This window comes from Ruegeria sp. N7, from assembly GCF_056531345.1.
Genome location: NZ_JBQFLR010000003.1, coordinates 111,109 through 166,780, shown reverse-complemented (window position 1 = coordinate 166,780; position 55,672 = coordinate 111,109). Strand labels below are relative to the sequence as shown.

Here is a 55,672-nt window from a genome sequence, read left to right as displayed (position 1 = left end):
CACCACAGCAGGTGGCAGAGGGTTCACAGGCGGTGTGTAATGCTCACTGCTCATTGGGCTGGCCTTTCGCGGCTGTTGACGTCCCTTTGCCTCATGGGTAAGCGACGGGGGCTGATTTTTCCAGACAGGAGTTCCCTTTGATGACTGAGTCCCAATTCACGCCACGCGTGTTTTCCGGTGCGCAGCCTTCGGGCAATTTGCATCTCGGCAACTATCTCGGGGCGCTTCGGAACTGGGTGAGAATGCAGAGCGAGGAATTTGAGACTATCTATTGCATGGTCGATCTGCACGCGATCACCGTCTGGCAAGACCCAACCGAGTTGCAGCATGCAACGCGGGAGCTTTGTGCCGGTTACATCGCTTCCGGTCTAAACCCGGAAAAATCAATCTTGTTCAACCAAAGTCAGGTGCCGGAACACGCGCAACTGGCCTGGATATTCAACTGTGTCGCGCGCATGGGTTGGATGCAGCGCATGACCCAGTGGAAGGACAAGGCGGGCAAAAACCAGCAGAACGCTTCGCTTGGCCTGTTTGCCTACCCTGCTCTGATGGCAGCCGATATTCTGATCTATCACGCAACCCATGTGCCAGTTGGAGAAGACCAGAAACAGCATCTGGAGTTGACCCGCGACATCGCCATAAAATTCAACAACGATTTTGGCGTCGATTTCTTTCCCATCACCGAGCCGGTGATCGAAGGGTCAGCCACAAGGGTCATGAGCTTGCGGGATGGGTCCAAGAAGATGTCAAAGTCCGACCCCTCGGACATGAGCCGGATCAACCTGACCGATGATGCCGATGCGATCGCCAAGAAAATCCGCAAGGCCAAGACCGACCCTGACGCTTTGCCGTCGGATGTCGAAGGTCTGGAGGGCCGCCCGGAAGCGCGCAATCTGGTCAATATTTACGCAGCACTCAGCGACCAGAGCATCGACCAGGTTCTGGCCGAAATTGGGGGCAAGCAGTTCGGTGATTTCAAACCGATGTTGGCTGATCTGGCAGTCGCCAAGCTGGCCCCAATCTCGACTGAGATGTCGCGTCTTATGGGGGAACAGGCCGAGATTGACCGGATTCTGGCTCACGGAGCCGAGCGCGCGCGTCAGATCGCCGCTCCGATCCTGCAAAAGACCTATGAAATCGTCGGTATGGTCGGATCAGCATCACGCTGAATGCACTGGACCTTCGCCTGACGCCCTCCTAGGGTCTGCCTGAACCACAGGAGGGCGTCATGGCAACCGGCAAAAACATCCGGACCTATTTCCAAGGCCAATGGCATGACGGGGATACTCCCATCATGCGCGCAGCGGATCACGGGTCGTGGCTAGGGTCTTCGGTCTTTGACGGCGCCCGTTATTTCGACGGGTTGGCCCCTGATCTGCACGCGCATTGCGCCCGGGTGAACCGGTCCGCCGAAGCCCTGATGCTGACACCGACCATGACAACCGAGCAGATGGTCGAATTGGTACATGAAGGGTTGCAAGCCTACAGCCCTGACACGGCTGTCTATATCCGCCCGATGTATTGGGGCATTGACGGCGATAGCACGGCAATCGTTCCGCAGGAAAACAGCACAGGGTTTGCCATCTGTCTGGAAGAAATCCCAATGGCACCAGAAACGGCTTCGGCCACGCTGTCGACCACGCGATTCCGTCGCCCGGTACTGGAATCGGCTGTGGTCAATGCCAAGGCCGGGTGCCTTTACCCCAACAATGCGCGCATGTTGCAAGAGGCACGCTCCAAAGGATTCTCGAACGCTCTGGTCGCTGACGCGATGGGCAATGTGGCCGAAACGGCAACGGCCAACATCTTCATGGTCAAGGATGGCGAGGTCTTTACCCCGATCCCCAACGGCACATTTTTGGCAGGGATCACGCGGGCGCGACATATCAAGAATCTGCGCGAGGATGGTGTTACAGTTCATGAAACGGTCTTGGGTTTCGAGGATTTTCACCAGGCGGATGAGGTTTTCATGTCCGGCAATATGAGCAAGATCACATCGGTAACTGCGCTGGAAGACACACAGTTTCAGGTTGGTCCCATTGCCCGCCGTGCCCGCACACTTTACTGGGACTGGGCTGCAAGCGAACGCTAGTACATCGACATGAACGTGTCCGAGTTGCCAGCACGCAAACGCTCGGGCATGATCCCTTAAAATTGAAGAGGACACCCATGCGTAAGTTCTTAGTTGTTCTGGATGACAGCCGTGAATGCCTGAACGCAATGCGGTTCGCCGCGATGCGTGCCGCGCATACAGGTGGCGGAGTGACGATCTTGTCGGTTATTCCGCCGGACGAGTTCAATCACTGGATCGGTGTTGCCGAAACCATGCGCGAAGAAGCCCGGGAACGTATCCATGCCCATTTCGAAGTCTTCGCCAAATGGATGCGCGACAAACAGAACGTAGAACCTGAACTGGCCATTCGCGAAGGTGATCCGGTGCCGCAGATCATCGAACACGTTCAGTCTGACCCTGAGATCGGCGTTCTTGTTCTTGGGGCGGGGACTGACAAGAAAGGCCCCGGTCCGCTGGTAACCCAGCTCACAAAAAACTCTGGCAGCCTACCGATCCCGATCACGATTGTTCCAGGTGACCTGAGCAAGGAAAAGTTGGAAGAAATCACCTGAGGATCGAACATGGCGAAGACGTTGCAGTTCTGGTTCGACTTCGCCTCGACCTATTCCTATCTCAGCGCGATGCGGATCGAACAGGCTGCGCAGGACAAAGGCGTCCCGGTCGACTGGCAGCCTTTTCTGTTGGGTCCGATTTTCGCGGATCAGGGATGGCGCACGTCACCGTTCAACCTGTATCCGGCCAAAGGGCGCTATATGTGGCGCGACATGGAACGTCTTTGCGGCGCACGAGGGCTGCCGTTGGTTCGGCCTGACCCGTTCCCGCAAAACTCCCTCACCGCAGCGCGCCTGGCTCTGGCCCTTGCGCATCGCGAAGAACGGGCTTCCTTCGCAAAGGCTGTCTTCAGCGCTGAATTCGGGGGCGGGAGGGACATCTCTGACGAAGACGTGCTTGAGGATTGCCTGAAGATGGCGGGTCTGCCTGCGGCAGTGATAAATCGCGCAAAAGATCCGAGCATCAAGGCTGCGCTGTTCGAGCAATCCGCGCGCGCAAAAGCACTTGACCTGTTCGGCGCACCGACTTTCGTGGCAGGAACAGAGCTGTTTTGGGGGGATGACCGGCTGGATGACGCGATTCGTTACGCGGTCACAATTTAGAATCGTTCCAAATATTGACTTCTCCGACCCCTGAGCGCATATCAGAAACACCTCAGACGGAGCTGCCTCATGTTCATCCAGACCGAATCCACCCCAAACCCGGCCACGTTGAAATTTCTGCCCGGCCAAACGGTTCTTGAGGCTGGAACCGCGGATTTCCCGACAGCCGAGGCTGGTGACAAGTCCCCATTGGCCAAACGAATCTTTGCCGTAAACGGCGTGACCGGTGTGTTCTTTGGAAACGACTTTGTCACGGTGACCAAATCCGACGATGTTCAATGGGATCACATCAAACCTGCAATTCTTGGCGCAGTGATGGAGCATTATCAATCCGGCCAGCCCGTCATGGGTGCCGACGCGGCAGCGGCCTCGGGTCATGCCGAACATACCGGAGAAGATGCAGAAATCGTCAACCAGATCAAAGACCTGCTGGACAGCCGCGTGCGCCCGGCCGTGGCACAGGATGGTGGCGACATCACCTTTCATGGTTTTGATCGCGGCATCGTCTACCTGCACATGCAAGGTGCCTGCGCGGGGTGCCCGTCATCAACCCTGACACTGAAGATGGGTATCGAAAACCTGCTGCGCCATTACATCCCCGAAGTGACTGAGGTTCGCCCAGTTGCCGTCTGACCCGACGATCCTGGCATTTGATACATCGGCCGCGCATTGCGCGGCCGCTTTGTTGCGTGGCGGTGTGATCGCAGTATCCCGTGTCGAAGGCATGTCGCGGGGTCAAGCCGAACGATTGATGCCCTTGCTGCAAGAAGTGCTGACCGAGGCCGGTTGCGTATGGGCCGATCTGGACGCTATCGGTGTTGGGATTGGGCCCGGCAATTTCACGGGTATACGCATCTCGGTCTCTGCCGCCCGGGGCCTTGCCTTGGGCCTTGGCGTCCCGGCGGTGGGCGTTTCTGGATTCGATGCTCTGATTGAACTGGCAGAAGAGGGACAGCTACCAGCCATCCCTGCGCCGCGCGAACAGGTGTATGTACAACTTCCCGGAACCGGCCCTTGCCTTTTGCCCAGGGACGAGGCCGAACAGCATGGGCCTTTGTATGTCTGCTCCGATCCCGCATTGCAGGTACAAGCCGTTGCCAGACATGCCGCAAGACGATGGCGCAAGGTCAGTGCACCTCCGGCCCCGCTATATGTCAGACCTGCGGACGCAGCCCCGTCCCGAGATGTGCCGCCTGTGTTACTGGACCAATGACGCCTTACGAGATGGCAGCGACACATGCAGCGGCATTCACCCAGTCACGCCCCTGGACTGCCGATGAATTCGCCAGCCTTTTGGAGAACCGGTTCACTGACTGCGTTGGGGATGCCCGTTGCTTTGCCCTGTTTCAGGTGATCGCGGGTGAGGCAGAGTTGCTGACGATTGCGACTCACCCCGCGTTTCAAAGACAAGGTCTCGGGTTTCAGACCATGCGCAACTGGCACGACCGGGCAGTCACTTTGCAGGCAAACCGCGCTTTTCTGGACGTGGCTGCCGACAATGTTGCAGCAATCGCGCTGTATGGGCAATGCGGGTATCGCCAGTGCGGTCGGCGCAAGGGGTATTATTCCAGAAAAACAGGCCCAAATATCGATGCTCTTGTGATGGAACGCCCACTGCCCTAACGGCAACCAAAGATTTTTTAGACCATTTGGTCAGAAATCAATTGACCATGACGGTTGCAAACGTCCTTAATTCCCGCCATCACAACACTTATGCTCGCTAAAAGTGGGTAAACGGGGCTAATCTGACTTCGTGCCAACAAAAAAAAATGGGAGACTTAAATGACCCTGATGAAATCCTTGATGGGTGCTGCCGCTGCTGTCGCTCTGACCGCAGGTGCAGCTTTCGCTGAACCGGCGCTGATCTTTGACCTGGGCGGCAAGTTCGACAAATCTTTCAACGAAGCCGCATATAATGGCGCGCAGCGTTGGGCCGATGAGACCGGCGGCGAATACCGCGAGATCGAGATCCAGTCGGAAGCACAGCGCGAACAGGCTCTGCGCCGTTTCGCAGAATCAGGTGCCAACCCGATCATCACCATGGGCTTTGGTATGGCTGATCCATTGTCGGCCGTTGCAGGTGACTATCCTGAAACCAAATTCGTGGCCGTCGACGTGAACTGGCTGGACATCCCCAACATCCGCCAGATCGGCTTTGCCGAGCATGAAGGATCGTACCTGGTTGGCATGATGGCAGCGATGGCATCGAAATCGGGCACCGTTGGCTTCATCGGCGGTATGGACATTCCGCTGATCCGCCACTTTGGCTGCGGATACGCACAAGGCGCCAAAGCCGTGAACCCGGACATCAATGTTGTCGCCAACATGACCGGCACTACCCCTGCGGCGTGGAACGATCCTGTAAAAGGTTCGGAACTTACAAAAGCACAGATCAGCCAGGGTGCTGACGTGATCTATGCCGCGGCTGGTGGTACAGGTGTAGGCGTTCTGCAAACGGCAGCTGACGAAGGCATCCTGTCGATCGGCGTGGACAGCAACCAGAACCACCTGCATCCGGGCAAGGTCCTGACGTCGATGCTGAAGCGTGTGGACGTCGCGGTGTATGACGCGATGAAAGCAGGTGACGCCGTAGAAACCGGCGTGTTCACAATGGGTCTGGCCGAGGAAGGTGTTGGCGTCGCCATGGACGATAACAACAAAGAACTTGTTTCGGCCCAAATGAACGATGCGGTGGAAGAAGCCCGCAAAGCCATCATCAACGGCGATATCACCGTTGTCAGCTATTACGAGAACGACAGCTGCCCCGCACTGCAGTTCTGATACCGCGCGGGGCGGAAGGAACCCTTCCGCCCTGCCATCCACTCTGCCATCCGTGCCACCTGCCGGATGGGCTTTTCGGCAGTTGAGGGTAAGACATGACCGTCCCCGCCATTGAGCTCAAAGGGATTTCCAAATCCTTTGGGCCGGTTCAGGCCAACAAAGACATCTCAATCAGCGTCGCCCCCGGTACGATCCATGGGATCATCGGTGAAAACGGTGCGGGAAAATCCACGCTGATGAGCATCCTCTACGGCTTTTACAAAGCCGACAAAGGTGAAATTTGGATCAACGGAACAAAGACCGAAATCCCTGACAGCCAGGCGGCTATCGCCTCGGGCATCGGGATGGTGTTTCAGCATTTCAAGCTGGTGGAGAATTTCACGGTTCTGGAAAACATCGTTCTGGGTGCTGAAGATGGCGGCCTTCTGGCTCCGTCTCTGGCCAAGGCCCGCAAAGAGCTGAAAGAACTGGAAGAAGAATACGAACTGTTCGTTGACCCCGACAAACGCATTGATGAGATCGGTGTGGGGATGCAGCAGCGTGTCGAAATTTTGAAGGCATTGTATCGCAAGGCCGAGATTCTGATTCTGGATGAACCGACTGGTGTTCTGACCCCGGCTGAGGCTGACCAACTGTTCCGTATCCTGGATCGTCTGCGGGCCGAAGGGAAAACGATCATCGTGATCACCCACAAGCTGCGCGAAATCATGGAAAACACCGATACCGTTTCGGTCATGCGCCGTGGGCAGATGACAGCTACGGTAAAAACTTCGAACACCAGCCCTGAAGAATTGGCCGAGCTGATGGTAGGCCGCAAGGTTTTGCTGCAAGTCGACAAGGTGCCTGCGACGCCGGGCAAACCCATTCTTGAGATCGAAAAGCTGAGCGTTTTCGATTCCGCCGGTGTTGAACGGGTCAAAGGTATCGACCTGACCGTTCGTGCAGGTGAGATCGTCGGTATTGCCGGTGTGGCGGGCAATGGGCAGTCGGAACTGCTGGAGGTTCTGGGCGGGATGCGTCCGGGACAAGGCTCGATCAAGCTGAACGGCGAACCGCTGGCCCTAAGCGGAGCCGGATCTGACGGTCAGGCGCGTCGTGCACAGCATATAGCGCATGTGCCGGAAGATCGGCAGCGTGAAGGTTTGATTATGGATTTCCACGCGTGGGAAAACGTGGCCTTTGGCTATCACCGGGACCCCGCTTATCAGCGGGGCCTGTTCATGGACAATGCCGCGTTGCGTGCTGATACCGAAGCCAAGATCGAGAAATTCGATGTCCGGCCACCGGATCCTTGGCTTGCAGCCAAGAGCTTTTCGGGTGGAAACCAGCAGAAAATCGTCGTTGCCCGCGAAATCGAGCGAAACCCTGACCTGCTGCTGGTCGGCCAGCCGACGCGCGGCGTTGACATCGGCGCGATCGAATTCATTCACAAGCAGATCGTAGCCCTGCGCGATCAAGGCAAGGCGATCCTGCTGGTTTCGGTTGAGTTGGAAGAGATATTCTCGCTGTCCGACCGGATCGCAGTGATGTTCGACGGGCATATCATGGGTGAACGGCTGCCCAATGAAACAGATGAAAAAGAACTTGGCCTGCTGATGGCCGGTGTTTCAGGAGAGGCCGCGTAGGATGGAAAAAATGCCTAAATGGGCCGATGTCGTTCTGATCCCGCTGATCAGTCTGATGCTGGCCGCTATCCTGTCGGCGCTGGTCATCCTCGCCATCGGAGAAAACCCCGTCGAAGCTGTTAAGCTGATGGTTTCGGGCGCGTTGGGGTCAACCTATGGCTGGGGCTATACGCTCTATTACGCGACGAATTTCATGTTTACCGGTCTTGCGGTCGCCGTCGCATTCCACGCCCGCTTGTTCAACATCGGTGGCGAAGGTCAGGCGATGCTGGGCGGTCTTGGGGTGGCCATGGTTTGCCTTTACGTCGACTGGCCGCATTGGAGCATTGCATTGCTTGCGGCCTGCGCCGCATCAATGCTGTTCGGCGCGTTTTGGGCCGCTATCCCGGCCTATCTTCAGGCCAAGCGCGGCAGCCATATCGTGATCACCACGATCATGTTCAATTTTATTGCCGCTGCCTTTCTGAACTACATGCTGGTCAATGTCATGCGCCCGCAAGGGTCGCAGGACCCGGCAACCGCACGGTTCCCCGAATCCGTCCATCTGCCAACATTCCAGTCAATGTTCTCAACCGCAGAGAACGTGGTGTTCCGGGGGGCTCCGGTAAACATTACGTTCTTCATCGCTTTGCTGGCCTGTGTCGTCGTCTGGGCGCTGATCTGGCGGACCCGGCTGGGCTATGAAATCCGTGCTTACGGCCACTCAGAAACCGGCGCGGTCTATGCCGGCATCTCGCCGGTTCGCATTACCATTGTTGCGATGCTGATCTCGGGTGCGCTGGCAGGTCTGATGGCCATCAACAACGTTATGGGCGAGGCGGAGCGCCTTGTCCTGAACTCGACCGAGGGTGCTGGGTTCATCGGGATTGCAGTGGCCCTTATGGGGCGATCACATCCTTTCGGCGTATTGCTGGCCGCGCTTTTGTTCGGGTTCCTGTATCAGGGCGGGGCCGAGCTGGCACTGTGGGCATCGATCCCCCGCGAACTGATCGTGGTCATTCAGGCGCTGGTGATCCTGTTCACTGGGGCACTGGACAACATGGTACGGATGCCGCTTGAGAAACTGTTCCTTGGTATGCGGAAGAGGGCAGAGTAATGGACTTCTTTGTAACCCTCATCCAGGTTCTGGATTCGACCATCCGCCTTTCCACGCCGCTTTTGCTGGCCTGTTTGGCCGGTCTGTATTCGGAACGGGCTGGCATTTTCGACATCGGGCTGGAAGGTAAGATGCTGGTAGCCGCGTTCTTTTCTGCGGCTGTCGCGGCGGTTACAGGGTCAGTCTGGCTGGGCCTGCTGGCTGGTATCGGATCGTCACTGGTGCTGTCAGGACTGCACGGGTTGGCATCGATAACCTTCCGGGGCAACCAGCTGATCTCGGGTGTCGCCATCAACTTTCTTGCCTCGGGCCTGACGGTGCTTGTCGCCCAAAGCTGGTTCCAGCAGGGCGGTCGCACGCCCTCGCTCTTTGGTGGCGGCCGGTTCGAGCCTATCAATTTTCCATTTTCCGACGCGCTCGGAGGGGTTCCGATTGTCGGCCCGATCTATTCCGAACTGCTCTCAGGCCATTCCATCCTTGTCTATGTCGCATTCCTGATGGTCCCAGCGACATGGTGGGTGCTCTTCCGCACACGGTTCGGCCTGCGCCTGCGAGCTGTGGGTGAAAACCCGGCAGCGGTCGACACAGCAGGCGTGTCCGTGGTTGGCCTGCGCTTCGCAGCCGTCGCGATCTGTGGTGTACTTTGTGGTATTGCAGGTGCTTACCTGGCAACGGCTTTGCAGGCTGGGTTCGTCAAGGAAATGACCGCTGGTCGTGGCTTTATTGCGCTGGCCGCCTTGATCTTTGCCAAATGGCGCCCGTGGCACGCCATGTGGGCCTGTTTGCTGTTTGGCCTGCTTCAGGCGGTAGCACTTCGGTTCCAAAACATCGATCTTGGCGGCGTAGTGATTCCGGTCCAGGTGATGGACGCCCTGCCCTATATCCTGACAGTTGTTATTCTGGCCGGTTTTGTCGGCAAGGCCGTGCCACCACGGGCAGGCGGAGAGCCCTACATCAAAGAGCGCTGATAAGGCCAGTTCCGAATGGAGTTTCAGTCCTGTTCGCTGCAAGGCGGCATGCAGAGTTGATTTTGCATGCCGCAACCGTTCTAAGAGGGTATGCACGTATACCTTCCCATAGCCGAAGTTTCTGTCAGCCCATTCCTGCTGTTGGGGATCGGTGGGGTCGTCGGTGTTTTATCTGGCATGTTCGGTGTCGGCGGAGGATTTTTGATCACTCCGCTGCTGTTTTTTATCGGCATTCCCCCGGCGGTTGCCGTTGCGACATCAGCCAATCAGGTTGTCGCTTCTTCCATTTCGGGATTGCTGGCGCATCTCAGGCGCAAGACCGTGGACCTGAAAATGGGAAGCGTTCTGCTGACCGGAGGGTTGTTTGGCGCGGCCCTGGGTATGGTGGTTTTCAATTTTCTCAAGCATCTCGGACAGGTCGATCTGGCTGTACAGATTTGCTATGTCGTGTTTCTGGGGGCCATCGGAACCCTGATGTTCATTGAAAGCCTTGCCGCCATCCGAAAAGCCAGAAAGTCCGGGAATCAACCTGCCCCCAAGCGACGCCAGCGCACATGGGTTCACGCACTGCCCTTCAAGATGCGGTTTCGGGCATCAAGCCTGTACATCTCGGTCATACCACCTGCACTGGTCGGGTTTGGTGTTGGCATCCTGTCGGCGATCATGGGTGTCGGCGGCGGGTTCATCATGGTACCCGCGATGATCTATGTTCTTGGCATTCCGACAAAAGTGGTTATCGGGACATCCCTGTTCCAGATCATTTTCGTCGCCGGTTTCACAACCATGATACATGCGTCGACAAATTTCAGCGTCGACATAGTGCTTGCCCTGTTCTTGTTGCTTGGCGGCGTTCTGGGCGCGCAATTGGGGACGCAGATCGGTGCACGTCTGAAAGCCGAACAGCTGCGCATTTTGTTGGCGTTGCTGGTCATAGGCGTTGCCGGAAAGATCGGATTTGACCTTCTATTGCCGCCGTTGGAGATCTTTTCTCTGGCAGAGCCTGGAGGGGTATGATGTTGTTTTCCCCGTACCACGCGACAATAACCGCTCTTGAATTCGAGTTTGATAGAAGGCAAGCCAAGACCCAGCGCAAAGTGACGGTATCATGCATATTTACCTGCCCATAGCCGAAGTCTCGGTAAATGCATTTCTACTCCTTGGTCTGGGTGGAATGGTTGGAATTCTGTCGGGGATGTTCGGGGTCGGCGGCGGGTTTCTCATGACGCCGCTGCTGTTTTTCATTGGCATACCACCGGCTGTTGCGGTTGCGACAGAGGCCAATCAGATTGTTGCATCGTCCTTTTCCGGGGTGCTGGCCCATTTTCGACGAAAGACCGTTGACCTCAAGATGGGTACGGTTTTGTTGACAGGCGGTCTAGTCGGGGCTGCATTGGGCGTTGTTGTCTTTAACTATCTAAAAAGCCTAGGCCAGGTCGACCTTCTGGTAACCCTTTGTTACGTGGTCTTCCTTGGTATCATTGGCAGCCTGATGTTCATCGAAAGCTTGAGGGCGCTGCGCAAAGCCAAGAAAGGCGGGGCAGCGCCAGCCAAGCGCCGCCAACGTGGCTGGGTTCATTCGATGCCCTTCAAGATGCGCTTTCGCACATCAGGTCTTTATATCTCGGTCATTCCACCGGTTGTAGTTGGTCTAAGCGTCGGGGTCTTGTCCGCGATTATGGGGGTCGGTGGCGGCTTCATCATGGTCCCGGCGATGATTTACCTGCTGGGAATGCCCACGAAAGTCGTTGTCGGCACATCGTTGTTTCAGATCATCTTCGTAACCGCATTTACCACGATGCTGCACGCGACCACCAACTATACAGTGGACATTGTCCTGGCGGTATTGCTGCTGGTCGGGGGCGTCATTGGCGCCCAGATCGGAACCGTAATCGGTTCGCGCATGCCGGCAGAACAACTACGCGTTCTGTTGGCGGCGCTGGTTCTGGTCGTCTGCGGCAAGCTGGCCCTTGATTTGCTTCTTGAACCATCCGAGCTTTATTCGCTTGGCAACAGCGGGGGGCATTAAGAATGCTGCGCTATGTCTTTGCCGCTTTGTGCCTGTTCTGCCTGCCCGCCGCAGCCGATGAAGAGCAGGTCGTCCTGGGCCTCAGCCAGGATCGTGTTGCGATCACTGCCGACTTTGACGGGTCTGAGATCCTCATTTTCGGGGCCATCAAACGGGAATCACCCATTCCGCCAGGCCCACCAGTCGCGGTTATTGTAGCGGTTGCAGGCCCGTCCGAGCCCGTAACGGTTCGCCGCAAAGAGCGAAAGCTTGGGATTTGGGTAAACACCGATAGCGTTCTGGTCGACCTGGCACCAAGTTTCTACGCAGTTGCCACCAGCGAACCGTTGGATCAAATTCTGACCGATACCGAAGACCTGCGTCACCGCATTTCGATCGAACGCGCGATCCGGTCGGTCGGAGCGGCGATGCACATCCGTGGTGCTCAGGATTTTGCAGATGCCGTGATCCGTATCCGTGAATCTGAACAGCTGTATTCCATCCGCGAGAACACTGTGGCCGTGGACGAACAAACCTTGTTCCGGACGTCAATTGACATGCCTGCGGACCTGACCGAAGGGGATTACTCAGCTCGGATCTTCCTGACCCGCGGAGGAGAGGTTGTATCGCAATACGAAACCAAAATCGACGTCCGCAAAGTCGGGTTGGAGCGGTTTCTGTACAATATGTCCCGTCAGCAACCCGTTTGGTACGGGCTGATGTCATTGGTTATCGCAATTGCCGCGGGTTGGGGCGCGTCGACAGCGTTCCGTCTGTTGCGGGAAAACTGACACTCACCCCCTGCCGATATAGGGCATGGTCGTGGCCATGACCGTCATGAACTGCACATTCGCTTCGGGCGGCAGGGTGGCCATATGCAGAACGGACCGCGCGGCATCTTCAACCGCCATGGTTGGGTCCGGCGTCTGGCCTGCCGCCTGCGCCGCATCCACCAGATCCTGAACCATCTGCGTGCGTGCGTTGCCGATATCGATCTGACCACATGCAATTCCAAAGGATCGTCCATCCAGTGAAAGGCTGCGCGTCAGCCCCGTAATGGCATGTTTGGTCGCCGAATAATGTACAGAATTCGGACGCGGAACATGCGCTGCAATCGATCCGTTATTGATGATCCGCCCGCCCTGCGGGCTTTGATGACGCATGATCCCAAAGGCCTCACGCGCGCATAGAAACATACCGTTCAGGTTGACGTTGACGGTTTGATACCAATCGTCCAACGCGATTTCGTCGATTGTGCCCCCGCGGGCAAAAATACCAGCGTTGTTAAACAGAACATCAAGTCGCCCTGTCCGATCCATGAATACGTGGAACGCCTGTTTGACTGCGTCCGGGTCGGTCACATCGGCGGGCATTGCTATGGCCGCCGGGTATTCTTGCGCGAGGGCATTCAGCTTGTCCGCGCTGCGCGCCAGCAGCCCGACCGTCCAGCCCTGCGCCAGAAAAAGCTCGGCGGTGGCCCGACCTATGCCAGAGCTTGCACCAGTTACGATTATGGAACCCATGTCTCTTCTGTCTCCAGTGTGAGTGAAACTGCGGGGACCGCGCGCAAATCATCAATCTGCAACGGGTGGGTGGGTTTCGACAGCCGGTTACGGACCACCCAGATCAAACGCTCTTGAGCGCGTGTGATCGCAACATAAGCCAAACGCTTCCACAAAGGTTGCCCAGCCTCGGAACGGCCCATACGGGCCGCGGCGTAAATGTCAGGGGCAAACACCTGAACCGTGTCCCACTGTGATCCTTGTGCCTTATGTATCGTCACCGCAGCCCCGTGCAAAAACGTCGCCCCCATACGGGCAGCAAAAGGAATGAAGGGCTCTTCCTCATCCGGTTTTTCGATCTGGACAATCGACGCAGCGCTGACCTGTGGGTCTTCGGCCCCCATCACATGCAAGCGCGAAAACCCCGGTTTGCGACCGGGACCAAGATAAACAACCTGGGCTCCTTTGATCAGGCCGCGCGCCTCAAGATCCAACCGCTTCTTGCGGTGCTTCAACGGCAACTCGATCCCGTCGCAGATCAGCGGCTCGCCTTCCAAAAGCTCCGTATCCGGTGCACCATGAACCTGCCTGAACGCCTGTATCAAACGAATGCGCGTGGCGTTGCGCCAGACCAGAACCGGGCTGCGCGCCATCAGATCAACTTCGACCCGCTGCCCCCAAACGACCCTGTCATCCCGCCGGGCAGTGTCTTCGACCAGACGTTCAAATTCTTCAAATCCCATCGACGGATCGGCAAGAGCGTGCGCCAGATCCAGGATCGGGTTATCTGCATCCTGCCGATGCACACGCTGAAGCGTCAGCTTTCGCGGTTCGGGCAAGGCTTCAAACACCATGCTGCCGGACTGATTGACCGGAGCCAGCTGTGCGGGATCACCGAACAGTAGAAGGGTCGGGAATATCTCTTTCAGGTCCTCGAACTGACGATCATCCAGCATCGACGCCTCATCGACAAACCCGATATCCAGCGGTTCCTCACGGCGTTTCCAACCGGTAATGAAATCTGAACCGCGCAATCCGGCTGCGGCCAGCGCTCCGGGTATCGATTTGTTGTTATGATAAAACGCAGCAGCACGGTCCAAAGCTTCGTCTGTCAGACCTTCGATCTCGGGACGCTCATCATTTCCGGCCAGCCACTCGGCGATACGCTCGTATTCCGGGTCATAAACCGGCGTATAAAGGATGCGGTGAATAGTAGTTGCCGGAACACCGCGAAGGCGCAGAACACTTGCGGCCTTGTTCGTGGGGGCCAGAATGGCAAGGCTGCGCTTGTCTCTGGATTTCCGGCTTTCGTAATCGCCGGACACGACCTGAACGCCGGTCTCCGCCAGCGCTTTGTAAAGTTCGGCCAGTAGCAACGTTTTGCCGGACCCGGCCTTGCCGATGACAGCCATCACGCCAGACTTCCCTGCCCCCGGCAGTTTCAGAAGGGCATCGTCCTCCAGGTCGACACCGGCTGAGCGCAGCATCTCAGCGATGCTGTCATACGCGGCGGCCTGATCATCTGAGAAGGTCACGTTGGGCAAAGACATGGCGCGACCCTACAGGGCCGCGCCAACCATCACCAGATGCGGAATTGCGTTTTCCGGTCCTTAGGCAGACAAGGCAAATCGGTGCAGTTTGGATCGCCCGAAAGCCGCCTTGAACCACATGCGCGAAAGCTCACGCGGGATGCCTGCCCGTTCAGCCACGCGGTTGCAATCATCCGCTGAATAGGGCCACAACCCAACCGAGATCTGGTCACGCCCTTTGCCTTGGGTTCCAAGAACCTCGGGGGACGACCCGATCAGACGATAGATCCGGATCATACGGGCATCAAAAACACCGGCAATATGCGTCAGGCCAAAGCCTTCCATCATCTCGCCCCCGCTTAGCATGATGGCCCCGGCAGTGTGCGGGCTGGCTGTGCGGGACAGGCAGAACCGGGTCACCTCCCAGATCAGCGGGCTGCAAATCGGCTTGCCGCCGTTGAGATGCCCAAACACCTCATTGATCATTACCCGGCCTGTTGTCGGCAATACCCGCATCGACCCGCCATGGCTGCCATCCGGTTCTTCCCAGATGACATAAAGCGGGTTGAGGTCGTCGTACTCATCCCGCTCTTCTCCTTTTTTGTTGACATGGACATCCCACCCCAACCGGGTTTTGAACTGATCTGCGCGATCCTTGAACATCCCCTCAGCCAGAGTCGGAAATCTGTGTAACTCATCGGCATATAGATAACGCAACATGACTTTTCCCCTTGTCGTCCTGTGCAGGAACGAAGGGGGTACAGAGTCGTGGTTAATATTGCGTTTTGAGTACGCTCTGCCCTTAAACCACTATTAATCCCCGGCTGAGTGCCGTTGCGATTGCGTGGGTCGTGTTAAGGGCTCCGAGTTTCGATCGGGCGCTTTCAATGTAAACGCGTAGCGTGTGTTCGGAAATCGACAGGGAATGCGCCACCTGAGCACGGCTGTAACCCAGTGCCAAAAGGGTAATGGCGTCGATTTCACGGGGTGACAGGCCGCGCGTGGCATCCGGTTGCCTGTCCTTTTCAAACTCCAGCGCTTTGCGGTTGATGTAGTGCGCAACAAGAATCAACTCACGCCCGTAGGTCGAGATAAAGGTCTGCCAGGTTTGATCGTCGCAGCTGTGGTTAACGGTAAAAAGAGCGAACTGACCGTTTGGCCCTCGGATCGGGATCGAGTATCCCTGATTGCCGACCCCATGGTCGTGGGCATCCTGAAGGAATGATTTGGCCACCTTGCTGGACCAGTCCAGCGACTTCCAGTCAACCGGGTGAAATCTCTGGAAACACCCCAGAATTACAGGGTCGATACGATGATAGTTTTTTTCCCTGTATCGTTCGTCCCAGGCGTCTGAGTATGTCGTATACCCGTATTGGTCACCTGCGCCGTCAACCCAGTGATATGTCAGATGTGCAACCTTCAAAGTGTCTCGCAGACACTCGGCGACGATGCTGAGCTCTTCAAGCGTGCTGGTGTTTTCCAAATCCTGCAGGATTTGACCCAAATCGGTTTTCGTTCCCATCCGCGGGCGCCCGTGCCTCGTTCTTCAGGGACGCGATCTCGGCCGCGGCAATCAGCCTTGTATCATCAAGCTGTTCTGCAAGCGCGCTCAACCCATTCGCAACGGCGAAAGCGTTGAGGTCCGATAGTACGTCCAATATCCACTCATTTTGCGCCATCAGGGTCTCTCTGAAACAGTTAACGAAGCGTTAACACAACCATAACATGTATGAACTTTTTCGACCTATTCACCGGTTTCTACTCCCCAAAAATAGCGGGGGTAAAAATCGCAAGCATCTGAAAGCATGAAATAGGCCTGCAAACAGCAAACCACCCGCGAACTGACAGTGCGATTCGCGGGTGGTTTTTGTCTAAGGTCCTGAACTTTATCAGCCTGCGTCCAAAACCTCCTCAAGGGTGCGCAATCCGGTACGCGGTGCCTGAACAAGCACAGACATGTTGCCCGGCTTGTGTTCATTCCGCAGCATTTTCATATGTGCTTCCGGTAGGTCGTTCCAGGCAAACACCTCGGACATACAGGGATCCAGGCGGCGCTCGACCATCAGCTTGTTCGCCGCCGCCGCCTGTTTCAGATGGGCAAAATGCGAACCCTGCAGGCGTTTCTGGTGCATCCACATGTAACGCACGTCGAATGTGCAGTTGAACCCGGACGTCCCCGCACAAATCACAACCATGCCGCCTTTTTTCACCACGAAAGTCGAGACCGGGAAGGTGCTCTCGCCCGGATGCTCGAACACCATGTCGACGTTGTTGCCCTTGCCGGTGATGTCCCAGATTGCCTTGCCGAATTTGCGGGCCTCTTTGAACCACTCGGCGTATTCGGGCGTATTGACCGTGGGCAGTTGACCCCAGCAATTAAAGTCGCGGCGGTTCAGAACCCCCTTTGCGCCCAGACCCATGACGAAATCACGCTTGCTTTCGTCCGAGATCACCCCGATCGCGTTTGCCCCGGCTGTGTTGATCAACTGGATAGCATAAGATCCCAGACCGCCCGAGGCACCCCAGACCAGAACGTTCTGACCCGGTTTCAGGTCATGCGGTTCGTGACCAAACAGCATACGATAAGCTGTCGCGAGTGTCAGCGTGTAGCAGGCCGCTTCTTCCCAAGTCAGGTGCTTGGGGCGCGGCATCAACTGCTGAGCCTGCACGCGTGTGAACTGGCTGAATGAGCCGTCAGGTGTTTCATAGCCCCAGATCCGCTGGCTGGTCGAATACATTGGGTCGCCGCCGTTGCATTCTTCGTCGTCGCCATCGTCCTGGTTGCAGTGGATGACAACTTCGTCGCCAACCTTCCACCGCTTGACCTTGTCACCAACGGCCCAGACGATACCCGATGCATCAGAACCCGCGACATGGTACGGTGCCTTATGGCCATCAAAGGGGCTGATCGGCTGGCCCAGTGCAGCCCAGACACCGTTGTAATTAACGCCTGCAGCCATCACCAGAACAAGCACCTCATTGCTGTCCAGCGTGGGTACATCGACCACTTCCTGCTGCATCGCAGTGTTTGGCTCGCCATGGCGTTCCTTTCGGATGGCCCAGGCGTACATTTGTTTCGGGACATATCCCATCGGAGGGATCTCACCCATTTCATAGAGGTCTTTTTCGGGTGCCTCATACGACGCGATACCGGTTTCGGTGTCCAAAGCCATGCTGGCCTCCTTTTTCAATACTTTTGCCGCGACGCAGAATCGCGCGCTTTATCAGATGAAATATTGGCCATCGCGAAATATTGCAACCGTTTTTGATGCAAATTTGTAATTTTATGACCCAGCAGTTGCAGAAATTATTTTGCATCCGCAGAATCAAGGAGGCGCGCTGCCACCGGTACAGATGCTGCATAATACTCCAGCAGATCACCGCGTTGCCCAGATGCAGAAAGAATATGCCCCTGCCGCTTGAGTATCCGTCGTTCAATCAACTGGTCCAATGCGCTTGATATGGCCAATGCATTGTCTTGGGTCTGCTTACCGTCGCGTTCCATCATCGCCTGAATAGAGGACCGCAGTTCCTGTTCCGCCATCGGCCCATTGTCACGTATCAGCAAACAGGCCGCAGGGGCCGGGACCAACGGGATCGCGTTCTGGATACGCTGCATCAATGTACGCGCCAGATCGGTCATCATGTCGTCACTACCCTCGGCCCGGAACTCTTTCAGAGAAATCGGCAGCCCGTACCGGACCGATGCCAGCCCAAACCGCTTGTAGCGCCCGATCACTCGCCGCCAGATCTGTTTGAGAATCCAACGCGTGATGACCCCGATCCGCGCCCGGAAACGACGTTCTGTTCCCAACGCCGCGCGGGTCAGAATGGTGTCTTCAAGCACGCGATCATAATTCAAAGCGACGGGAACGAATACAACATCACGCCCCTGCGACGTCGTCCCATCCATTATGTACTTGAGCAATCCAAGCTTTGGGCGGGCGAGCGCTCCTGTCAGGCTTAAACCACCTTCTGGAAACATGGCTTGCGTCACACCGGCTTCGGTCGCATGGCGCACATAGGTGGACAAAACCTGCCGGTAGAGCTCGCTGCCTGACTTGCGCCGGATAAAGTAAGCACCCATTGCACGGATCAACCGGCTGAGCGGCCAAACCCGAGCCCATTCTCCTACCGCGTAGGATAAAGCAGAATGCGGGGCCGCCAGATATGTAACCAACACATAGTCCATGTTGCTTCTGTGGTTCATCACAAAAACAACGGTTGCATCAGGGTCGATGGTCCTGACCGAGTCTTCGTCTTCGTAGCTAAGCCGCACCTCGTAGAACGTGTTGCTTAGCAGCCGGGCCAAACGGATCGCAAAACTGAAATAGGCGAAGGCGGAAAAGGACGGCACGATTTCGCGGGCATAGCGGCGTGCTTGTTCGGATGCGACGGCTTCGGGTATTCCGGTTTCAAGGGCGTGATGCTGGACCGCTTTACCGACCTGTGGATCATAAATCAGCCGTTGAATCATGTCGTGCCGACGGGCCAGCTTGAACGGTTGGATCGGACGTTGCAGGCGCTGGTTCAAACGCGCCACGGCACGTTCCAACCGACGGCGGAAGAACCATCGGACTGACGGGAACAGGAAATGTGAAGCGAAAGTAACCATGGCAAAGACCACGATCAGCACAAAAAGCCAAAGCGGAAGTTCCACGGTTTGCGTCATAGCCGCACCTTGCCACCAATCGCAGCTGCTCACAATCTGAACAATTGCAGGATGCCGCAACGCAGCGAATTGACTTGTCCCGAAAATTGCGCTTTAGAACCCATAGACGTAATTTTATTGCCCACCGAAACGCGAGGCCCCTTCATGACGCAGATGCAGAAAGATCGCCCCTGGCTCATCCGGACCTATGCCGGTCATTCTACCGCCAAGGCCTCGAACGCGCTATATCGTGGCAACCTCGCCAAAGGGCAAACCGGTCTTTCGGTAGCCTTCGATCTGCCCACCCAGACCGGATATGACAGTGACCACACGTTGGCACGTGGCGAAGTTGGCAAGGTCGGGGTGCCCGTCTGCCATCTGGGCGATATGCGGGTTTTGTTCGATCAGATTCCGCTGGAACAGATGAACACGTCAATGACGATCAACGCGACCGCCCCTTGGTTGCTTGCCCTTTACATCGCCGCAGCCGAGGAACAAGGCGCTGACATTTCCAAGTTGCAGGGCACAGTCCAGAACGACCTGATCAAGGAGTATCTGAGCCGGGGCACTTATGTCTGTCCGCCAAAACCGTCGCTGAAGATGATCGCGGACGTGGCCGAGTATTGCTATTCCAATGCCCCCAAGTGGAACCCGATGAATGTGTGTTCCTATCATTTGCAAGAGGCTGGCGCGACACCGGAACAAGAACTTGCTTATGCGCTGGCAACAGCCATCGCCGTGCTGGACGAATTGCGCCCACGAGTACCTGCCGAGGATTTCCCCGCGCTTTGCGGCCGGATTTCCTTTTTTGTGAATGCTGGTATCCGCTTTGTCACTGAAATGTGCAAAATGCGCGCATTTGTCGATCTTTGGGACGAAATCCTGCAACAGCGATATGGTGTCGAGAACCCAAAGTTCCGCCGCTTCCGCTATGGTGTGCAGGTGAACTCTCTGGGGCTGACCGAGCAACAACCTGAGAACAATGTCTACCGCATCCTGATCGAGATGCTGGCCGTAACCCTGTCGAAGAATGCACGCGCCCGTGCGGTGCAGTTGCCTGCCTGGAACGAGGCGCTTGGCCTGCCACGCCCCTGGGACCAGCAATGGTCCATGCGGATGCAGCAGATTCTGGCCTATGAAACTGACCTGTTGGAATTCGATGACCTGTTCGATGGCAACCCTGCCGTTGATGGCAAGGTCGAAGAATTGAAAGCAGGCGCGCGGGCAGAGCTTGCGAATCTGGATGCGATGGGCGGTGCGGTTGCATCAATCGAGTATATGAAATCCCGCCTTGTGGATTCCAACGCTGAACGTCTGAACCGGATCGAACGCAACGAAACTGTGGTCGTCGGCGTGAACAAATGGATGGAAGGCGAGGCTTCGCCCCTTCAGACCGAAGATGGCGGCATCATGGTCGTTGATCCTGCGGTAGAACAGGAACAGATCGACCGCCTGAACGCGTGGCGGGCTGAGCGCGACGAAGCGGCTGTTACAGCGACCTTGTCCGCGTTGCGCCAGGCGGCTCAGACAGGAGCGAACGTCATGGAGCCGTCCATTGCCGCTGCCAAGGCGGGTGTGACAACCGGGGAGTGGGCCGAAGAGATGCGCAAGGTTTTCGGCACTTATCGTGGCCCGACCGGCGTTTCCGGTTCGGTCTCGAACAAGACCGAAGGGTTGGAGGACCTGCGCGCGGCGGTTGATGCCGTCAGCGACAAACTGGGACGGCGCCTGAAATTCCTAGTTGGAAAACCGGGGTTGGACGGCCATTCCAACGGCGCCGAACAAATCGCGTTCCGTGCCCGCGACTGCGGCATGGATATCAGCTATGAGGGTATCCGGCTGACCCCGGAAGAAATTGTCACCTCAGCCCGCGATGATGACGCACATGTCATCGGGTTGTCGATCCTGTCCGGTAGCCATCTGCCTTTGGTCGAAGATGTAATGGATCGGCTGCAAAAGGCTGGCCTGTCTCACATTCCCGTGGTTGTCGGCGGAATTATTCCGGATGAAGATGCCGCAAAATTGAAAGCCATGGGTGTAGCCAAGGTTTACACCCCCAAAAACTTTGAACTTAATGCGATCATGAGCGATATTGTAACGCTGGTTGACCCCAAAAACCTCGCAGCCGAGTAACTGAGGTTTTAGAACCTTAATTCCCCGTTTCTTCGCTTTGGATATTTGGGATGGAATAAACCATTCGCTAGAATTACGGTGCGCGCTCAAGTGTACCGTAAAATATATCCTTTGGAGATGAATGATGGGGTTCAATCTTGAACAGATGTCGCGCAAAGACCTTTTGGCATTGCGCGACGATGTCGAAAAAGCCTTGGTAGGAGCGGAAAAACGCGAGCGCCGTGAGGCTTTGAAAGCCGCAGAAAAGGCTGCCGCAGAATTCGGGTATTCGCTGTCCGAACTTTCAGGCGATGCACCCCGCGCATCCAAGCAAAAGAAAACAAAAGAAAAATACCGCAATCCTGGCAATCCGGAACAAACCTGGACAGGTCGTGGCCGCAAACCGAAATGGGTGCATGACGCGTTGCAGGCGGGCGCCGATATTTCCGATCTAGAAATCTGATCAGGGCGGAGCGAAACAATGACAATTCATATCGGCGCTGAAAAAGGCGAAATTGCAGACACTGTCCTATTACCCGGAGATCCTTATCGGGCGAAATGGGCAGCCGAGACGTTTTTGGACGATGTGAAACAGGTCAACAACGTCCGGGGAATGCTTGGGTTTACCGGAAATTGGAAGGGAAATCCTGTAACGATACAGGGTAGCGGCATGGGAATGCCCTCGCTCTCCATTTACGTAAACGAGTTAATTCGCGATTACGGTGCAAAAACCCTGATCCGAATTGGGTCGTGTGGCGGAATGCAGGACAGTGTCAAAATTCGAGACGTCATTCTGGCAATGACCTCGACGACGCTGAGTACGCCGTCACGCGGTATCATGAAAGAACTGAATTTTGCGCCCTGCGCCGATTGGAGTTTGTTGCAGGCGGCCGCAAAGGCGGCGGCTGCCAAAGCAACCCCTACCCATGTCGGCGGGATTTATTCTTCGGACGTTTTCTATGATGAGCGCCCGGACCTGAATGAACAGATGGTGCGCCACGGGATTCTCGGCGTCGAAATGGAGGCGGCCGAGCTCTATATCCTTGCAGCGCGCCACAAATGCCGTGCTCTGGCAGTTCTCACCGTTTCCGATCACCTTCTGACGGGAGAAGCTCTGCCATCCTCGGAACGTGAAAGCAGCTTTGGAGACATGGTGGAAATCGCGCTACAGGCCGCATTTCCGAGCAGCTAGCGGTAAGGTGGGTGCCCGCCGATCCTAACGCCCGTGCGTGCGATCATAGCCATTGCGCGCCGGGCTTTCCCAGCCATCCAGGTCTGTGACCGTCGCGGCAAACGTTTCGACCAGCAAGGGAAAACACGCGGCTGTGTCCGAGGAATGTTCGGAGGAACAATCCCCACCCGGACAGGCGCTGAGATTGCCCAGCAGATCGATCTCAGCAAAGAACTCCAGATAGTCGCCGGGGCGAACGGGCGATGCTTTCATGAAATACTGACCTGTATCCCGAGTGAAACCGGTACACATGAAGACGTTCAGAACGTCGTGCACCACAGGTTCGGCCTCATCCATCGGAATACTCAGATGATCCGCCAGCGCGCGGGTCAGGTTGGAATGACAACAGTGGTGATACTGCGTGCCGGACAGCAAATTGCCCGTATATGGATCACAACGCGTGCCGATTACGTCATGAACCGATCCCCCGTATGCATCGATCCCGTACCATTCCAGTGTATCCGCTATGATCGTGGCCATCGGGCGCAGATGTGGGAAACTGGACCACATCCGCTCTCCGGTGGTCAGGTGCGTGCCATGCAGAGCCCGCGTTTTTCCGGAATAAAAGCGCTCGGACAAATCATTGCGATTCCACAGGTTCAAATCGCCAACCTGCGGGCCTTGAACCGATGTGATGCGAAAGAAATGCCCGGCAGGTACATCGAAACAGCGCGCCTCACGCGGAGAAACCAGGACTTCGCCGGTTTTGACTGCCCGTTGGCGTACAGATCTGATCCAGGGCAAATCTGGTCGCGGCAAGGCATCGTTCGGATAACAAATGACAGGGGCGACCGAACGACGGGCTTCGGCATCTTCTGGGGGGCGGGCAGTATTCTCGGAACCGGTCATGGCGTGCAGAGTGGCGGATTCTCTGGCTCGCGAAAAGCCCTATTCTCAACCATCACTTGCCTTAAGACAGCGCATAGGTTGGTCCGGCGCAGCGACTGCCGCTCCACAAAAGCTACACCGCCAGATGCCATGGCGTCTGTCCTGTCGCCAACGACAATCCCGTGTCAGCGTGGAATGGCGCGAGCGCCAGAAAAAATAGGCGAACACTCCGGCGGCCAACAAAAGCAGAAGAACAGGCATTCCTCTGCTTTGCCGATTGACCGAAGTTTTTCAAGGGCTGTCGTATTGGATCAGGCCGCGTTTGCGTATTCGAACAGCTCGGGCTCTTTGTCGGCTTTAACCGGTTCCGGCGTGTAGTAGGCCCATGCCTGCTCCAGCAGTTTCAGCGCCTCTTTAGCGTCGATTTTTTGTTTGGATGTGTTTGCATTCATTGGAGTGATCCTGTCTCGAACTCATCACTCCTCCCTGAGCGAAAAATAAGGCAATGCAGCCGAGGCTACATCGCCTTATTTTGCAAGATCGACATGCGTTTACAGCAATTCAGTGCAGGTGATTATACCGCGCGTTCGACCATCATCTTTTTAATCTCGGCAATCGCCTTGGCCGGGTTCAGACCTTTGGGGCAGGTCTTGGCGCAATTCATGATGGTGTGGCAGCGATAGAGCTTGAACGGATCTTCCAACTCGTCCAGGCGCTCACCCGTGGCCTCATCCCGGCTGTCGATGATCCAGCGGTATGCGTGCAGCAGAGCAGCGGGACCAAGATACCGATCGCCGTTCCACCAATAGCTCGGGCACGAGGTCGAGCAGCTGGCGCACATCACACATTCATAGAGACCGTCCAGCTTTTTCCGGTCTTCGATCGACTGCTTCCATTCCTTTGCAGGGCGGTTGGTCTTGGTTTCCAGCCACGGCATGATCGACGCATGCTGGGCATAAAAATGGGTCAGATCAGGGATCAGATCTTTGACCACAGGCATATGCGGCAGCGGATAGATTTTCACGTCGCCCTTGATCTCATCCATGCCATAGATACAGGCCAGTGTGTTGATCCCGTCGATATTCATCGCGCACGAGCCGCAGATGCCTTCACGGCATGATCGGCGAAATGTCAGGGTCGGGTCGATTTCGTTCTTGATCTTGATCAGCGCGTCCAAAACCATTGGCCCGCACGTGTCCATATCGACAAAGTAGGTATCGACACGGGGGTTCTGACCATCATCCGGGTTCCAGCGATAAATCTGGAACTTGCGCACATTGGTCGCGCCATCCGGCTTGGGCCAGGTCTTGCCGGTTGTAATCCGGGAATTTTTGGGCAGGGTCAGTTGAACCATGTCAATTCTCCATTCAGCACAAGGCCGCCTTTCAGCCTGTCCGGGCGCGCTGGGACGCCCCTCGGTTATAATGCCCCCAATGGGCGATGTTCACGTCAAAATCCGGCGCGAGCCAGTCCGCAACGCGCCGCGGATCACCACAGTCGATATCAAAGCGCAGGAATCGCGAGTTGCCGTCGAAATAGGCTTCGACCTCGGCATGGTGCACATCATACATATGCGCCCAGCCGTGTTTCACTTCATCCGCACTCTGCCCATTGGCTTTGCAGCACCGATCCAGATACCCGCCACCGGAATGGTTGGCGCGCGAAGCTATCCAGTCATCCCTGTCCCTCGTGTTCAGCAAGAAATAGGCATTCGGGTAAGCTGCATGCAATTCACGGAAGAAACGCGCCCCGTCCAACATGAAGCGCGAACTGACAAAAGCGATGTCAGTGAAGGCCCGCACCGCTCCAAACCCGTCCAATGGTCGTCGCCCCATGGCTATGTTGGTCAACATGCGGTGCGCAAGGTTTCGGCCCTGGTCATCTTCCCAATGAACCGACGGTATCCCGCTATTCTGAAACAGCCTGTGAAACGAGGTCGTCGCACAGCGGTTCAGCCCGATCAGGATGATCTTGGGATCGCCTGAACCGGATTGCAGGACCTCGACCGTCATGACAAGCACCGGACACGGACCGACCGCTGGCCAATGGCCGTTGCGGTCTTCGTGGGTATTTGGCGCTTGCTCACCATTGCCTGCTGTCCGAGCCTTTTAGAACGTACGTGCCTTGGGCGCGATTTTCTTCAGGCTGATGCCACCTTCGTCTTCGGTCGTCAGCGGATCGACGATCACGGGACGATAGCTAAGCTCGACCTGGTTGCCTTCGACCCGGCTAACCGTATGAACACGCCAATTTTCATCATCACGCGCAGAGAAATCTTCGTGCGCGTGGGCACCACGGGATTCCTTGCGCGCCTCTGCGCCGACGATCGTGGCCAGCGCGTTGGGCATCAGGTTGGTCAATTCCAGCGTTTCCATCAGGTCACTGTTCCAGACCAGCGACCGGTCGGTGACTTTCAGATCGTCCATCTTGGCAGCGATTGCCGTCATCTTCTCGACGCCTTCGGCCATGGTCTTGGCGGTACGGAATACGGCAGCATCCGCTTGCATGGTTTTCTGCATCTCAAGCCGCAACTCGGCGGTCGGGATGGAACCGCTGGCATTGCGCACCGCGTCGAACCGGTCAAAGGCATTGTCGACCGATGCCTGGTTCAGAACTGGGTTCGCAGCTTCCGCATCCACGACTTTGCCTGCCCGGATCGCCGCCGCGCGGCCAAAGACCACAAGGTCAATCAGCGAGTTCGAGCCCAAGCGGTTCGCGCCGTGGACCGAGGCGCAACCGGCCTCGCCCACTGCCATCAGGCCCGGCACCACAGCTGTCGGGTTCTCGGCCGTTGGATTCAGAACTTCACCCCAATAGTTTGTGGGGATACCGCCCATGTTGTAATGCACGGTTGGCAGAACCGGGATCGGTTCCTTGGTGACATCCACGCCGGCAAAGATCTTGGCGCTTTCCGAAATGCCGGGAAGACGTTCTGCCAAAGCCTCGGCTGGCAGGTGACTGAGGTTCAGGTGAATATGATCCCCCTCCGCACCGACACCACGACCTTCGCGGATTTCCAAGGTCATCGAACGCGAGACGTAATCGCGCGGTGCCAGGTCCTTGTACTGGGGCGCATACCGCTCCATGAACCGTTCACCTTCCGAGTTGGTCAGGTAACCACCCTCACCACGCGCACCTTCGGTGATCAGGCATCCCGAACCGTAGATGCCGGTCGGGTGGAACTGGACGAATTCCATATCCTGCAGCGCCAAGCCCGCGCGGGCCACCATACCGCCACCGTCACCGGTGCAGGTATGGGCCGAGGTCGCGCTGAAATAGGCGCGGCCATACCCGCCGGTCGCCAGCACAACCATCTTGGCATTGAAGACATGCATCGTGCCATCGTCCAGCTTCCAGCAGACAACACCCTGACACTGACCGTCATCGGACATGATCAGGTCGATAGCGAAGTACTCGATATAAAACTCAGCATTGTTCTTCAGCGACTGGCCATAGAGCGTATGAAGGATCGCGTGGCCGGTCCTGTCCGCAGCGGCACAGGTGCGCTGTACTGCCGGGCCTTCGCCGAATTCAGTGGTGTGACCACCAAACGGGCGTTGATAGATCTTACCCTCTTCGGTTCGGCTGAACGGAACGCCATAGTGCTCCAGTTCGTAAACAGCCTTGGGCGCTTCCCGCGCGAGGTATTCCATCGCATCAGTGTCGCCCAGCCAATCCGAGCCTTTCACAGTGTCGTACATATGCCACTGCCAATGGTCGGGGCCCATGTTTGACAACGACGCGGCGATTCCGCCCTGAGCCGCCACGGTGTGCGAACGGGTTGGGAAAACCTTGGTCACACAGGCCGTGCGCAGACCCTGTTCCGCCATACCCAGCGTCGCCCGCAAACCGGCCCCACCGGCGCCGACAACGACCACGTCATATTCATGCGTTTCGTATTCGTATGCAGCCATTTCTTTCAGCTCCGGGAATTAGAGGGCAATGCGCGCGATGGCGAAGATACCAGCCGCTGCTGCGCCGTAGGACAGGCAAGTCAACAGAATGATCAGGACCTTTTCAAGCGTGCCGTGAACATAGTCTTCAAGCATCACCTGCGCACCGTCCGCGAAGTGTTTGAAGCCAACCGCCAGCGTCAGTGCTGCTACGATGGCAGGGAAAGGTCGCGAGTAGTAGTCGAGAACGACCTCGAATGGCTGGCCTAGGATCGGACCAAATGTAAATACAAACAACGGCACAAGGATCAGCAAAGCAACCGAGCTGACTTTCATCGCCCAGAAATGGGCAGTGCCGGATTTCGCCGAGCCAAGTCCAGCGGCGCGTTTGCGGTCGGTCAGATAACGCATGTCAGGCCTCCAATCACGCGACGAGGACAAGGGTCAGAAGGGTCAAGACGACCGATCCAATAACAACAGCCCAACCCAGCTTGGTCGCCGTCGGAAGGTCCAGACCAACCGCGTTGTCCCAGATCAGGTGCCGCACACCGGCCAACGTGTGATACCAAAGCCCCCAAACGGATAGCGCCATCACAAGGTCTCCAAGCATCGAGGTTATTACCCCATTCGCTACTGCAAACGCCTCGGGCGAAGTTGCTGCGGCCAGAAACCACCAGACGATCAACAGAGCTGCGAGCAGAAGGGCGTTGCCGGTGATGCGCGTCAGGATGGACGTGATCGACGTCAACTGCGGGCGATAAATCGACAGATGCGGCGAAAGTGGGCGATTGCCCCGATTTACATCGGCCATGGCGGCTCCTTTTCGGTTGGCTACCGAACGTTTTACTGGTTTTTGCGACACTGTCACGTGCTGCGAGTGCAAAAACTATCAAATTGCGCTCAATTACACGGATAATTCAAATATGTGATCACACAAAATAATCTCGTGATCACATATCACATTCCGCGCTGTCAATGTTAGCGTTTTCAAGGCCAAAGAGATGTGATCACGAATCTCTCAAGCCGTCATTTCAGGTCTGCTGTTTGCTGCGTCACTTCGCGCAGCAGTTTTCGGCGAATTCGTTCCGGGTAATCCGCGAACCCGGTGGCGGAAACGACAAAGGCACCTTCGCCCACGATGACATTCTCAAAGAAATACGCCGTCAGATCCGGTTCGCTTTCCTCAATAGCCAGCGCGTTGACAACGATCCCCTCGGCGCGCAGGGCCGCATGTACCCGCGTCGGCTCAATCCCTTCATTGGACACACCGTCCCCTGACAGGTCTATCAGGTGCCGTCGGCAGTCTGAAACCGAATCGAATGAACTCAGGGTCATTTGAAGCGCCTCACCGATTGCCGTCGAAAAATTCCGCCAGATGCGCGGATCGGCGGCAACCTGGTCTGCAAACTGATCCAGCGTGGCAAAGCTATCGATACGGGTCCAGGGAATAGTGATCCGCTGGCGCGATGATCCGGTCCACTGCACCAGCATCAGCCGCGCCTGCCCCCGCACCAGCGCCTCGGACACGATCGGGTCGCGCAAACCTGCGGCCAACCCATCCATCTGGATGCGATATTCGCTGCTATCGACTGAACCAGAAACATCCACGGCTAAAGCCAAGGCCAGATCGCAGGCCTGAGCCGCCGGTGCCAGAGTGACGCTGGCCAATATCGCGCGTAGCAGGTTCATTGTGCAAACCTATCACGCCTTGCAAGCCGTGGCGTCACATATCCGTCAGATCACCTATTTGGGCATCAATGCCCAATAGTCGAGATCCAGCAATACGTCTGGCAGGTACCGCCCTTCTTTGTTCTTCAGCTTGAACGGATCACCGCCTTTGGTCGCGACCAAACGCAATCGCACAGCGCCTATGCCGGGTACCCCGGTTTCCGCTTTGTCCAGAACTTCGGACCATGACTTGATCGTATCACCCGCAAAACAAGGGTTAGCATGGGCGCCACCATTCAAGCCGACAATCATCTGTGCATTTGCAAGGCCATTGAAGGACAATGTCCGCGCCATCGAGATTACATGCCCACCATAAATGAGCCTGCCTTCCGGACGGAACGTCAGATCGTAATGCACCTTGGCGGTGTTTTGCCAAAGACGTGTGGCCAGCATATGTTCGGCCTCTTCGACGGTGACACCATCCACATGATCGATGGTTTCACCGATCTCATAATCGCCCCAGCGATGCGCCTCGCCCGCAAGGGCAAAATCGTAGTTTGCAAAATCGAGCCCTTCCGGCACGGTCAGGTCCTGCGGATCAAGTACAGCCTTCAAATCAGGAACAACCGTCTCGGGCGCGGGTGCATCCATGTTTGCCTTACGCACCATGACCCAACGCACATATTCAAGAACCACCTCGTCCAATTGGTTCAACCCGCGGGTACGAACCCAGACAACACCGGTTTTTCCGTTGGAATTCTGCTTCAGGCCGATAACCTCTGATACGGATCGCAGCGTATCGCCAGCATAAACGGGCTTCAACCAACGGCCTTCGGCATAGCCAAGATTGGCAACCGCGTTCAAGGAAATGTCAGGCACGGTTTTGCCGAACACAATGTGGAACGCGGCCAGATCATCAATCGGGCTTTCCGGCAACCCACAGACCCGGGCAAATTCGTCCGAAGAGTAAAGCGCGTGACGTGCGGGATAAAGCGCGTGATACAAGCCGCGCTCTCCCTCGGTCACGGTGCGAGGTACTGCATGCTGCAATACCTGCCCTACAGAATAGTCCTCGAAAAATCGGCCCGGATTTGTTTTCGCCATTACTGCTGTCCCAGTTTCATGTCGGGGGAATAGTCGGCCTCGGCCTCTTTGGTCACGGCCTGCGCACAACGCATTACGTTGCCGTTGGCATCAAAGGCGTAAGCCGGGTCGCCATACAGCTCCCATCCTTTTGACAGGGCGTCGGACACCTTGTGACAGAAGGCCGAAGTGTCTTCTTCGGTCAGCAAGCGATAAAGTTTCGACATCAAATCAAATCCTTATGAGCCGAACGGAGATGGGCCAACCAGCCCGTGGATGTATCCGATAATTCCCATCAGAACGATCGAAGCCACAAAGAACATCGCATCCTTGCCGTAAGTGCCAGGCTCTGCCGGGGTCCACTCGGGTTCAGACTTGTTGATTACAATGACTTCGACCACCGCCCAGACCAGAAGGCCACCAAACAGGATGATCGAGGCCAGATCGCCGTTCACCAACAGGTGCGCAAAAGCCCACAGTTTGAACCCGCCCAGCATCGGGTGGCGCAGCTTGTTCAGCAGCCGGCCTTTTGTGCCCGCAGGGCTCATCATATAAATCGCGATCAAAACCAACAGGTTGTTGACGTGAACCAGAAAGGTTGGCGGCGCCCAAACATGGATGAAGTCGGTCATGCGATACCCGAAGATCATCAGAAGGATCGACGCGACCAAAGCCAGGGCAACAGCGCCTTTACCCGCGTCACCCATTGCGGCGCGGCGTTCAGGTGCCACACGTTTGAACAGATGCGCCCCCCACCACAGCGCCACACCCAAGATCAGAAGAACAAAGCCCATGCTGGCCTACCCCGCTTGCAAAGCTAATATCGCCTCTGCTTTTGCCAGAATTTCGCGGGCAGTTACAACGTGCAGATTTTCGACAATCTTGCCATCGACAACGGCGACCCCTTGGCCAAGCGCCTCGGCCTCTTCAAAGGCCGAGATCTGGCGGCGAGCCAGGTCGATCTCGTGATCCGATGGCGCGAAGGCAGTATTTGCCACTTCGACCTGGGCCGGGTGGATCAGCGTTTTGCCATCAAAGCCCATATCACGGCCCTGGGCACATTCGAAAGCCAGACCTTCGACATCCTTGAAGGCGTTGTAAACACCGTCGATGATAATCAGCCCTTCGGCCTTGGCGGCCAGCAAGCACAGCCCTAACGAGGACATCATAGGCAGGCGATCTGGGCGGAAGCGGGTTTGCAACTCTTTCGCCAGATCATTTGTTCCCATCACGAATCCGGCCATCAGCGGATGCGCGGCGATTTCTGCCGCGTTCAGCATTCCACGCGGCGTTTCCATCATGGCCCAGATCGGCAGATCTCCGGTGATCGCAGCCAGCGCATCCACGTCAGCCGCCGAATTCACCTTAGGCAACAGGACTACGTCGGCATCCATTTCGCGCACAGCCTCGGCATCCGCACGGCCCCATTCGGTGTCCAACCCGTTGATCCGGACAATCTTGACGCGTGACCCGTACCCTCCGGCAGCCAAAGCCGCCTTGAGCGTTTCGCGCGCATTGTCCTTTTCGTCGGCCGCGACCGCATCTTCCAGATCGAAGATGATTGCATCTACCGGCAGAGTGCGGGCCTTTTCCAAAGCCCTATCCCGGGACCCAGGAATATAGAGAACCGAACGATAGGGGCGCTGACGAGGATCCATGGACCACTCCCATTGAAATAAAGTTGCGCGGAATGGGGCATTTTTTACCGGAAAGTTCAAGCCCAAAATTGCCGCACCGCAGCAAACACGGCGCAACGTGCTTTGCCTTAACTGAATTTCGGCGCCTACGCCGCACCCTGACCAGCAGAGGGAACCGAAAGGATTCGGGATGCGAAAGACAATGTTCGAGATGACGATGGGACTTGGGATCATAGTTCTGGCGGCACAACAGGTACAGGCCCAGGGGCAAAACTGCGCACCGCGAGAGGATGTGCTGAAAAGGTTGACCGACACTTATGGCGAAACGCGCAGGGGCTTTGGTCTGGCCCAGCAAGGCGCAGTCATGGAACTTTTCGCCTCAGCTCAAGGCGGCAGCTGGACCATCACGGTGACCTTGCCCAACGGGGTCACCTGCCTTGTCGCTTCGGGGCAAGCTTTTGAGGCTGTAGCCGAAGCGCTGCCCCCGAACGCCTGATCAGGTAAGTGCGTCCCAGATCAGCTTACTGCCTGTGAGGGTCAGCAGCATATAGGCAATTCCAAAGAACAGGCGTTCGGACAACATGAAATGTGCGCGGACGCCCAGCCACGCACCGAGAACAGCAAACGGTGTTAACAGCATATCGGCCCATGCCGTCTGCCACGTGAACATGCCCAGATAAGCGTAGGGTACAAACTTCGCGATATTAATCACCCAGAAAACCAATACCGTACTGGCTTGAAACTCGGTCTTTGTCAGCCGTTGGGACAACAGGTAAACGGCAGCTGGAGGGCCTCCGGCATGGCTGACGAAGCTGGTGAAGCCCGCGACCAGCCCTGCAAACAGGCCAGCGGAGGGTGGCAACCGTCTGGCAAATCCGCGCACCCAGCCTTTTGACTGTGCGATGTGCCAGATCACGAACCCGACCGAGATGCCGCCGATCAGCAGGCGCAGCAGGTCATCATCCGTTGAACGGTAAAGCCATGCCCCCATTGCCACACCGGGTACAGCACCCAGGATCAGCAGGCGCGCATCCCTCCAGCTCCACCGCTTCCAATAAGGGCCCAAAGTGGCCACATCGATCACCATCAGAATCGGCAGCATCAGGGCCAGGGCCTGCCCGGGCGTTAAGATCAAGGCCAGAATCGATGATGACGCAAAAGCCACGCCCGAGCCGAAACCGCCCTTTGAGATACCCGCAAATATCACCGCCGGGATCGCCACTGCAAAAAACATCAGGTTCAATTCAAACATGCACCGGTCCCGGTTTTGGCTTGTCTCAAAGGCCCTTTAGCGCAACCACATGGGGTCTCGCAAACGGTATGCGGTTGTATGCCACGTCGCAGAACTCTTGCCTAATGCCGTTTTAGCGACTAGCACAGCCGCGATTTCAAAACCGACCGGAGATATTCCAAATGGCCAGACCCAAGATTGCGCTGATCGGCGCGGGGAACATCGGCGGCACGCTTGCGCATCTTGCAGCTGTCAAAGAACTGGGTGACGTTGTCCTGTTTGACATTGCTGACGGATTGCCACAGGGCAAGGCGCTCGACATCGCCGAATCCGGCCCGTCCGAAGGCTTTGACGCTTCGATGAAAGGTACCAGCGACTATGCCGATATCGCTGGCGCGGATGTCTGCATCGTGACCGCAGGCGTAGCCCGCAAACCGGGCATGAGCCGCGATGACCTGCTGGGCATCAACCTGAAAGTCATGAAGTCGGTCGGCGAAGGTATCGCAGCGCATGCGCCCGATGCGTTCGTGATCTGCATCACCAACCCTCTGGACGCCATGGTCTGGGCGCTGCGCGAATTCTCGGGCCTGCCGCACAACAAAGTCTGCGGCATGGCTGGCGTGCTGGATTCAGCACGTTTCGCGCATTTCCTGTCGGAAGAGTTCAACGTCTCGATGCGCGATGTAACCGCGTTCGTATTGGGCGGACATGGCGACACCATGGTGCCGTCGGTTCGTTATTCGACCGTTGCCGGTATCCCGCTGCCTGATCTGGTTGAAATGGGCTGGACCTCGCAAGAAAAGCTGGATGCCATCGTACAGCGCACCCGTGATGGTGGCGCGGAAATCGTAGGCCTGCTGAAAACCGGGTCGGCTTATTACGCGCCCGCCACTTCGGCGATCGAAATGGCCGAAGCCTATCTGAAAGACCAGAAGCGTGTTCTGCCTTGTGCGGCGTACTGCAGCGGTGAATTAGGCGTTAACGGCCTTTATGTCGGGGTGCCGACGGTCATCGGCGCTGGTGGCGTCGAGCGCATCGTAAACATCAAGTTGAACGAAGACGAGCAAGCCGGTTTCGACAATTCGGTCAACGCCGTGAAAGGCCTGATCGAGGCATGCAAAGGCATCGACAGTTCACTGGCGTAAAACTGCCAGACAATCTGAATTTGAGACCGGCCCAATTATGGGCCGGTTTTCATTTGCCACCGCGGAATCCGGCCGCATATGTTGGCGCAAACGTCGCAAATCCCTTTTTTCGAATGTGATTTCAAAAAACTGTGCAGGATTATCGAATCAATTGATGACACTCGAGTTTTTGTGATCACACCCTAAAAACCCGTGATCACAAATGTTGAAAATCTTCGGCAATTTCCCGTCACAGGTCAAAAAACCCTTTAAATTTACCCGCTAGACACGCCTATAACGGTTAAACGCAGTCAGACGGGACAATTTCGATGAACATTCACGAATATCAGGCCAAGGCTCTTCTTCGCAGCTACGGCGCTCCGGTCTCCGATGGTCGCGCCGTATTGCGCGCCGAGGAAGCCAAAACCGCAGCCGGTGAACTGGATGGGCCGCTTTGGGTCGTCAAGGCGCAGATTCACGCGGGTGGCCGCGGCAAAGGCTCGTTCAAAGAAGCCGATGCTGGTGAAAAAGGCGGTGTCCGGCTGACGAAATCGGTCGAGGAAGCGGCCGAAGAAGCCAAGAAGATGCTGGGGCGCACTCTGGTCACCCATCAGACGGGTCCGGCAGGCAAGCAGGTCAACCGCATCTATATCGAAGCCGGTTCCGGCATCGAGCGTGAACTGTACCTGGCTCTGCTGGTAGATCGTCAGACCAGCCGTATCTCGTTTGTCTGCTCGACCGAAGGCGGTATGGACATCGAAGAGGTTGCTGCCGCGACGCCCGAGAAAATCCTGTCCTTCTCGGTTGACCCGGCCACCGGCTACCAACCCTACCACGGTCGCCGCATCGCGTTTTCGCTGGGGCTTGAGGGCGCGCAGGTCAAGCAATGTGTCAGGCTTATGGGCATCCTCTACAAAGCCTTCGTCGAGAAGGATATGGAGATGCTCGAGATCAACCCGCTGATCGTATCCGACAGCGGCGACCTGAAAGTGCTGGATGCCAAGGTTGGCTTTGACGGCAATGCGGTCTACCGCCACCCGGATATCGCCGAACTGCGCGACACGACCGAGGAAGACCCCAAGGAACTGGAAGCCAGTAAATACGACCTGAACTATATCGCTCTTGATGGTGAGATTGGCTGCATGGTGAACGGTGCCGGTCTGGCGATGGCTACGATGGACATCATCAAACTGTATGGTGCCGAACCTGCCAACTTCCTCGACGTGGGTGGCGGTGCGACCAAAGAGAAGGTGACCGAGGCGTTCAAGATCATCACCTCGGACCCGCAGGTCAAAGGCATTCTGGTCAATATCTTCGGCGGCATCATGCGCTGTGATGTTATCGCAGAGGGCGTGGTGGCTGCGGTGAAAGAGGTCGGGCTGCAAGTTCCGCTGGTCGTGCGTCTGGAAGGCACCAATGTCGAGAAAGGCAAAGAGATCATCAACAATTCGGGTCTGGACGTGATCGCGGCGGACAACCTGAAAGACGGTGCCGAGAAGATCGTGAAGGCGGTTAAGGGTTGAGCAGAGTGGGAGGAAGATTTGCAGAAATGCAAACCTTCCTCTGTCCTCGGGATGAGTATCACTTTCAAAGGCCGATTGAATGAATTTCCAGAAGATCTCCTTGGCAACCGCAATTCTTTTAGCTGGTTGCACGAACGCGCCGGTAACACGAAGCAGTGCAATTGAAGAAGCGAGTGTGCTGTTTGAAACGGTCTGCATGGCCAGCTTGGGTAATCCTTCTCAAGCAACTCAAACGCTGGAGAACTCAGGCCTTGAACGTATTTCTAACACGTCCGAGGGAGGAACTCGGTTCTTCAGTGAGCCGAATTGGATCTATGCAGTCACCGGAACCAGAACTTCTGATTTTGGAGCCAGGGGCAGGGTCGAGTATGACTACTGCTATATAGCGTCGAAAAACCTAACTTCCACTGACGTAGAAGAAATACAAAAGCGGATGGCTGCAAAGCACATCGATGGTTCATCTACTTATCAGACGACCAGAAGCTCTTCGAGAACTACGCTGAGAGCCGACAAACCCATTGCAGGGCGAAATGTCTACATCGTCTCCGGGCAACCTCCGAAACAACCCGCTGGACAGCAATACTCGTCCATCGAACTTCAACAGATAAGATAGCAAGCGAAGGAGCCACTAAAATGGCAGTCCTCATCGACGAAAATACCAAAGTGATCTGTCAGGGCTTTACCGGCTCGCGGACCGGATCGCTGTTGGTGCAGGCTGCCTGATCTCACTGGAATCGTAACCCCATGACCATCCCTATCTTCCTCATAGGCCTAGAACGCGCCACCGGGCGGGCGCGTTTGATGGCGCAGGAGCTGCAAAAGGCAGGCCTGTCGGCAACGCGCATCAACGCTGTTGATTGCGACGCCGCCACCCGTGAGGAATTCCTGCGTGAATGCCGGTCTGAGGGACCTTGGGGTTATTTCCATACCAAGGACATGGCCTGCACCCTCAGTCACGCCAAAGCGTGGGAGGCCGTTGTCGCCTCTGGCGCGGAGCAGGCTTTGATACTTGAGGATGATGTTTTCCTGTCGCCAGAACTGGCGGATTGGTTGAACGATGCATCCTGGTGGCCAGAGGATGCCGATATCGTGCGGTTCGAACGCTGGCGCAGCACAAAGCTTTACCTCGCACTTGAGCGCAAAAGCTCATCCCATCTGGGTCGGGAACTGCGCCTGATGCACTCACGCCACCCCGGCGGTGCCGCATATGCGTTGACCCGGCAAGCGGCAGAACACTTTCTGGCGCAAAAGCCCTATGACATCACGCTGGATGGCCTGTTGTTCAACCCGTCAGCCTCGGCTGCGGCGCGTCGGGTCAATGTCTATCAGGTGGTTCCTGCGATGGTCGAGCAAGGCAACGAAGCGCCGGGCGAAATCCAGATGGGTGCCCACCGCGCACGCCCTACGGGCTGGCCGCTGGTCCGCCAAAAAATCAGGCGCGGTATCGCCGAAATCAGCAGCGGCCTGCGCACGATGGCCGATCTGGCCCTTGGTCGCGCCACGCTTCAGAAAATCACCTATGCGCCGCAGGTTCTTCCAGCGGCTGAACCCTATCAATCCCACACCGCCTAGAGAAAGGGACAAAATGGCAGTCCTCATCGATGAAAACACCAAAGTGATCTGTCAGGGCTTTACCGGCTCGCAAGGTACATTCCACAGCGAACAGGCTATTGCCTATGGCACCAAGATGGTCGGCGGCGTGACCCCCGGCAAAGGCGGGATGGAGCATCTGGGCCTTCCCGTGTTCAACTCGGTCCACGAGGCCAAGCACGTGACCGAAGCCAACGCATCGGTGATCTACGTACCGCCCCCATTCGCGGCGGATTCGATCCTCGAAGCGATTGATGCCGAGATGGAAGTGATTGTCTGCATCACCGAAGGTATCCCGGTTCTGGACATGATGAAGGTGAAACGCGCGCTGGAAGGCAGCAAGTCGCGCCTGATTGGCCCGAACTGCCCCGGTGTCATCACGCCTGACGCCTGCAAGATCGGTATCATGCCCGGCCATATTCACAAACGCGGCAGCGTGGGTGTCGTTTCCCGCTCGGGTACGCTTACTTATGAAGCCGTGAAACAGACAACGGACGTAGGACTGGGCCAGTCCACCTGTGTGGGCATTGGCGGCGACCCGATCAAAGGAACTGAGCATATCGACGTGCTGGAATGGTTCCTGGCGGACGACGAAACCACGTCGATAATCATGATCGGTGAGATCGGCGGCTCGGCCGAGGAAGAGGCTGCGCAGTTCCTGGCCGATGAGGCCAAGAAAGGCCGCAAAAAGCCGGTTGCAGGTTTCATCGCAGGCCGCACGGCCCCTCCGGGCCGCCGCATGGGCCACGCGGGCGCGATTGTCGCCGGCGGCAAAGGCGGTGCCGAGGACAAGATCGAAGCCATGCGCTCGGCCGGTATCGTCGTGGCCGAAAGCCCGGCACAGCTGGGTGAGGCTGTGTTGGAAGCGATTGGGTAAGTGATGGCTGCCGGTCGCACATGTGTGCAGAGGGCAGCGCCCGACTGCGGGTGGGTGCAACGCACCCGCCCATGGGGCGGTCGGGCGCTGCCCCGGCAGTGCCGCCGAGTAAGTGAGTGTTAATGGGGCCGAAACAAGCCATATCGACTGGTATTCGAAAAGCACTCGTCTTTTCAGGCAGGGCTACGCGCGCCGAGTTTTGGTGGTTCGCACCTTTGGCGGCTATGATGCCAATAATTGTAACTCTGCATCTTGACTGGCGTGTTTCCTTCGGCTGGGGAATCGGGCGGTTGATAGTGGTGATGGCAACCTCTATCCCTTTGCTCGCGGCTATGAGCCGACGGTTACAAGATACTGGAGAAGATGGTCACCAGGCCCTGTATCCTTTCATGCCAATTATACTCATCTGGATTGGGCACCAGGTCTTCTTGTTGTTCAGTTTATTGATAGGTGGGCCAATTTTGTGGCTGATCTTGGCATTCCTGACCCTTGGGCCGATGTTTCTAGCGGCACTCGTCGCGAGTGTGATGGTAACAGCAAATATCATCGGAATGATGCTTGTCGCGTCTGAGCCGGGGAGCAACCGGTTTGGTGTGCCAAATGGAGAAGTGACCGCATGACCTTCTCCGACGCCATACGCACCTGCTTCTCCAAGTTCTTCACCTTTTCGGGCCGTGCTTCGCGGCCCGAATACTGGTTCTTTTTTCTGTTCATCGTGATCTGGAACATCATCGCTGGGATCATCGACTGGCAGTTCTTCACGCAGGTCGCGGTGACGGAAACCGAAACCTCGAAATCCGTGTCAGCCACGTCCTCGCAACCGGTGCAGGGCATCGTCGGCCTGATTGTATTCTTTCCTCATTTGACGGTCGCTTTCCGGCGGATGCACGATACCGGTCGCAGCGGGCTGTATGCTCTGCTGCCGATCCTGTTGATCCTTGGCGCCGGAGCTGTGCTCGTTTTTGGTATCGGCCTGGCCTCTCATTTCCAGCATGGCGGCAGGCTGGATATCCTGTTCACCCGCGCCACGTTGCTCATCGTTCTTCCGACACTACTGGTACTGGTGGTGTCGCCCCTCCTGGTTCTATGGTGGCTGACACGCCCCAGCCAGCCAGGCACCAATCAATACGGTCCCAACCCAACAGAGGTAGCCCTATGACCGAACATTCGCCCAATTCCGCCTTTCATGCCTCAAGCTTCATGCAGGGGCATAATGCCGAATATCTGGAGCAGCTTTATGCGCAATACACAAAGAACCCCGGTGCGGTGGATGCCGCATGGGGCGCGTTCTTTGATGCCATGGGCGATGATGCCCCCGATGTTCAACGCGAAGCCGAAGGTCCGTCCTGGGCGCGCACCGACTGGCCGCCGATGCCAGCAGACGACCTGACTGGTGCGCTGACTGGTGAATGGGCCGAGATTGACGCCAAAGCGGCGGGCAAGAAGATCAAGGACAAGGCGGCTGACAAGGGGGTCGAGGTCAGCGACGACCAGATCAAACGCGCCGTGCTGGACAGTTTGCGAGCACTGATGCTGATCCGGGCCTATCGCATCCGGGGCCATCTGGCCGCGGATCTGGACCCGCTGGGCATGCGCGCTGCCAGCACCCATCCTGAGCTGGACCCGAAGACTTACGGTTTCACCGATGCCGACATGGATCGCCCGATCTTTATCGACAACGTACTGGGATTGCAGGTCGCTTCCATGCGGCAGATCGTTGAGATCGTGAAACGCACATATTGCGGCACCTTTGCGCTGCAATACATGCATATCTCGAACCCCGAGGAAGCCGCGTGGCTGAAGGAGCGGATCGAGGGCTATGGCAAGGAAATCGCATTCACCAAAGAAGGCCGCAAGGCGATCCTGAACAAAATGGTCGAGGCCGAGGGCTTTGAGAAGTTCCTGCACGTCAAGTACATGGGCACCAAGCGGTTCGGTCTGGACGGAGGCGAGGCGCTTATCCCGGCGATGGAACAGATCATCAAGCGCGGTGGCGCGCTTGGCCTCAGTGACATCGTCATCGGGATGCCGCACCGGGGCCGCCTGAACATTCTGGCCAACGTGATGGGCAAGCCATATCGCGCGATTTTCAACGAATTCCAGGGCGGTAGTTTTAAACCCGAAGACGTGGATGGCTCTGGCGATGTGAAATATCACCTCGGCGCCTCCAGCGATCGCGAATTCGATGGCAACAGTGTGCACCTGTCATTGACTGCCAACCCCTCTCACCTTGAGGCGGTAAACCCGGTGGTTCTGGGTAAGGTCCGCGCCAAGCAGGACCAACTGGGCGATACAGATCGCACAAGGGTCATGGCGATATTGCTGCACGGTGATGCGGCCTTTGCCGGTCAGGGTGTTGTGGCCGAGGGCTTTGGCCTGTCCGGCCTGAAAGGGCACAGAACCGGAGGCACCATGCATATTGTGGTGAACAACCAGATCGGGTTCACAACCGCGCCGCATTTCAGCCGCTCAAGCCCCTATCCCACCGATATCGCGCTGATGGTCGAGGCCCCGATCTTCCATGTGAACGGTGACGACCCCGAGGCGGTAGTTCACGCCGCGAAGGTGGCGACCGAGTTCCGCCAGAAGTTCCATAAAGACGTGGTTCTGGACATCTTCTGCTATCGCCGGTTTGGCCATAACGAGGGCGATGAGCCCATGTTCACCAACCCGATCATGTACAAGAAGATCAAGACCCATAAGACAACGCTTTCCTTGTATACCGAGCGGCTGGTCAAGGACGGGCTGATCCCCGAAGGTGAGATCGAAGATATGAAGGCCGCATTTCAGGCCCACCTGAACGACGAGTTCGAGGCCGGGAAAGACTACAAACCCAACAAGGCCGACTGGCTGGATGGGCGCTGGTCGCATCTTGACAAGAACAAGGACGATTATGTCCGGGGTGAAACAGCGATCTCGGCAGAGACACTGGCGGAAATCGGAGCCGCACTGACCAAAGCTCCTGACGATTTCGCAATGCACAAAACCGTTGGGCGGTTGCTGGAACATAAGAAGCAGATGTTCGAGACCGGTGCAGGATTTGACTGGGCCACGGGTGAGGCACTGGCGTTTGGATCGTTGCTGACCGAAGGATATCCTGTGCGTCTGGCCGGGCAGGATGCAACGCGGGGCACGTTCAGCCAGCGTCACTCTGGGTTTGTTCATCAGGAAACCGAAGAACGGTATTACCCGCTTAACAACATCCGTGCCGGGCAATCCCAATACGATGTTATCGACTCGATGCTGTCCGAATACGCGGTGCTGGGTTTCGAATACGGCTATTCGCTGGCAGAACCGAACGCTCTGGTTCTGTGGGAGGCGCAGTTCGGCGACTTTGCCAACGGTGCGCAGATCATGTTCGACCAGTTCATCAGCTCGGGTGAAAGCAAGTGGCTGCGGATGTCCGGTCTGGTCACATTGCTGCCACACGGGTTCGAAGGGCAAGGCCCGGAACACTCGTCAGCGCGTCTGGAACGGTTCCTGCAAATGTGCGGTCAGGACAACTGGATCGTGGCGAATTGCACGACACCGGCGAACTATTTCCACATCCTGCGCCGTCAGTTGCACCGGACCTTCCGGAAGCCACTGATCCTGGTGACACCGAAGTCACTGCTGCGTCACAAGCTGGCCGTCAGCACGGCGGATGATTTCACCACTGGGTCCAGCTTCCACCGGGTGCTGTGGGATGACGCGCAGAAGGGCAACTCTGACACCAAGCTGGTGGCCGATGACAAGATCAAGCGCGTCGTCATGTGTTCCGGCAAAGTCTACTTCGACCTGCTGGAGGAACGCGATGCGCGTGGCATCGACGACATCTACCTGATGCGGATCGAACAATTCTATCCGTTCCCGGCACATTCACTGATCAACGAACTCGAACGGTTCAAGAATGCCGAGATGGTCTGGTGTCAGGAAGAGCCCAAGAACCAGGGTGCGTGGACCTTTATCGAACCCAACATCGAATGGGTCCTGTCCCGTATCGATGCTAAACACACTCGCCCGACCTATGCCGGTCGCGCCACATCGGCCTCGCCCGCAACGGGGCTGGCCAGCCAACACAAAGCCCAACAAGAAGCGCTGGTTAACGAAGCGCTGAGCATTGAAGGAAAGTAAGCGATGACGATTGAAGTTCGTGTTCCCACGCTTGGCGAATCGGTCACCGAAGCCACAGTTGCAACCTGGTTCAAAAAGCCCGGTGATGCGGTCGCCATGGATGAGATGCTGTGTGAGCTGGAGACAGACAAGGTCACCGTCGAGGTTCCTTCTCCCGCAGCGGGTGTAATGGGTGAAATCGTGGCAGCCGAAGGCGAAACCGTCGGTGTTGACGCCTTGCTGGCAACGATTGCGGCGGGCGAAGGCGCAGCCCCGGCGCCAGCCGCAGCCCCGGCAGCGGCACCTGCCGCATCAGGTGGGTCGGTTGACGTGATGGTTCCGACACTTGGTGAGTCTGTGACGGAGGCAACCGTTTCGACCTGGTTCAAGAAGGTTGGCGACAACGTCGCGCAGGATGAGATGCTGTGCGAATTGGAAACCGATAAAGTCTCGGTTGAAGTTCCCGCACCGACTTCGGGTGTTCTTGCGGAAATCGTTGCTCCAGAAGGATCGACCGTGGATGCGGCTGCCAAGCTGGCCGTCATCTCCGGAGCTGCCGCTGGTGCAGCAGCCGCGCCGGCACAGGCAGCAGCGGCGGCGCCCGCAGCAACAAGCACCGGAAAAGACGTCGCAAACGCACCGTCCGCCCAGAAAGCAATGGCCGAAGCCGGACTGTCGGCTGATCAGGTCACCGGAACAGGCCGCGACGGTCGCATCATGAAGGAAGACGTAGCCAAAGCCGTTGCAGCAGTTTCAGCCCCGGCACCTGCGGCGGCTGCGCCCGCCCCTGTGGCCCAAGCCCCACGCGCCCCTGTGGCTGCCGAGGACGAGGCCCGCGAAGAACGCGTGCGGATGACCCGCCTGCGCCAAACCATTGCCAAACGTCTCAAGGACGCACAAAACACCGCTGCGATCCTGACCACCTACAACGAGGTGGACATGACCGAGGTCATGGCCCTGCGCAATCAGTACAAAGACCAGTTCGAGAAGAAGCATGGTGTGCGTCTGGGCTTTATGTCCTTCTTCACCAAGGCCTGCTGCCACGCGCTGAAAGAAGTGCCCGAGGTCAATGCCGAGATTGATGGAACCGACATCGTCTACAAGAACTTCGTGCATATGGGCGTTGCCGCCGGTACGCCGCAGGGTCTGGTCGTTCCCGTGATCCGTGATGCCGACAGCATGTCCTTTGCCGCGATCGAAAAAGCCATCGCCGAAAAGGGCAAGCGCGCCCGTGACGGCAAGCTGAGCATGGCTGAGATGCAGGGTGGCACCTTCACCATCTCGAACGGTGGTGTCTATGGTTCGCTGATGTCCTCGCCGATCCTGAACCCTCCTCAGTCGGGTATTCTGGGCATGCACAAGATCCAGGACCGCCCGATGGTCATCAATGGTGAGATCAAGATCCGCCCGATGATGTATCTGGCCCTGTCTTATGACCACCGGATTGTCGATGGCAAAGGTGCCGTTACCTTCCTCGTTCGTGTGAAAGAGGCGCTGGAAGATCCGCGCCGCCTGCTGATGGACCTGTAAGCATGGCAACGCATGTCCTTTGGCAAGCCGACGTGGCCGATTTCAACGCCTGGCTGAAAGTGTTCCGCGAGGACAAACCGATGCGCAAGGCCGCGGGTATCCGCGACCTGCATGTCTGGCGCGACCCCAACCAAAAAGACCACGCCATCGCGATGTTCGAGGTTACAAACCTGGACAAGGCCAAAGCCTTCTTTGGTTCCGAAGAATTGGCGATGCATCACGAGCGGGGCGGAATTGCCCATATCTCGATCAAGCTGCTGGAACCTGTTTGACAATGACTATTTCCGACCCGCCAAATCGGGTCGGGGAAGCGCCGGAACGTCCGGTCGATTTAGGAGAATGTAATGGCAAATTATGACGTCATCGTAATCGGCGCCGGGCCCGGCGGCTATGTCTGCGCGATCCGCTGCGCTCAACTGGGTTTGAAAACCGCCGTGGTCGAAGGGCGCGAAACACTGGGCGGTACTTGCCTGAACGTGGGCTGCATTCCCTCCAAGGCGCTGCTGCATGCCAGCCATCAGCTGCACGAGGCCGAGCATAACTTTGCCAAGATGGGCCTGAAGGGCAAAGCGCCTTCAGTCGATTGGAAGCAGATGCAGGCCTACAAGGACGAGGTCATCGACGGCAACACCAAAGGCATCGAATTTCTGTTCAAGAAGAACAAGATCGACTGGCTGAAAGGCTGGGGATCAATCCCAGCCGCAGGTCAGGTCAAGGTGGGTGATGAGGTCCACGAGACCAAGAACATTATCATCGCCTCTGGATCGGAACCATCTTCTCTGCCCGGTGTTGAAGTTGATGAGAAGGTTGTCGTGACTTCAACCGGTGCTTTGTCGCTGAACAAAGTCCCGAAGAAAATGGTTGTGATCGGCGCGGGTGTGATCGGGCTGGAACTGGGATCGGTTTACAGCCGCCTGGGCGCCGAGGTGACGGTGATCGAGTTCCTCAAGGAGATCACGCCGGGCATGGACCCTGAGGTGCAAAAAACCTTCCAGCGCATTCTCAAGAAACAGGGCCTGACCTTTATCATGGGTGCAGCGGTGCAGAAAACCGAAGCGACCAAGACCAAGGCCAAAGTTACCTACAAGCTGCTCAAAGACGACAGTGAACATGTGATCGACGCCGACACTGTGCTGGTTGCCACAGGCCGCAAACCCTATTCGGATGGTCTGGGGCTGGACGCTTTGGGCGTCGAGATGACCCAACGTGGTCAGATCAAGGTTGGTGCCGACTGGCAGACCAACGTGCCGGGCATCTATGCAATTGGCGACGTGACCGAAGGCCCGATGCTGGCACACAAGGCCGAAGACGAAGGAATGGCCGCTGCCGAACAGGTTGCAGGCAAGCACGGTCATGTGAACTATGGCGTGATTCCGGGCGTGATCTACACTTGGCCAGAAGTTGCCAATGTCGGTGAAACCGAAGCGACGCTCAAAGAACAGGGTCGTGCCTATAAGGTCGGCAAGTTCATGTTCATGGGTAATGGCCGCGCCAAAGCCAACTTTGCCTCTGATGGTTTCGTCAAAATCCTGGCCGACAGGGAAACCGATCGCATTCTGGGTGCCCATATCATCGGCCCGGGCGCAGGTGATCTGATCCACGAGGTTTGTGTGGCGATGGAATTCGGTGCTTCTGCCGAGGATCTGGCGCTCACCTGCCACGCGCATCCGACGTATTCCGAAGCGGTGCGCGAGGCTGCCCTGGCCTGCGGAGACGGCCCGATCCACAGCTAACACCCCTGACCCCTGCGGCGATCAGCTTGCCGGGGTCAGCCATGCATCCAGATATGTTTCCAGTCTGTCTGTGAACGTTGTCGCTGAATGCAGCGCGCAATACTGTAAGGACATGGCCTGAATGGCAAAGGCCTGCACGCCTTCTGCCAACAGCTCGGATGGTACATCCTTGCGTACCTCTGCGGTTTCAAGCCACATCATCACGACCCGGAAATACCGTTCAAAACAATAGGCAATCGGCCCAATATCTGCGATTGCCGTTGCCCCCGAGTATCTGATCAACAGATCGAACACGTACCGTTCGGACGTCATGAATTCGTGGACCGGTTCCAGCGAAGCGATAATCTCTGGTACCGTTTTGGGTGGGGTACCGGATCGGGCCTGATCCAGGCAAGCATTCAGCTTGTCCGCTATCAAGATTTCCATCAGCGCATCCTTGTCGCGGAAGTGTGCAAAGAAGGTCCCCTTGGCAACACCCGCGGCCTTTACAACTTCATCCACCCGCAAGGCTTCATATCCGCCATGTCGGAAAACCTCTTCCGCAGCTGATAGAAGCTTGGCGCGGGTCTTGATGGTACGTTTCTGGATCGTTTTTTGCATAACGCCCAATCGCACATTTTTTGACCGTAGTCAAATTTAATATTGACCGCGGTCATTTTTTGATTCTATAAACTGACCGCGGTCATTTTTAGGAGAACCCCGATGCACCCCAAGAAAATCCTCATCCTCGATGGACATCCGGCAGAAAGCAGCTTGTCACGCACATTCGCAGAAACCTATGGCGAGGCAGCCCGCAAAAACGGACATGATGTCCGAATAGTCCATCTGAGCGACCTGCAATTCGATTTTGATTTCGGTCAGGGCAACTATCACGACTTCAAGCCGCTTGAACCGGTTCTGGAACAAGTGTTGCAGGACTTCGAATGGAGCGACCATCTGGTCCTGACCACACCTATGTGGTGGGGCGGGCTGCCTGCAAAACTCAAGGGATTGATTGACCGGATGTTCATACCGGGGCGGACATTCGACACCCGAAACACGACGATGGCTGGCCTGCCAGCCCCGATGCTGACCGGACGCACGGCACGCGTTATCCTGACCTCAGATACGCCGGGCTGGTTCATGCGCCTGATGTACAGGCAAGCGCTTATTCGACAGGTTCGGGGCCAGATCCTCGGGTTTGTTGGCTTCAAACCAACGCGATTCACTTACTTTGCAGGCGCAAGCTATCCCAAACCGGGCAGCGTTGATCGCTGGATCAAAAAGGTGTCCAGAATCGGAGCCGCCGCAGCTTGACTGAACAACCGTCCGCTACCTACCACATTGTTTTGGCGGCGCGTGCAGCCCAGTCTTTGTCATATTGCGCGCCGCCCTCTTCACCCTCTGACGCCTCCGACAAAAGCTGCCCAATCGTCGGAAGGTCCTTGCTTTCGTCGCCACAAGTCCAAGTGCGGGCGCGCATCAGTGCACGCGCGCACTGACTGTAAATCTCGTCAATCTGCACGACGATAACCGTCGCCGGAACCTTGCCAGCCTTTTCGAACTGGTTGCGCAATGCCGCGTCTGCGGTCAATCGGGCTGTTCCGTTAACCCGAACGACATTGTCAGAACCCGGCACAAAGAACATCAGCGAAACGCGCGGATCCCGAACAATGTTGCGCAAGCTGTCCAGGCGGTTGTTTCCCCGCCAGTCAGGCAGCGCCAGTGTTTTTGGGTTCAATTCGCGCACAACAGCACCGTCGTCCCCACGTGGGCTTCCGTCCACACCCTCGGGACCAACTGTACTGAGAACACAAAGGCGCGCGGCTTCAATCCACTTGCGATAGAGCGGAGTTAAGTGTCGAACGACCTTTCGCAACGAAGCAGCACCCGGCGTTCCGTACAACGCCTCGAGATCTTCTACTTTTTCAATGAATTCCATCAGGATCAAACCCCACTTCGCGCATCAATTCGTTCGAGCGTGTTTCGATGACTTCCTCCAACCGCGCGAGGAACTCATCGCGGGCAACACCTGGTTTGATCGGCTCCAGAAAATCTACAATGGCAAGGCCGGGCTTACGCATCACGCCTGTGCGGGGCCAGAACACGCCAGCATTCGTAGCAACCGGAACACATGGAAAACCAAGGCCTTCATACAGGACCGCTGTACCAACCTTGTAGGGTTTCTTTACTCCCGGTGCCACACGCGTGCCCTGCGGATAGATCACCAGCTGACCGGGTTCGGAAAACTCTTTTGAGACGTCCTTGACCATTTTTGCCACAGCCGCACCGCGCTTGCCGCGATTGACCGGGATACAGCCAAGGCGTCGTGCATACATGCCAATGACCGGTGTGAACAACAGCTCGCGCTTCATGATAAACTTGCCGTGCGGAATGGCGTCGAAAATCATGATGATATCAAGGAACGACTGATGTTTGGCCCCGATGACCACTTCATTCGTTGGGGCATTGCCCCGCACCTCACAGCGAATACCAACCATCCACCGGGCCAGCCACATGGTGCTTTTGGCGTAGGTTTTGCACGCTTTCAGGGCACCGTTTTTGGAAAACAGCGCATAAGGCAGAAACGCGATGCCAAGGATCAGCATCCAGGCATAGATCACAATCATGAAGATGAGGGAACGAACCCACTGAATTGCCATCAACATCAGGAAAGCTCCTTCAACTTGCGTCGGGCCGCGGCCCATGTGGCAACAAAGGCAACGGCTGCCCCAAGGACGGGGATAAGAACCGGCAATACCCAGTCTTTGCCCTGAAATCCAACTCCGGTCAGAAACCCGCCCGCGTCCGAAGCTTCGGGCAAAAGCAAGACACCTGTCATTCCCAGCAGGGTACCAACCGAGGCGCCGAAAAACGCGCGATAGGTAAACCGCCGTACAAAAGCACCGGCGATGAAACCATCCTGTGCGCCAACCAATCGCAGGACCTCGATAATCTGCGCATTGGCCGCAAGCGATGCGTTGGCCGCAAGAGTAATCATCGCAGCGGTCGCGCCACCGATCAGCAGGATTGATATCCATCCCAGACGACGCAGGGACATCGCTGCATCGACCAGCGGTTCGCGCCATCGCGTATGATCATCCAGAACCGCGCCCGGTACCTCAGCCCCCAATCGCAATCGCAGCCCGAGCGCATCCAGTCCCGGTTCGCCCTCGATGATCTCAATCAGCTGCGGGATTGGCAAAGTATCCAACGGCAGGTCCGGCCCGAACCATGGTGCCAGCAACGCGGCTTGTTCATCTGCGCTAAGCGCACGGGCAGACGCGACACCGGGTGTCTGGCTGAGGACGGTCAATGCCGCTTCTGTCTGGGCAGCAAGCTGCTCGGCCGGTGCGTTGATGCGTAAGGTTGCAGCGCCCGCCAGTTCCGAGGCCCACCGATCCGCGATGCGGCCAGAGGCGAGGGACAAAGCCAAAGCAAAAACAGCAAGAAATGCCATAGCACCAGCGACAAACAGCGTCAGATGCGCGGTGTAGCCGGTTGGTGGAACAACGCGGTCAGCACGGGTATCGCCGCGCAGCAGGTTTTGGATATCAGCCCCAGTCACAGGTCTGCCCCCGCCAGATGCAGCTTTCGCTGCGAAATCCGCAAAACACGGGCCTGAACATGACTTTTTGCCGCGCGGATCAGGCTCAGGTCATGGGTGGCAATCAGAACGGTCTTTCCCATACGGTTCAGCTCGACCAGCAGGTGCAACAAACGTTGCGACATCTCCCAATCGACATTGCCCGTGGGCTCATCAGCCAATATGACATCGGGCGACAGGATGACGGCGCGCGCCAGAGCCGCCCGTTGACGTTCACCGCCGGACAATTCCGGTGGCCGCGCTTCGAGACGTGCACCAAGCCCCACCCAGCTGAGCAGTTCGGTCAGATTGTCTTGCCCGGACGATTCCCCGCGCCCAGAGACCATCAGTGGCAAGGCGACATTCTCGGCAAGCGTCATATGGTCAAGGAACTGGCAATCCTGATGAACAACGCCAACACGGCGACGCAGCACGGCCAGCTGATCCCGATCAAGGGCCGAGATATCCTGATCAAACACGCTGAGACGTCCCGAGGTTGGTAACAGTGCCCCGTAACACAGCTTGAGCAATGTCGTCTTTCCCGCCCCCGATGGCCCGGTCAGAAAATGGAACGACCCCGGCTGCAATTGAACCGAGACATCGCTCAGCAACTCGCCACCACCGTAGGTATAGCTGACATTTTCCAGCTCGATCACACGTGCCCCCAATATTTTGCCGCTCTTCTTGCCCGAGCATGGCGACGGTTTCAATGGCTCTACCGAGTCCAATTGGTGACACTTGGCCCATGAAACCGAAAACGCCCTTTGCTGTTGGGTCTTAACGGAATATCATCCCTGAAAAAACTATTATCGGCCCTTCATCCGGCCGAGGAGGCAGTATGCGTCTTACATGTCCGAATTGCACTGCGCAGTACGAAGTTCCTGACGAGGTCATCCCCGAGGAAGGCCGCGATGTGCAGTGTTCGAACTGCGATCAGACCTGGTTTCAGGCCAAGCATCCATCCGAGCCGACGGATGAACCGAACGCGCCCGAGGACAAGCCTGTTGAGGCAGATACATCGGACACCGAGGTCGAGGCCCAGAAGGACGCCGAGCCCGCAGATAAATCAGCGCCAGAGGTTGAAAAACCTGCTGCATCTACAGGAAATGTTGCCCCATCAGTCGCCAGTATCCTGAAAGAAGAAGCCGCACGAGAAGCGGAGTTACGTGCGCAGGAAGGCGGTGGTCTGGAAAGCCAGCCCGATCTGGGCCTGGAAGCACCGCCAGAACCTAAGGTCAGGCCCAAACGCCCTGCAACTTCGGAAACCGCCGTAGATGCCGGGCAAAAGGATGCACTGCCGGATGTCGATGCCATCAACTCGAGCATGCGGTCGGACCCGGCAGAAGATGAGGCGCAGGCGCCTCGCAAGTCCGGTGGGTTCTTGCGCGGTTTTGCGCTGATGCTGATCATCGGCGTGGTTCTGTACCTGATCTACGGGAATGCCCGCCAGATCAGCGAGGCTGTACCGCAGGCCGATCCGTTGCTCAGCTCATATGTGTCGCTGGTGGATCAGGCGCGCATCTGGCTCGAAACTCAGGCAGGATCCGGTGCGCAGAACTAAGGGCTAGAACCGCTCCAGCAACCGCTTGAGGTATTCCAGCTCGATCTGGGGACGATCTGTTTCACCGGTCCGACGGCGGATTTCATCCAGCAACTCGCGCGCCCGGCGATAAACGTCTTCGCCCTGCAACAGGTTCTCGTCGGTTGAAATCGAACCCGCAGCGCCTGGGTTTCGGCCCAGAGGATCGCGGTTGTTGGCCTGCATGTCGCCGTCCTGCGTTCCCTGCCCTGGTTGGTTCTGCTGTTCCTGCGCCATGGCTTCACCCAGCGACCGCATCCCTTCGCGCAACGCTTCCATCGCTTCGGATTGACGGTCGATAGCTTCGGCGAGATCATCGCCACGCAGGGCCTGCTCGGCCTCGTCCATGGCGCGCCCGGCCCGATCCAGCGCCTCGCGCGCGGCGTCACCTTCGGGTGTGCCAACACCGGGGAGACCTTGTTGCTGACGACCCAACTCGTCTCTCAACGCTTGCTGTCGGTCGGCGAGCGAGCCTTGCCCCTGCTCACCGTCTCCAGCCTGATCCGAACCTTCACCTTGTCCGCCCTGACCTTCGTGGCTTTGCCCCCGACCTTGCCCGCCGTTGCGACCTTCGTTCCCTTGGCTTTCACCTGATTGCGCGCCGGGGTTGAATTGTTCCTGCAAATCACGAAAGGCCTGATCGCTAAGACCCTGCTGTTCGCGCAGGGTTTCGGCAAGACCTTCCATGGCCTGCTGGCCTTCGGATTGCTGCCCTTGGCCCTGACCCTGAGTTACACGCATGTTCTCCATCATCTGCTGGAATTCTTCCAGCGCCTGCTGGGCTTCGGCCATGCGACCTTGTTCCATCAGTTCCTGAATACGGTCCATCATGCGCTGCAGGTCATCCTGCGTCATTTGCAAAGATTCACTATTCTGGCCGGGCTGACGTTCGCCGTCTTCTCCATCTTGCTGTGCCAGACGTTGTAGTTGCTGAAGGTAATCCTGCGTCGCCTCGCGCAATTCCTGCATCAACTCCGCTATTTCTTCATCGCTGGCCCCGTTCTTCATCGCCTCGGTCAGACGTTCCTGCGCGCGGCGCATCCGTTCCAATGCATCCGCCAGCGTCCCGTCCTCGATCACCACGGCAAGGTCCCACAGGGCTTGTGCAATCTCTTCCTGTTGTTTGGGTTTCAACCCGTATCGATGAAAAGTTTCCAATCGCCTCAGAACAACCCGCAGACGCAGATAGGCTGTGTCAGAACGAAACAGATCCTCAGGGCGGTGCGACACAGCCCTCAGCAATTGCGAGACACGAGGCGCATTGGATCGCGACCAAAGCAGATCGCGCCTTTGCTCAATCACGGCTGCCGCCAGCGGATCAAAGAAGCGCCGTGCTGGCAAAGCCGTCTCATAGGAATCCGAAGACGTTTGCTGCTCCGCTGCATCCGTTGCCATCAAGGTAATCCTGACCGGCAAATGCGCCCACGGATGCTGCGAGAAGTCCTCGATCAGGTCTTCGGTGAAATCTGCCCGATCACCGGTGATCGGCATGGGTAATTCAATTTCGATCACCTCGCGCGGCTCTGGCTCGGCCGCCAGTCCGTACCGACGGTCAATCGCCGCCAAATCCAGCTCGATCCGGGCCAAGCCCGAAACCACTCCGTAATCGTCGCTGGCGGAAAATGGCAGCTTCATCTGCCCGCCCGCTTCAGACTCGGCGGTACCGGAAACTGCAATCTGCGGAGCCGCGTCGTCAATGACCTGCACCGACCAGTCCCGCCCCACCGGACCATCAATGCGCAACTGACCCGAGCGTTCGGCGACAAACTCCTGTTCCGGGTCTGTTGCCGCCTCGGTTCCGCTGGCAGAACTGCTTTCGGTCAGACTATGTGCACCGACCTCACCGTAAAGTCGCAAGGTGATGCGACTGCCCTTGGGAACAGAAAGCGCCGCCCCCGTCTGATCAGCAAGATATAAGGTCGGCAAACCTGTGTATCTGGGGGGTTCCACCCATCCTTCCCAAGTTGGGCCCTGTCCAGCGACGGCTGTACCCGGCGCCATGTCCGCCACTGAACCCACGCGCCACAACGAACCAAAGATCAGCGCCACGACAAATGCCAGCAGAGCGGCATAGCGCAGCGCATACGGATCACGCGACGCAAGCCGAAGATCTGGTTTCACAGCCTCAGCAGTGGCCGCACGCTGTGCCATGCGGGCTTTGTGCGCCTGCCACAAGGCAACCGAGTCCCCATCGTTGGTACCGATTGCCTGATCATCCAGCAAAGCCTGAATAGGTCGACCGGGCAGAGCCTCATCCAGCCGCGCCAGCGCATCAGCGCGGGACGGCAGTTTGAATTTCGTGACACCGCGGACGGATGCTACACCAAAAGAGATCAACGAGAGCGCACCAGCACCCCAGACGATTTCAACGGGCAGATGATCCTGCAGCCCCAGCATCAGAGCGGCGAGCAAAGCCAGAACAATCGAGAACGCAGGCCAGAACGCGCGCAGCACCTGTTCAGCCACCATGCCAAGATGGGTTAGCCACAGGGACAGGCGCGGAATGGGCAGGTTCGTACTGTTGGTCAAGACGGGCCTCCGGGACGGGCCCGCGCGGTTATCGCGTCAAAGCCACGATGGTATGGTATCGCGGTTTATGATTTCGTCAAAGCTTGGCCGTTCACGAATGACTGCAAATTGATCACCATTCACCAGAACTTCAGGGATCAACGGACGGGTATTGTATTCGCTGGACATCACCGCACCGTATGCACCCGCGCTGCGAAATGCGACCAGATCACCCGATTTCAACGGTGGCATATTGCGCTGCTTGGCAAAGGTATCCCCGGATTCGCAGACCGGGCCTACGATGTCATAGGCTTGCTGTTCCACGCCAGCCGCCGGTTCCTGCACCGCTATGATATCGTGGTACGCTTCGTACATTGCAGGCCGGATCAGGTCATTCATCGCCCCATCAAGGATCAAAAAGTCGCGACCTTCGCCTGATTTCACATAGATGACCTTGCTGACCATTATCCCGGCATTGCCCGCGATCAGGCGGCCCGGCTCAATCTCGATCTCACAGCCCAGATGGCCCAGTGTTTTCTTGACCAGCGCACCATATTCAATCGGCAAGGGCGGTGCGTCGTTCGACCGGGTGTATGGAATGCCCAAACCACCGCCCAGGTCGAGGCGCCTAATGTTGTGACCTTCAGAGCGGAGGCGCTCGGTCAGCTCGGCCACCTTTGTGTAGGCCAACTCATACGGTTCAAGTTCGGTCAGTTGCGAGCCGATGTGAACGTCGATGCCGATCACCTCCAGCCCCGGCAGGTCGGCGGCGTGAGCATAAACTTCCGAGGCGCGGGCAATCGGAATGCCAAACTTGTTCTCGGACTTGCCCGTGGCAATCTTGGCATGCGTCCTGGCATCAACATCCGGGTTCACCCTGACGGTAATCGGCGCGATCACGCCAAGCTCAAGCGCAATGGCGTTGATCACTTCCATTTCGGGCTCGGATTCGACATTGAACTGGCGAAGGCCGCCGCTCAGCGCCATGCGTATCTCGTCCGCTGTTTTCCCCACACCTGAGAACACGATCTTGTCACCGGGAACACCAGCCGCCTTCGCCCGCAGATATTCTCCGCCCGAGACCACGTCCATCCCCGCACCTGCTTGGGCCAATGTCTTAAGGATCGCCTGATTGCTGGCCGCCTTCATCGCGTAGCAGACCAGATGATCGGTGCCGTCCAACGCGTCATCGAACAGCTTGAAATGCCGCAGCAATGTAGCCGTGGAATAGACGTAGAACGGTGTTCCAACCGCGGCTGCGATTTCGGAGACGGGGACATCCTCGGCGTAAAGCGCGCCGTCGCGGTACAAAAAGTGATCCATGCTTGCGCGCTTAGACCATAAAAGGACTTCGGATCAATGGATTCTGTATCCTTGGTCCCGGTTTAGTTTTGCGTTGAAACACCAACTCGGCCATAGCCCGAGATAGAAATGCCGGTGCCCGATTGTTTTGGTTCGGCCGCAGGTTCCGGGCGTCGCGCTGACGAAGGCTCGCAAGCCGCCAAAACAACAAGTGCACAAACCAATCCCAGAACTCTCATTTCAATACCATTTCTTTGTGTGACAGGTAATCGATACGTGGACCCAACATGAGGTGCCGGGACCATGGGCGCAACATTCAAAAGGATCAGAATCCAAGATAAATGCCCAGCGGTCCGCGGCTTAGGCCGACACCCCCGCCAACATACGCGCCGCTTGATCCAACCCCAATGGTGGCACTGACCGTGGGTTGAGGGGCAGTTGGTTGATCAGGCTCGCCATCAGCCCCGCACCCGGCCAGCACCAGACCGGAAACCGCAATCAGGATCGCACGTAGCGCGGTTGTCATACCATTGCCTTCCATCGTTCGATCTGGGCCCGCACCTGATCGGGGGCGGTACCACCGTAGGACTGCCGCGAGTTTACCGAATTGTCGACGCCAAGGACAGAGTAGACATCATCCGAGATATCACCATGGACCGATTGCATATCATCCAGCGTCAGGTCGGGCAGATCACAATCCTTGCCTTCGGCCATGGCCACCAGTGATCCGGTGACGTGATGCGCATCCCGGAACGGCAGGCCCAGCACCCGCACCAGCCAGTCGGCCAGATCCGTAGCGGTCGAGAAACCCGAGCCGGCGGCGGCGGCAAGGCTGTCGCGGTTGGCGGTCATGTCCTTGACCATCCCTTCCATCGCAGCCAGTGCCAGCATCCAGTTGTCGGCGGCATCAAAGACCTGTTCCTTGTCCTCCTGCATGTCCTTTGAATAGGTCAGCGGCAGGCCCTTCATCACCATCATCAGCGCGGTATTGGCCCCATAGATACGCCCAACCTTGGCGCGGATCAGTTCGGCTGCATCCGGGTTCTTTTTCTGCGGCATGATCGACGAGCCGGTCGAAAACCGGTCGGACAGGGACACGAAACGGAACTGGGCCGACGACCAAATCACCAGCTCCTCGGCAAAGCGCGACAGGTGCACAGCGCAGATCGAGGCGGTCGACA

At 57.1% G+C, this 55,672-nt stretch carries 60 protein-coding genes (2 of these 60 running past the window's edge); 31 read left to right on the top strand and 29 right to left on the bottom strand.

Annotated elements, in window-relative coordinates; translation table 11 throughout:
• A protein-coding gene (locus tag ACR0ES_RS06830) for a rhomboid family intramembrane serine protease (RefSeq protein WP_480773313.1) crosses the window boundary here: on the bottom strand, positions 1–54 show its 5' portion. 633 nt of this gene lie to the left of the window's left edge; the window shows 54 of its 687 coding nt (coding positions 1–54); the start codon lies at positions 52–54; its stop codon lies beyond the left edge, outside the window.
• Positions 55–140: 86 nt separating this feature from the next.
• Between ACR0ES_RS06830 and trpS the strand changes: the two genes are divergently transcribed.
• From trpS to ACR0ES_RS06760, 14 genes are all read left to right on the top strand, one after another.
• Positions 141–1,169 carry a tryptophan--tRNA ligase gene (trpS, locus tag ACR0ES_RS06825; RefSeq protein WP_480773314.1) on the top strand — a complete coding sequence of 343 codons (1,029 nt, stop codon included), beginning with the start codon at positions 141–143 and terminating at the stop codon, positions 1,167–1,169.
• Positions 1,170–1,228: 59 nt separating this feature from the next.
• Positions 1,229–2,092: a branched-chain amino acid aminotransferase gene (locus ACR0ES_RS06820; RefSeq protein WP_480486675.1), complete on the top strand. Its 864-nt coding sequence runs from the start codon at positions 1,229–1,231 to the stop codon at positions 2,090–2,092.
• Positions 2,093–2,169: 77 nt separating this feature from the next.
• On the top strand, positions 2,170–2,625 hold the full coding sequence (locus tag ACR0ES_RS06815; RefSeq protein WP_267366250.1) for a universal stress protein: 456 nt from the start codon (positions 2,170–2,172) through the stop codon (positions 2,623–2,625).
• A 9-nt stretch (positions 2,626–2,634) separates the two neighbouring features.
• A complete protein-coding gene (locus ACR0ES_RS06810; RefSeq protein ID WP_480486674.1) occupies positions 2,635–3,228 on the top strand; it encodes a DsbA family protein in 594 nt (197 codons plus the stop codon).
• Between the two features lie 69 nt (positions 3,229–3,297).
• A complete protein-coding gene (locus tag ACR0ES_RS06805) occupies positions 3,298–3,861 on the top strand; it encodes a NifU family protein (RefSeq protein WP_267366253.1) in 564 nt (187 codons plus the stop codon).
• On the top strand, positions 3,851–4,441 hold the full coding sequence (gene tsaB / locus ACR0ES_RS06800) for a tRNA (adenosine(37)-N6)-threonylcarbamoyltransferase complex dimerization subunit type 1 TsaB (RefSeq protein WP_480483190.1): 591 nt from the start codon (positions 3,851–3,853) through the stop codon (positions 4,439–4,441). The genes ACR0ES_RS06805 and tsaB overlap by 11 nt, the downstream gene beginning before the upstream one ends.
• Positions 4,438–4,851: a GNAT family N-acetyltransferase gene (locus ACR0ES_RS06795; RefSeq protein WP_480773316.1), complete on the top strand. Its 414-nt coding sequence runs from the start codon at positions 4,438–4,440 to the stop codon at positions 4,849–4,851. Before tsaB ends, ACR0ES_RS06795 begins: the two co-directional genes overlap by 4 nt.
• 159 nt (positions 4,852–5,010) lie before the next feature.
• Entirely contained in the window at positions 5,011–6,009 is a 999-nt protein-coding gene (locus ACR0ES_RS06790; RefSeq protein ID WP_480483186.1) for a BMP family lipoprotein, read from the top strand.
• A 95-nt stretch (positions 6,010–6,104) separates the two neighbouring features.
• Complete coding sequence (locus ACR0ES_RS06785) at positions 6,105–7,634, top strand: ABC transporter ATP-binding protein (RefSeq protein WP_480869950.1); 1,530 nt, start codon at positions 6,105–6,107, stop codon at positions 7,632–7,634.
• A 1-nt stretch (position 7,635) separates the two neighbouring features.
• Positions 7,636–8,730: an ABC transporter permease gene (locus ACR0ES_RS06780; protein WP_267363837.1), complete on the top strand. Its 1,095-nt coding sequence runs from the start codon at positions 7,636–7,638 to the stop codon at positions 8,728–8,730.
• Positions 8,730–9,698 carry an ABC transporter permease gene (locus ACR0ES_RS06775; RefSeq protein ID WP_480558827.1) on the top strand — a complete coding sequence of 323 codons (969 nt, stop codon included), beginning with the start codon at positions 8,730–8,732 and terminating at the stop codon, positions 9,696–9,698. Before ACR0ES_RS06780 ends, ACR0ES_RS06775 begins: the two co-directional genes overlap by 1 nt.
• Before the next feature lie 90 nt (positions 9,699–9,788).
• Positions 9,789–10,712, top strand: coding sequence for a sulfite exporter TauE/SafE family protein (locus ACR0ES_RS06770; RefSeq protein ID WP_480506749.1), 924 nt, complete (start codon positions 9,789–9,791; stop codon positions 10,710–10,712).
• 91 nt (positions 10,713–10,803) lie between these two features.
• A complete protein-coding gene (locus ACR0ES_RS06765; RefSeq protein WP_480475128.1) occupies positions 10,804–11,724 on the top strand; it encodes a sulfite exporter TauE/SafE family protein in 921 nt (306 codons plus the stop codon).
• Positions 11,725–11,726: 2 nt separating this feature from the next.
• A complete protein-coding gene (locus tag ACR0ES_RS06760) occupies positions 11,727–12,494 on the top strand; it encodes a TIGR02186 family protein (protein ID WP_480483180.1) in 768 nt (255 codons plus the stop codon).
• A gap of 3 nt (positions 12,495–12,497) precedes the next feature.
• On the opposite strand, the gene ACR0ES_RS06755 is transcribed toward ACR0ES_RS06760, so the two are convergent.
• The 6 genes from ACR0ES_RS06755 to ACR0ES_RS06730 form a co-directional block, all read right to left on the bottom strand.
• Positions 12,498–13,226: an SDR family oxidoreductase gene (locus tag ACR0ES_RS06755; RefSeq protein WP_480554204.1), complete on the bottom strand. Its 729-nt coding sequence runs from the start codon at positions 13,224–13,226 to the stop codon at positions 12,498–12,500.
• Positions 13,214–14,755 (bottom strand): ATP-dependent DNA helicase, encoded by a 1,542-nt coding sequence (locus tag ACR0ES_RS06750; RefSeq protein ID WP_480506746.1) that lies wholly within the window; start codon positions 14,753–14,755, stop codon positions 13,214–13,216. Before ACR0ES_RS06750 ends, ACR0ES_RS06755 begins: the two co-directional genes overlap by 13 nt.
• 60 nt (positions 14,756–14,815) lie before the next feature.
• Positions 14,816–15,454: an acyl-homoserine-lactone synthase gene (locus ACR0ES_RS06745; RefSeq protein WP_267363827.1), complete on the bottom strand. Its 639-nt coding sequence runs from the start codon at positions 15,452–15,454 to the stop codon at positions 14,816–14,818.
• An 82-nt stretch (positions 15,455–15,536) separates the two neighbouring features.
• A complete protein-coding gene (locus ACR0ES_RS06740; RefSeq protein ID WP_209506490.1) occupies positions 15,537–16,256 on the bottom strand; it encodes a helix-turn-helix transcriptional regulator in 720 nt (239 codons plus the stop codon).
• A gap of 367 nt (positions 16,257–16,623) precedes the next feature.
• On the bottom strand, positions 16,624–17,907 hold the full coding sequence (ccrA, locus tag ACR0ES_RS06735) for a crotonyl-CoA carboxylase/reductase (RefSeq protein WP_480475116.1): 1,284 nt from the start codon (positions 17,905–17,907) through the stop codon (positions 16,624–16,626).
• A 134-nt stretch (positions 17,908–18,041) separates the two neighbouring features.
• A complete protein-coding gene (locus ACR0ES_RS06730; protein WP_480773320.1) occupies positions 18,042–19,406 on the bottom strand; it encodes a 1-acyl-sn-glycerol-3-phosphate acyltransferase in 1,365 nt (454 codons plus the stop codon).
• A 51-nt stretch (positions 19,407–19,457) separates the two neighbouring features.
• Here ACR0ES_RS06730 and ACR0ES_RS06725 point away from each other — a divergent pair, with 51 nt between their 5' ends.
• The 3 genes from ACR0ES_RS06725 (at position 19,458) to deoD (ending at position 22,689) form a co-directional block, all read left to right on the top strand.
• Positions 19,458–21,518 carry a methylmalonyl-CoA mutase family protein gene (locus tag ACR0ES_RS06725; RefSeq protein WP_480869948.1) on the top strand — a complete coding sequence of 687 codons (2,061 nt, stop codon included), beginning with the start codon at positions 19,458–19,460 and terminating at the stop codon, positions 21,516–21,518.
• A 124-nt stretch (positions 21,519–21,642) separates the two neighbouring features.
• Entirely contained in the window at positions 21,643–21,960 is a 318-nt protein-coding gene (locus ACR0ES_RS06720; protein WP_267363820.1) for an H-NS histone family protein, read from the top strand.
• A gap of 18 nt (positions 21,961–21,978) precedes the next feature.
• Positions 21,979–22,689, top strand: coding sequence for a purine-nucleoside phosphorylase (gene deoD / locus ACR0ES_RS06715; RefSeq protein ID WP_480869946.1), 711 nt, complete (start codon positions 21,979–21,981; stop codon positions 22,687–22,689).
• A gap of 24 nt (positions 22,690–22,713) precedes the next feature.
• Here deoD and ACR0ES_RS06710 read toward each other — a convergent pair whose 3' ends face one another.
• From ACR0ES_RS06710 to ACR0ES_RS06655, 12 genes are all read right to left on the bottom strand, one after another.
• Positions 22,714–23,577, bottom strand: a complete 864-nt coding sequence (locus tag ACR0ES_RS06710; RefSeq protein WP_480869944.1) for an urea carboxylase-associated family protein — start codon at positions 23,575–23,577, stop codon at positions 22,714–22,716.
• Positions 23,578–23,867: 290 nt separating this feature from the next.
• On the bottom strand, positions 23,868–24,008 hold the full coding sequence (locus ACR0ES_RS06705) for a hypothetical protein (RefSeq protein ID WP_267363816.1): 141 nt from the start codon (positions 24,006–24,008) through the stop codon (positions 23,868–23,870).
• A gap of 122 nt (positions 24,009–24,130) precedes the next feature.
• Positions 24,131–24,910: a succinate dehydrogenase iron-sulfur subunit gene (locus ACR0ES_RS06700; protein WP_152456842.1), complete on the bottom strand. Its 780-nt coding sequence runs from the start codon at positions 24,908–24,910 to the stop codon at positions 24,131–24,133.
• 31 nt (positions 24,911–24,941) lie between these two features.
• Positions 24,942–25,568 (bottom strand): sulfotransferase, encoded by a 627-nt coding sequence (locus tag ACR0ES_RS06695; RefSeq protein WP_480773322.1) that lies wholly within the window; start codon positions 25,566–25,568, stop codon positions 24,942–24,944.
• 96 nt (positions 25,569–25,664) lie between these two features.
• Positions 25,665–27,470: a succinate dehydrogenase flavoprotein subunit gene (gene sdhA, locus ACR0ES_RS06690; protein WP_480773323.1), complete on the bottom strand. Its 1,806-nt coding sequence runs from the start codon at positions 27,468–27,470 to the stop codon at positions 25,665–25,667.
• Between the two features lie 18 nt (positions 27,471–27,488).
• Entirely contained in the window at positions 27,489–27,860 is a 372-nt protein-coding gene (gene sdhD / locus ACR0ES_RS06685) for a succinate dehydrogenase, hydrophobic membrane anchor protein (RefSeq protein ID WP_267363812.1), read from the bottom strand.
• Between the two features lie 13 nt (positions 27,861–27,873).
• Positions 27,874–28,260 carry a succinate dehydrogenase, cytochrome b556 subunit gene (gene sdhC / locus ACR0ES_RS06680; RefSeq protein ID WP_267363810.1) on the bottom strand — a complete coding sequence of 129 codons (387 nt, stop codon included), beginning with the start codon at positions 28,258–28,260 and terminating at the stop codon, positions 27,874–27,876.
• A 215-nt stretch (positions 28,261–28,475) separates the two neighbouring features.
• Positions 28,476–29,138, bottom strand: coding sequence for a DUF1194 domain-containing protein (locus ACR0ES_RS06675; RefSeq protein WP_480585574.1), 663 nt, complete (start codon positions 29,136–29,138; stop codon positions 28,476–28,478).
• Between the two features lie 54 nt (positions 29,139–29,192).
• Complete coding sequence (locus ACR0ES_RS06670; RefSeq protein WP_480773324.1) at positions 29,193–30,221, bottom strand: MaoC family dehydratase; 1,029 nt, start codon at positions 30,219–30,221, stop codon at positions 29,193–29,195.
• Positions 30,221–30,427, bottom strand: coding sequence for a DUF1737 domain-containing protein (locus ACR0ES_RS06665; RefSeq protein WP_480538983.1), 207 nt, complete (start codon positions 30,425–30,427; stop codon positions 30,221–30,223). Before ACR0ES_RS06665 ends, ACR0ES_RS06670 begins: the two co-directional genes overlap by 1 nt.
• 12 nt (positions 30,428–30,439) lie before the next feature.
• On the bottom strand, positions 30,440–30,994 hold the full coding sequence (locus ACR0ES_RS06660) for an NnrU family protein (RefSeq protein ID WP_480773325.1): 555 nt from the start codon (positions 30,992–30,994) through the stop codon (positions 30,440–30,442).
• A 6-nt stretch (positions 30,995–31,000) separates the two neighbouring features.
• Positions 31,001–31,858, bottom strand: a complete 858-nt coding sequence (locus ACR0ES_RS06655) for an HpcH/HpaI aldolase/citrate lyase family protein (RefSeq protein WP_480869942.1) — start codon at positions 31,856–31,858, stop codon at positions 31,001–31,003.
• Between the two features lie 169 nt (positions 31,859–32,027).
• Here ACR0ES_RS06655 and ACR0ES_RS06650 point away from each other — a divergent pair, with 169 nt between their 5' ends.
• The gene (locus tag ACR0ES_RS06650; protein ID WP_480869941.1) at positions 32,028–32,333 is read left to right on the top strand and encodes a hypothetical protein; all 306 of its coding nucleotides are present in this window, start codon (positions 32,028–32,030) and stop codon (positions 32,331–32,333) included.
• Here ACR0ES_RS06650 and ACR0ES_RS06645 read toward each other — a convergent pair whose 3' ends face one another.
• Entirely contained in the window at positions 32,334–33,089 is a 756-nt protein-coding gene (locus tag ACR0ES_RS06645; RefSeq protein WP_480585560.1) for a sulfite exporter TauE/SafE family protein, read from the bottom strand. It abuts the gene before it with no gap.
• 161 nt (positions 33,090–33,250) lie between these two features.
• Here ACR0ES_RS06645 and mdh point away from each other — a divergent pair, with 161 nt between their 5' ends.
• The 11 genes from mdh (at position 33,251) to lpdA (ending at position 45,537) form a co-directional block, all read left to right on the top strand.
• Positions 33,251–34,213 carry a malate dehydrogenase gene (gene mdh, locus ACR0ES_RS06640; RefSeq protein WP_267363196.1) on the top strand — a complete coding sequence of 321 codons (963 nt, stop codon included), beginning with the start codon at positions 33,251–33,253 and terminating at the stop codon, positions 34,211–34,213.
• Positions 34,214–34,521: 308 nt separating this feature from the next.
• Positions 34,522–35,715 (top strand): ADP-forming succinate--CoA ligase subunit beta, encoded by a 1,194-nt coding sequence (gene sucC, locus ACR0ES_RS06635; RefSeq protein ID WP_267363198.1) that lies wholly within the window; start codon positions 34,522–34,524, stop codon positions 35,713–35,715.
• Positions 35,716–35,794: 79 nt separating this feature from the next.
• Positions 35,795–36,328, top strand: a complete 534-nt coding sequence (locus ACR0ES_RS06630) for a hypothetical protein (protein WP_480773328.1) — start codon at positions 35,795–35,797, stop codon at positions 36,326–36,328.
• 131 nt (positions 36,329–36,459) lie between these two features.
• Positions 36,460–37,287 carry a glycosyltransferase family 25 protein gene (locus ACR0ES_RS06625; protein WP_480869939.1) on the top strand — a complete coding sequence of 276 codons (828 nt, stop codon included), beginning with the start codon at positions 36,460–36,462 and terminating at the stop codon, positions 37,285–37,287.
• A gap of 13 nt (positions 37,288–37,300) precedes the next feature.
• Positions 37,301–38,182, top strand: a complete 882-nt coding sequence (sucD, locus tag ACR0ES_RS06620) for a succinate--CoA ligase subunit alpha (RefSeq protein ID WP_209506539.1) — start codon at positions 37,301–37,303, stop codon at positions 38,180–38,182.
• Positions 38,183–38,304: 122 nt separating this feature from the next.
• A complete protein-coding gene (locus ACR0ES_RS06615; RefSeq protein ID WP_480869937.1) occupies positions 38,305–38,802 on the top strand; it encodes a DUF805 domain-containing protein in 498 nt (165 codons plus the stop codon).
• Positions 38,799–39,341, top strand: coding sequence for a DUF805 domain-containing protein (locus ACR0ES_RS06610; RefSeq protein ID WP_480558803.1), 543 nt, complete (start codon positions 38,799–38,801; stop codon positions 39,339–39,341). Before ACR0ES_RS06615 ends, ACR0ES_RS06610 begins: the two co-directional genes overlap by 4 nt.
• Complete coding sequence (locus ACR0ES_RS06605; RefSeq protein ID WP_480869935.1) at positions 39,338–42,295, top strand: 2-oxoglutarate dehydrogenase E1 component; 2,958 nt, start codon at positions 39,338–39,340, stop codon at positions 42,293–42,295. The genes ACR0ES_RS06610 and ACR0ES_RS06605 overlap by 4 nt, the downstream gene beginning before the upstream one ends.
• 3 nt (positions 42,296–42,298) lie before the next feature.
• Complete coding sequence (gene odhB, locus ACR0ES_RS06600; protein ID WP_480869933.1) at positions 42,299–43,804, top strand: 2-oxoglutarate dehydrogenase complex dihydrolipoyllysine-residue succinyltransferase; 1,506 nt, start codon at positions 42,299–42,301, stop codon at positions 43,802–43,804.
• 2 nt (positions 43,805–43,806) lie between these two features.
• Entirely contained in the window at positions 43,807–44,076 is a 270-nt protein-coding gene (locus ACR0ES_RS06595; protein ID WP_480773334.1) for a hypothetical protein, read from the top strand.
• A 72-nt stretch (positions 44,077–44,148) separates the two neighbouring features.
• Complete coding sequence (gene lpdA / locus ACR0ES_RS06590) at positions 44,149–45,537, top strand: dihydrolipoyl dehydrogenase (RefSeq protein WP_480773335.1); 1,389 nt, start codon at positions 44,149–44,151, stop codon at positions 45,535–45,537.
• A gap of 21 nt (positions 45,538–45,558) precedes the next feature.
• Here the strand turns inward: lpdA and ACR0ES_RS06585 are convergent, their stop codons facing one another.
• Entirely contained in the window at positions 45,559–46,137 is a 579-nt protein-coding gene (locus ACR0ES_RS06585) for a TetR/AcrR family transcriptional regulator (protein WP_480773336.1), read from the bottom strand.
• A 102-nt stretch (positions 46,138–46,239) separates the two neighbouring features.
• Between ACR0ES_RS06585 and ACR0ES_RS06580 the strand changes: the two genes are divergently transcribed.
• Positions 46,240–46,833, top strand: a complete 594-nt coding sequence (locus tag ACR0ES_RS06580) for an NAD(P)H-dependent oxidoreductase (protein WP_480773337.1) — start codon at positions 46,240–46,242, stop codon at positions 46,831–46,833.
• Between the two features lie 19 nt (positions 46,834–46,852).
• On the opposite strand, the gene ACR0ES_RS06575 is transcribed toward ACR0ES_RS06580, so the two are convergent.
• The 4 genes from ACR0ES_RS06575 to ACR0ES_RS06560 are packed head-to-tail and all read right to left on the bottom strand — an operon-like array spanning position 46,853 to position 49,758.
• The gene (locus ACR0ES_RS06575) at positions 46,853–47,458 is read right to left on the bottom strand and encodes a pyridoxamine 5'-phosphate oxidase family protein (protein WP_480483127.1); all 606 of its coding nucleotides are present in this window, start codon (positions 47,456–47,458) and stop codon (positions 46,853–46,855) included.
• On the bottom strand, positions 47,445–48,185 hold the full coding sequence (locus ACR0ES_RS06570; protein WP_267363220.1) for a lysophospholipid acyltransferase family protein: 741 nt from the start codon (positions 48,183–48,185) through the stop codon (positions 47,445–47,447). Before ACR0ES_RS06570 ends, ACR0ES_RS06575 begins: the two co-directional genes overlap by 14 nt.
• Positions 48,185–49,084 carry a cell division protein FtsX gene (locus ACR0ES_RS06565; protein ID WP_480483124.1) on the bottom strand — a complete coding sequence of 300 codons (900 nt, stop codon included), beginning with the start codon at positions 49,082–49,084 and terminating at the stop codon, positions 48,185–48,187. The genes ACR0ES_RS06570 and ACR0ES_RS06565 overlap by 1 nt, the downstream gene beginning before the upstream one ends.
• Positions 49,081–49,758 carry a cell division ATP-binding protein FtsE gene (locus ACR0ES_RS06560; protein ID WP_209506709.1) on the bottom strand — a complete coding sequence of 226 codons (678 nt, stop codon included), beginning with the start codon at positions 49,756–49,758 and terminating at the stop codon, positions 49,081–49,083. Before ACR0ES_RS06560 ends, ACR0ES_RS06565 begins: the two co-directional genes overlap by 4 nt.
• Before the next feature lie 182 nt (positions 49,759–49,940).
• Between ACR0ES_RS06560 and ACR0ES_RS06555 the strand changes: the two genes are divergently transcribed.
• Positions 49,941–50,663: a zinc-ribbon domain-containing protein gene (locus ACR0ES_RS06555; RefSeq protein ID WP_480486637.1), complete on the top strand. Its 723-nt coding sequence runs from the start codon at positions 49,941–49,943 to the stop codon at positions 50,661–50,663.
• 3 nt (positions 50,664–50,666) lie between these two features.
• Here ACR0ES_RS06555 and ACR0ES_RS06550 read toward each other — a convergent pair whose 3' ends face one another.
• The 4 genes from ACR0ES_RS06550 to argH form a co-directional block, all read right to left on the bottom strand.
• The gene (locus ACR0ES_RS06550; protein ID WP_480483367.1) at positions 50,667–53,150 is read right to left on the bottom strand and encodes a TIGR02302 family protein; all 2,484 of its coding nucleotides are present in this window, start codon (positions 53,148–53,150) and stop codon (positions 50,667–50,669) included.
• A 96-nt stretch (positions 53,151–53,246) separates the two neighbouring features.
• Positions 53,247–54,512, bottom strand: coding sequence for a diaminopimelate decarboxylase (gene lysA / locus ACR0ES_RS06545; protein ID WP_480869931.1), 1,266 nt, complete (start codon positions 54,510–54,512; stop codon positions 53,247–53,249).
• A gap of 304 nt (positions 54,513–54,816) precedes the next feature.
• Positions 54,817–55,017, bottom strand: coding sequence for an argininosuccinate lyase (locus ACR0ES_RS06540; protein WP_480486634.1), 201 nt, complete (start codon positions 55,015–55,017; stop codon positions 54,817–54,819).
• Positions 55,014–55,672, bottom strand: partial view of an argininosuccinate lyase gene (gene argH, locus ACR0ES_RS06535; protein WP_480558789.1) — the 3' portion only. Its footprint extends 730 nt past the window's final position; the window shows 659 of its 1,389 coding nt (coding positions 731–1,389); its start codon lies beyond the right edge, outside the window; it ends in the stop codon at positions 55,014–55,016. Before argH ends, ACR0ES_RS06540 begins: the two co-directional genes overlap by 4 nt.

Excerpts from the sequence above, each read along its gene's own strand:
- ACR0ES_RS06595 (WP_480773334.1), top strand. The coding sequence starts at position 43,807 with ATGGCAACGCATGTCCTTTGGCAAGCCGACGTGGCCGATTTCAACGCC.
- ACR0ES_RS06775 (WP_480558827.1), top strand. The coding sequence starts at position 8,730 with ATGGACTTCTTTGTAACCCTCATCCAGGTTCTGGATTCGACCATCCGC.
- ACR0ES_RS06655 (WP_480869942.1), bottom strand. The coding sequence starts at position 31,858 with ATGGATCCTCGTCAGCGCCCCTATCGTTCGGTTCTCTATATTCCTGGG.
- ACR0ES_RS06750 (WP_480506746.1), bottom strand. The coding sequence starts at position 14,755 with ATGTCTTTGCCCAACGTGACCTTCTCAGATGATCAGGCCGCCGCGTAT.
- ACR0ES_RS06765 (WP_480475128.1), top strand. The coding sequence starts at position 10,804 with ATGCATATTTACCTGCCCATAGCCGAAGTCTCGGTAAATGCATTTCTA.
- ACR0ES_RS06580 (WP_480773337.1), top strand. The coding sequence starts at position 46,240 with ATGCACCCCAAGAAAATCCTCATCCTCGATGGACATCCGGCAGAAAGC.
- ACR0ES_RS06710 (WP_480869944.1), bottom strand. The coding sequence starts at position 23,577 with ATGACCGGTTCCGAGAATACTGCCCGCCCCCCAGAAGATGCCGAAGCC.
- ACR0ES_RS06810 (WP_480486674.1), top strand. The coding sequence starts at position 2,635 with ATGGCGAAGACGTTGCAGTTCTGGTTCGACTTCGCCTCGACCTATTCC.
- ACR0ES_RS06820 (WP_480486675.1), top strand. The coding sequence starts at position 1,229 with ATGGCAACCGGCAAAAACATCCGGACCTATTTCCAAGGCCAATGGCAT.
- ACR0ES_RS06780 (WP_267363837.1), top strand. The coding sequence starts at position 7,636 with ATGGAAAAAATGCCTAAATGGGCCGATGTCGTTCTGATCCCGCTGATC.
- lysA (WP_480869931.1), bottom strand. The coding sequence starts at position 54,512 with ATGGATCACTTTTTGTACCGCGACGGCGCGCTTTACGCCGAGGATGTC.
- ACR0ES_RS06740 (WP_209506490.1), bottom strand. The coding sequence starts at position 16,256 with ATGGGAACGAAAACCGATTTGGGTCAAATCCTGCAGGATTTGGAAAAC.
- ACR0ES_RS06700 (WP_152456842.1), bottom strand. The coding sequence starts at position 24,910 with ATGGTTCAACTGACCCTGCCCAAAAATTCCCGGATTACAACCGGCAAG.
- ACR0ES_RS06605 (WP_480869935.1), top strand. The coding sequence starts at position 39,338 with ATGACCGAACATTCGCCCAATTCCGCCTTTCATGCCTCAAGCTTCATG.
- ACR0ES_RS06745 (WP_267363827.1), bottom strand. The coding sequence starts at position 15,454 with ATGTTGCGTTATCTATATGCCGATGAGTTACACAGATTTCCGACTCTG.
- ACR0ES_RS06675 (WP_480585574.1), bottom strand. The coding sequence starts at position 29,138 with ATGAACCTGCTACGCGCGATATTGGCCAGCGTCACTCTGGCACCGGCG.
- ACR0ES_RS06660 (WP_480773325.1), bottom strand. The coding sequence starts at position 30,994 with ATGGGCTTTGTTCTTCTGATCTTGGGTGTGGCGCTGTGGTGGGGGGCG.
- ACR0ES_RS06770 (WP_480506749.1), top strand. The coding sequence starts at position 9,789 with ATGCACGTATACCTTCCCATAGCCGAAGTTTCTGTCAGCCCATTCCTG.
- deoD (WP_480869946.1), top strand. The coding sequence starts at position 21,979 with ATGACAATTCATATCGGCGCTGAAAAAGGCGAAATTGCAGACACTGTC.
- ACR0ES_RS06790 (WP_480483186.1), top strand. The coding sequence starts at position 5,011 with ATGACCCTGATGAAATCCTTGATGGGTGCTGCCGCTGCTGTCGCTCTG.
- ACR0ES_RS06615 (WP_480869937.1), top strand. The coding sequence starts at position 38,305 with ATGGGGCCGAAACAAGCCATATCGACTGGTATTCGAAAAGCACTCGTC.
- sdhC (WP_267363810.1), bottom strand. The coding sequence starts at position 28,260 with ATGGCCGATGTAAATCGGGGCAATCGCCCACTTTCGCCGCATCTGTCG.
- ACR0ES_RS06610 (WP_480558803.1), top strand. The coding sequence starts at position 38,799 with ATGACCTTCTCCGACGCCATACGCACCTGCTTCTCCAAGTTCTTCACC.
- ACR0ES_RS06650 (WP_480869941.1), top strand. The coding sequence starts at position 32,028 with ATGCGAAAGACAATGTTCGAGATGACGATGGGACTTGGGATCATAGTT.
- ccrA (WP_480475116.1), bottom strand. The coding sequence starts at position 17,907 with ATGGCTTTGGACACCGAAACCGGTATCGCGTCGTATGAGGCACCCGAA.
- ACR0ES_RS06805 (WP_267366253.1), top strand. The coding sequence starts at position 3,298 with ATGTTCATCCAGACCGAATCCACCCCAAACCCGGCCACGTTGAAATTT.
- ACR0ES_RS06755 (WP_480554204.1), bottom strand. The coding sequence starts at position 13,226 with ATGGGTTCCATAATCGTAACTGGTGCAAGCTCTGGCATAGGTCGGGCC.
- mdh (WP_267363196.1), top strand. The coding sequence starts at position 33,251 with ATGGCCAGACCCAAGATTGCGCTGATCGGCGCGGGGAACATCGGCGGC.
- ACR0ES_RS06555 (WP_480486637.1), top strand. The coding sequence starts at position 49,941 with ATGCGTCTTACATGTCCGAATTGCACTGCGCAGTACGAAGTTCCTGAC.
- ACR0ES_RS06720 (WP_267363820.1), top strand. The coding sequence starts at position 21,643 with ATGGGGTTCAATCTTGAACAGATGTCGCGCAAAGACCTTTTGGCATTG.
- trpS (WP_480773314.1), top strand. The coding sequence starts at position 141 with ATGACTGAGTCCCAATTCACGCCACGCGTGTTTTCCGGTGCGCAGCCT.
- ACR0ES_RS06705 (WP_267363816.1), bottom strand. The coding sequence starts at position 24,008 with ATGAATGCAAACACATCCAAACAAAAAATCGACGCTAAAGAGGCGCTG.
- ACR0ES_RS06795 (WP_480773316.1), top strand. The coding sequence starts at position 4,438 with ATGACGCCTTACGAGATGGCAGCGACACATGCAGCGGCATTCACCCAG.
- ACR0ES_RS06540 (WP_480486634.1), bottom strand. The coding sequence starts at position 55,017 with ATGACAACCGCGCTACGTGCGATCCTGATTGCGGTTTCCGGTCTGGTG.
- ACR0ES_RS06550 (WP_480483367.1), bottom strand. The coding sequence starts at position 53,150 with ATGGTGGCTGAACAGGTGCTGCGCGCGTTCTGGCCTGCGTTCTCGATT.
- ACR0ES_RS06695 (WP_480773322.1), bottom strand. The coding sequence starts at position 25,568 with ATGACGGTCGAGGTCCTGCAATCCGGTTCAGGCGATCCCAAGATCATC.
- ACR0ES_RS06730 (WP_480773320.1), bottom strand. The coding sequence starts at position 19,406 with ATGACGCAAACCGTGGAACTTCCGCTTTGGCTTTTTGTGCTGATCGTG.
- ACR0ES_RS06665 (WP_480538983.1), bottom strand. The coding sequence starts at position 30,427 with ATGTCGAAACTTTATCGCTTGCTGACCGAAGAAGACACTTCGGCCTTC.
- ACR0ES_RS06725 (WP_480869948.1), top strand. The coding sequence starts at position 19,458 with ATGCCGCAACGCAGCGAATTGACTTGTCCCGAAAATTGCGCTTTAGAA.
- ACR0ES_RS06625 (WP_480869939.1), top strand. The coding sequence starts at position 36,460 with ATGACCATCCCTATCTTCCTCATAGGCCTAGAACGCGCCACCGGGCGG.
- ACR0ES_RS06585 (WP_480773336.1), bottom strand. The coding sequence starts at position 46,137 with ATGCAAAAAACGATCCAGAAACGTACCATCAAGACCCGCGCCAAGCTT.
- odhB (WP_480869933.1), top strand. The coding sequence starts at position 42,299 with ATGACGATTGAAGTTCGTGTTCCCACGCTTGGCGAATCGGTCACCGAA.
- sdhD (WP_267363812.1), bottom strand. The coding sequence starts at position 27,860 with ATGCGTTATCTGACCGACCGCAAACGCGCCGCTGGACTTGGCTCGGCG.
- ACR0ES_RS06815 (WP_267366250.1), top strand. The coding sequence starts at position 2,170 with ATGCGTAAGTTCTTAGTTGTTCTGGATGACAGCCGTGAATGCCTGAAC.
- ACR0ES_RS06575 (WP_480483127.1), bottom strand. The coding sequence starts at position 47,458 with ATGGAATTCATTGAAAAAGTAGAAGATCTCGAGGCGTTGTACGGAACG.
- sdhA (WP_480773323.1), bottom strand. The coding sequence starts at position 27,470 with ATGGCTGCATACGAATACGAAACGCATGAATATGACGTGGTCGTTGTC.
- ACR0ES_RS06645 (WP_480585560.1), bottom strand. The coding sequence starts at position 33,089 with ATGTTTGAATTGAACCTGATGTTTTTTGCAGTGGCGATCCCGGCGGTG.
- lpdA (WP_480773335.1), top strand. The coding sequence starts at position 44,149 with ATGGCAAATTATGACGTCATCGTAATCGGCGCCGGGCCCGGCGGCTAT.
- ACR0ES_RS06570 (WP_267363220.1), bottom strand. The coding sequence starts at position 48,185 with ATGTTGATGGCAATTCAGTGGGTTCGTTCCCTCATCTTCATGATTGTG.
- ACR0ES_RS06785 (WP_480869950.1), top strand. The coding sequence starts at position 6,105 with ATGACCGTCCCCGCCATTGAGCTCAAAGGGATTTCCAAATCCTTTGGG.
- ACR0ES_RS06760 (WP_480483180.1), top strand. The coding sequence starts at position 11,727 with ATGCTGCGCTATGTCTTTGCCGCTTTGTGCCTGTTCTGCCTGCCCGCC.
- sucC (WP_267363198.1), top strand. The coding sequence starts at position 34,522 with ATGAACATTCACGAATATCAGGCCAAGGCTCTTCTTCGCAGCTACGGC.
- sucD (WP_209506539.1), top strand. The coding sequence starts at position 37,301 with ATGGCAGTCCTCATCGATGAAAACACCAAAGTGATCTGTCAGGGCTTT.
- ACR0ES_RS06670 (WP_480773324.1), bottom strand. The coding sequence starts at position 30,221 with ATGGCGAAAACAAATCCGGGCCGATTTTTCGAGGACTATTCTGTAGGG.
- ACR0ES_RS06630 (WP_480773328.1), top strand. The coding sequence starts at position 35,795 with ATGAATTTCCAGAAGATCTCCTTGGCAACCGCAATTCTTTTAGCTGGT.